The sequence below is a fragment of the Massilibacterium senegalense genome (assembly GCF_001375675.1).
Taxonomy (GTDB): Bacteria; Bacillota; Bacilli; order Bacillales; family Massilibacteriaceae; genus Massilibacterium; species Massilibacterium senegalense.
In genome coordinates, this window is record NZ_LN831785.1 from 230,686 (window position 1) to 288,356 (window position 57,671).

At 35.3% G+C, this 57,671-nt stretch carries 56 protein-coding genes, 1 rRNA gene, 2 pseudogenes and 2 riboswitches (1 of these 61 running past the window's edge); of the genes and pseudogenes, 12 read left to right on the top strand and 47 right to left on the bottom strand.

What is annotated here, in order from left to right:
* Window positions 1-231: 231 nt before the first annotated feature.
* The 6 genes and pseudogenes from BN1372_RS01845 to BN1372_RS15110 form a co-directional block, all read right to left on the bottom strand.
* Window positions 232-1,782: ribosomal RNA gene (locus BN1372_RS01845) — 16S ribosomal RNA — on the bottom strand.
* 532 nt (window positions 1,783-2,314) lie between these two features.
* Window positions 2,315-3,052, bottom strand: a pseudogene (locus tag BN1372_RS15105) (EAL domain-containing protein).
* Between the two features lie 47 nt (window positions 3,053-3,099).
* Window positions 3,100-3,309: a hypothetical protein gene (locus BN1372_RS01860; protein ID WP_062197187.1), complete on the bottom strand. Its 210-nt coding sequence runs from the start codon at window positions 3,307-3,309 to the stop codon at window positions 3,100-3,102.
* A 127-nt stretch (window positions 3,310-3,436) separates the two neighbouring features.
* A complete protein-coding gene (locus BN1372_RS01865) occupies window positions 3,437-4,738 on the bottom strand; it encodes an NCS2 family permease (protein ID WP_062197188.1) in 1,302 nt (433 codons plus the stop codon).
* Between the two features lie 202 nt (window positions 4,739-4,940).
* Window positions 4,941-5,042: riboswitch (purine riboswitch) on the bottom strand.
* A gap of 469 nt (window positions 5,043-5,511) precedes the next feature.
* Entirely contained in the window at window positions 5,512-6,144 is a 633-nt protein-coding gene (locus BN1372_RS01870) for a hypothetical protein (protein ID WP_147515320.1), read from the bottom strand.
* 187 nt (window positions 6,145-6,331) lie between these two features.
* On the bottom strand, window positions 6,332-7,036 hold the full coding sequence (locus BN1372_RS15110) for an SMEK domain-containing protein (RefSeq protein WP_062197190.1): 705 nt from the start codon (window positions 7,034-7,036) through the stop codon (window positions 6,332-6,334).
* A gap of 262 nt (window positions 7,037-7,298) precedes the next feature.
* On the opposite strand from BN1372_RS15110, the gene BN1372_RS14465 reads away from it, so the two are divergent.
* Window positions 7,299-8,027 carry a DNA cytosine methyltransferase gene (locus BN1372_RS14465; protein ID WP_230198779.1) on the top strand — a complete coding sequence of 243 codons (729 nt, stop codon included), beginning with the start codon at window positions 7,299-7,301 and terminating at the stop codon, window positions 8,025-8,027.
* Window positions 8,028-9,246: 1,219 nt separating this feature from the next.
* Here the strand turns inward: BN1372_RS14465 and blaI are convergent.
* Together blaI and BN1372_RS01890 are read right to left on the bottom strand one after the other, a co-directional pair.
* The gene (blaI, locus tag BN1372_RS01885) at window positions 9,247-9,630 is read right to left on the bottom strand and encodes a penicillinase repressor BlaI (RefSeq protein WP_062197191.1); all 384 of its coding nucleotides are present in this window, start codon (window positions 9,628-9,630) and stop codon (window positions 9,247-9,249) included.
* A 61-nt stretch (window positions 9,631-9,691) separates the two neighbouring features.
* Window positions 9,692-11,464, bottom strand: coding sequence for a BlaR1 family beta-lactam sensor/signal transducer (locus tag BN1372_RS01890; protein WP_062197192.1), 1,773 nt, complete (start codon window positions 11,462-11,464; stop codon window positions 9,692-9,694).
* Window positions 11,465-12,076: 612 nt separating this feature from the next.
* On the opposite strand from BN1372_RS01890, the gene bla reads away from it, so the two are divergent.
* Window positions 12,077-12,958 carry a class A beta-lactamase gene (gene bla, locus BN1372_RS01895; protein ID WP_230198794.1) on the top strand — a complete coding sequence of 294 codons (882 nt, stop codon included), beginning with the start codon at window positions 12,077-12,079 and terminating at the stop codon, window positions 12,956-12,958.
* Window positions 12,959-13,190: 232 nt separating this feature from the next.
* Window positions 13,191-13,898, top strand: coding sequence for a conjugal transfer protein (locus BN1372_RS01900; protein ID WP_230198780.1), 708 nt, complete (start codon window positions 13,191-13,193; stop codon window positions 13,896-13,898).
* 335 nt (window positions 13,899-14,233) lie between these two features.
* Here the strand turns inward: BN1372_RS01900 and BN1372_RS15940 are convergent, their stop codons facing one another.
* The gene (locus tag BN1372_RS15940) at window positions 14,234-14,377 is read right to left on the bottom strand and encodes a WCX domain-containing protein (RefSeq protein ID WP_456085397.1); all 144 of its coding nucleotides are present in this window, start codon (window positions 14,375-14,377) and stop codon (window positions 14,234-14,236) included.
* Here BN1372_RS15940 and BN1372_RS01905 point away from each other — a divergent pair.
* Window positions 14,365-14,872, top strand: a pseudogene (locus BN1372_RS01905) (site-specific integrase); the annotation flags it as partial. The gene BN1372_RS15940 and the pseudogene BN1372_RS01905 sit on opposite strands and share 13 nt — an antisense overlap.
* A gap of 61 nt (window positions 14,873-14,933) precedes the next feature.
* Here the strand turns inward: BN1372_RS01905 and guaA are convergent.
* The 10 genes from guaA to BN1372_RS01955 form a co-directional block, all read right to left on the bottom strand.
* Window positions 14,934-16,472, bottom strand: coding sequence for a glutamine-hydrolyzing GMP synthase (guaA, locus tag BN1372_RS01910; protein ID WP_062197194.1), 1,539 nt, complete (start codon window positions 16,470-16,472; stop codon window positions 14,934-14,936).
* Between the two features lie 71 nt (window positions 16,473-16,543).
* A riboswitch (purine riboswitch) is annotated at window positions 16,544-16,645 on the bottom strand.
* Between the two features lie 46 nt (window positions 16,646-16,691).
* Window positions 16,692-18,791, bottom strand: a complete 2,100-nt coding sequence (locus BN1372_RS01915; RefSeq protein ID WP_062197195.1) for a transglutaminase domain-containing protein — start codon at window positions 18,789-18,791, stop codon at window positions 16,692-16,694.
* On the bottom strand, window positions 18,788-19,936 hold the full coding sequence (locus BN1372_RS01920) for a DUF58 domain-containing protein (protein WP_062197196.1): 1,149 nt from the start codon (window positions 19,934-19,936) through the stop codon (window positions 18,788-18,790). Before BN1372_RS01920 ends, BN1372_RS01915 begins: the two co-directional genes overlap by 4 nt.
* Entirely contained in the window at window positions 19,929-20,888 is a 960-nt protein-coding gene (locus BN1372_RS01925; RefSeq protein WP_062197197.1) for an AAA family ATPase, read from the bottom strand. Before BN1372_RS01925 ends, BN1372_RS01920 begins: the two co-directional genes overlap by 8 nt.
* Window positions 20,889-20,901: 13 nt before the next feature.
* Window positions 20,902-21,579, bottom strand: a complete 678-nt coding sequence (locus tag BN1372_RS01930; RefSeq protein ID WP_062197198.1) for a hypothetical protein — start codon at window positions 21,577-21,579, stop codon at window positions 20,902-20,904.
* A gap of 236 nt (window positions 21,580-21,815) precedes the next feature.
* A complete protein-coding gene (locus tag BN1372_RS01935; protein ID WP_062197199.1) occupies window positions 21,816-22,787 on the bottom strand; it encodes an SPFH domain-containing protein in 972 nt (323 codons plus the stop codon).
* A gap of 23 nt (window positions 22,788-22,810) precedes the next feature.
* Entirely contained in the window at window positions 22,811-23,587 is a 777-nt protein-coding gene (locus tag BN1372_RS01940; protein ID WP_074018100.1) for a TPM domain-containing protein, read from the bottom strand.
* Window positions 23,584-24,612: a TFIIB-type zinc ribbon-containing protein gene (locus tag BN1372_RS01945; RefSeq protein ID WP_062197201.1), complete on the bottom strand. Its 1,029-nt coding sequence runs from the start codon at window positions 24,610-24,612 to the stop codon at window positions 23,584-23,586. The genes BN1372_RS01940 and BN1372_RS01945 overlap by 4 nt, the downstream gene beginning before the upstream one ends.
* 92 nt (window positions 24,613-24,704) lie before the next feature.
* A complete protein-coding gene (locus tag BN1372_RS01950) occupies window positions 24,705-25,385 on the bottom strand; it encodes a PspA/IM30 family protein (protein WP_062197202.1) in 681 nt (226 codons plus the stop codon).
* Window positions 25,386-25,712: 327 nt separating this feature from the next.
* On the bottom strand, window positions 25,713-26,294 hold the full coding sequence (locus tag BN1372_RS01955) for a TetR/AcrR family transcriptional regulator (protein ID WP_062197203.1): 582 nt from the start codon (window positions 26,292-26,294) through the stop codon (window positions 25,713-25,715).
* Window positions 26,295-26,387: 93 nt separating this feature from the next.
* Between BN1372_RS01955 and BN1372_RS01960 the strand changes: the two genes are divergently transcribed.
* Window positions 26,388-26,915, top strand: a complete 528-nt coding sequence (locus BN1372_RS01960) for a 2TM domain-containing protein (RefSeq protein WP_062197204.1) — start codon at window positions 26,388-26,390, stop codon at window positions 26,913-26,915.
* 81 nt (window positions 26,916-26,996) lie between these two features.
* Here the strand turns inward: BN1372_RS01960 and BN1372_RS01965 are convergent, their stop codons facing one another.
* The 16 genes from BN1372_RS01965 to BN1372_RS02040 form a co-directional block, all read right to left on the bottom strand.
* Window positions 26,997-27,281: a DUF1294 domain-containing protein gene (locus BN1372_RS01965; RefSeq protein ID WP_062197205.1), complete on the bottom strand. Its 285-nt coding sequence runs from the start codon at window positions 27,279-27,281 to the stop codon at window positions 26,997-26,999.
* A 127-nt stretch (window positions 27,282-27,408) separates the two neighbouring features.
* Window positions 27,409-27,858 carry an acyl-CoA thioesterase gene (locus tag BN1372_RS01970; protein ID WP_062197206.1) on the bottom strand — a complete coding sequence of 150 codons (450 nt, stop codon included), beginning with the start codon at window positions 27,856-27,858 and terminating at the stop codon, window positions 27,409-27,411.
* 25 nt (window positions 27,859-27,883) lie between these two features.
* Window positions 27,884-29,476, bottom strand: a complete 1,593-nt coding sequence (locus BN1372_RS01975; RefSeq protein ID WP_062197207.1) for a class I adenylate-forming enzyme family protein — start codon at window positions 29,474-29,476, stop codon at window positions 27,884-27,886.
* A gap of 28 nt (window positions 29,477-29,504) precedes the next feature.
* A complete protein-coding gene (locus tag BN1372_RS01980; RefSeq protein ID WP_062197208.1) occupies window positions 29,505-30,686 on the bottom strand; it encodes an acetyl-CoA C-acetyltransferase in 1,182 nt (393 codons plus the stop codon).
* 12 nt (window positions 30,687-30,698) lie between these two features.
* On the bottom strand, window positions 30,699-31,478 hold the full coding sequence (locus BN1372_RS01985; RefSeq protein ID WP_062197209.1) for an enoyl-CoA hydratase/isomerase family protein: 780 nt from the start codon (window positions 31,476-31,478) through the stop codon (window positions 30,699-30,701).
* A 16-nt stretch (window positions 31,479-31,494) separates the two neighbouring features.
* Window positions 31,495-32,352, bottom strand: coding sequence for a 3-hydroxyacyl-CoA dehydrogenase family protein (locus BN1372_RS01990; protein ID WP_062197210.1), 858 nt, complete (start codon window positions 32,350-32,352; stop codon window positions 31,495-31,497).
* A gap of 16 nt (window positions 32,353-32,368) precedes the next feature.
* Complete coding sequence (locus BN1372_RS01995; protein WP_062197211.1) at window positions 32,369-33,505, bottom strand: acyl-CoA dehydrogenase family protein; 1,137 nt, start codon at window positions 33,503-33,505, stop codon at window positions 32,369-32,371.
* 208 nt (window positions 33,506-33,713) lie between these two features.
* Window positions 33,714-35,945 carry a helix-turn-helix domain-containing protein gene (locus BN1372_RS02000; protein WP_062197212.1) on the bottom strand — a complete coding sequence of 744 codons (2,232 nt, stop codon included), beginning with the start codon at window positions 35,943-35,945 and terminating at the stop codon, window positions 33,714-33,716.
* A gap of 588 nt (window positions 35,946-36,533) precedes the next feature.
* Window positions 36,534-37,310, bottom strand: a complete 777-nt coding sequence (locus BN1372_RS02005) for an ABC transporter permease (protein WP_062197213.1) — start codon at window positions 37,308-37,310, stop codon at window positions 36,534-36,536.
* The gene (locus BN1372_RS02010) at window positions 37,307-38,209 is read right to left on the bottom strand and encodes an ABC transporter ATP-binding protein (RefSeq protein ID WP_062197214.1); all 903 of its coding nucleotides are present in this window, start codon (window positions 38,207-38,209) and stop codon (window positions 37,307-37,309) included. The genes BN1372_RS02005 and BN1372_RS02010 overlap by 4 nt, the downstream gene beginning before the upstream one ends.
* Window positions 38,210-38,248: 39 nt before the next feature.
* Window positions 38,249-38,440 carry a PLDc N-terminal domain-containing protein gene (locus BN1372_RS02015; RefSeq protein ID WP_062197215.1) on the bottom strand — a complete coding sequence of 64 codons (192 nt, stop codon included), beginning with the start codon at window positions 38,438-38,440 and terminating at the stop codon, window positions 38,249-38,251.
* Window positions 38,437-38,661 carry a transcriptional regulator gene (locus tag BN1372_RS02020; protein ID WP_407656426.1) on the bottom strand — a complete coding sequence of 75 codons (225 nt, stop codon included), beginning with the start codon at window positions 38,659-38,661 and terminating at the stop codon, window positions 38,437-38,439. Before BN1372_RS02020 ends, BN1372_RS02015 begins: the two co-directional genes overlap by 4 nt.
* Window positions 38,658-38,978, bottom strand: coding sequence for a DUF5345 family protein (locus tag BN1372_RS02025; protein ID WP_062197216.1), 321 nt, complete (start codon window positions 38,976-38,978; stop codon window positions 38,658-38,660). The genes BN1372_RS02020 and BN1372_RS02025 overlap by 4 nt, the downstream gene beginning before the upstream one ends.
* Complete coding sequence (gene sigY, locus BN1372_RS02030; RefSeq protein WP_407656427.1) at window positions 38,959-39,510, bottom strand: RNA polymerase sigma factor SigY; 552 nt, start codon at window positions 39,508-39,510, stop codon at window positions 38,959-38,961. Before sigY ends, BN1372_RS02025 begins: the two co-directional genes overlap by 20 nt.
* A 245-nt stretch (window positions 39,511-39,755) precedes the next feature.
* Window positions 39,756-40,010: a YqkE family protein gene (locus tag BN1372_RS02035; protein WP_062197218.1), complete on the bottom strand. Its 255-nt coding sequence runs from the start codon at window positions 40,008-40,010 to the stop codon at window positions 39,756-39,758.
* A gap of 103 nt (window positions 40,011-40,113) precedes the next feature.
* Window positions 40,114-40,905, bottom strand: coding sequence for a DUF2935 domain-containing protein (locus BN1372_RS02040; RefSeq protein WP_062197219.1), 792 nt, complete (start codon window positions 40,903-40,905; stop codon window positions 40,114-40,116).
* A 1,215-nt stretch (window positions 40,906-42,120) separates the two neighbouring features.
* On the opposite strand from BN1372_RS02040, the gene BN1372_RS02055 reads away from it, so the two are divergent.
* On the top strand, window positions 42,121-42,600 hold the full coding sequence (locus BN1372_RS02055) for a hypothetical protein (RefSeq protein WP_062197222.1): 480 nt from the start codon (window positions 42,121-42,123) through the stop codon (window positions 42,598-42,600).
* Here BN1372_RS02055 and BN1372_RS15800 read toward each other — a convergent pair.
* The 7 genes from BN1372_RS15800 to BN1372_RS15125 all read right to left on the bottom strand — a co-directional run bounded on the left by BN1372_RS15800 (window position 42,579) and on the right by BN1372_RS15125 (window position 48,654).
* Complete coding sequence (locus tag BN1372_RS15800) at window positions 42,579-42,926, bottom strand: transposase (RefSeq protein ID WP_074018101.1); 348 nt, start codon at window positions 42,924-42,926, stop codon at window positions 42,579-42,581. The genes BN1372_RS02055 and BN1372_RS15800 overlap by 22 nt on opposite strands.
* The gene (locus tag BN1372_RS15345) at window positions 42,886-43,221 is read right to left on the bottom strand and encodes a hypothetical protein (RefSeq protein WP_187118388.1); all 336 of its coding nucleotides are present in this window, start codon (window positions 43,219-43,221) and stop codon (window positions 42,886-42,888) included. The genes BN1372_RS15800 and BN1372_RS15345 overlap by 41 nt, the downstream gene beginning before the upstream one ends.
* Window positions 43,222-43,346: 125 nt before the next feature.
* Window positions 43,347-43,784, bottom strand: coding sequence for a transposase (locus BN1372_RS15120; protein ID WP_062197224.1), 438 nt, complete (start codon window positions 43,782-43,784; stop codon window positions 43,347-43,349).
* Between the two features lie 247 nt (window positions 43,785-44,031).
* The gene (locus tag BN1372_RS02070; RefSeq protein ID WP_062197225.1) at window positions 44,032-44,856 is read right to left on the bottom strand and encodes a hypothetical protein; all 825 of its coding nucleotides are present in this window, start codon (window positions 44,854-44,856) and stop codon (window positions 44,032-44,034) included.
* A gap of 98 nt (window positions 44,857-44,954) precedes the next feature.
* Complete coding sequence (locus BN1372_RS02075; protein WP_062197226.1) at window positions 44,955-45,710, bottom strand: hypothetical protein; 756 nt, start codon at window positions 45,708-45,710, stop codon at window positions 44,955-44,957.
* Between the two features lie 376 nt (window positions 45,711-46,086).
* The gene (locus BN1372_RS02080; RefSeq protein WP_062197227.1) at window positions 46,087-47,442 is read right to left on the bottom strand and encodes a VWA domain-containing protein; all 1,356 of its coding nucleotides are present in this window, start codon (window positions 47,440-47,442) and stop codon (window positions 46,087-46,089) included.
* An 846-nt stretch (window positions 47,443-48,288) separates the two neighbouring features.
* On the bottom strand, window positions 48,289-48,654 hold the full coding sequence (locus tag BN1372_RS15125; protein WP_062197228.1) for a hypothetical protein: 366 nt from the start codon (window positions 48,652-48,654) through the stop codon (window positions 48,289-48,291).
* 779 nt (window positions 48,655-49,433) lie between these two features.
* On the opposite strand from BN1372_RS15125, the gene BN1372_RS15445 reads away from it, so the two are divergent.
* The 3 genes from BN1372_RS15445 to BN1372_RS14890 all read left to right on the top strand — a co-directional run bounded on the left by BN1372_RS15445 (window position 49,434) and on the right by BN1372_RS14890 (window position 52,415).
* A complete protein-coding gene (locus tag BN1372_RS15445) occupies window positions 49,434-49,601 on the top strand; it encodes a DUF1259 domain-containing protein (RefSeq protein ID WP_325062677.1) in 168 nt (55 codons plus the stop codon).
* A 596-nt stretch (window positions 49,602-50,197) separates the two neighbouring features.
* Window positions 50,198-51,253 (top strand): DUF5105 domain-containing protein, encoded by a 1,056-nt coding sequence (locus BN1372_RS02090; RefSeq protein WP_062197229.1) that lies wholly within the window; start codon window positions 50,198-50,200, stop codon window positions 51,251-51,253.
* Between the two features lie 13 nt (window positions 51,254-51,266).
* Window positions 51,267-52,415, top strand: coding sequence for a TcaA second domain-containing protein (locus BN1372_RS14890; protein ID WP_062197230.1), 1,149 nt, complete (start codon window positions 51,267-51,269; stop codon window positions 52,413-52,415).
* 288 nt (window positions 52,416-52,703) lie between these two features.
* Here BN1372_RS14890 and groL read toward each other — a convergent pair whose 3' ends face one another.
* Window positions 52,704-54,338: a chaperonin GroEL gene (gene groL / locus BN1372_RS02100; protein ID WP_062197231.1), complete on the bottom strand. Its 1,635-nt coding sequence runs from the start codon at window positions 54,336-54,338 to the stop codon at window positions 52,704-52,706.
* A 66-nt stretch (window positions 54,339-54,404) separates the two neighbouring features.
* Complete coding sequence (gene groES / locus BN1372_RS02105) at window positions 54,405-54,689, bottom strand: co-chaperone GroES (RefSeq protein WP_062197232.1); 285 nt, start codon at window positions 54,687-54,689, stop codon at window positions 54,405-54,407.
* Between the two features lie 275 nt (window positions 54,690-54,964).
* Here groES and BN1372_RS02110 point away from each other — a divergent pair, with 275 nt between their 5' ends.
* Both BN1372_RS02110 and BN1372_RS02115 read left to right on the top strand, forming a co-directional pair.
* Window positions 54,965-55,618 carry a CPBP family intramembrane glutamic endopeptidase gene (locus BN1372_RS02110; RefSeq protein ID WP_062197233.1) on the top strand — a complete coding sequence of 218 codons (654 nt, stop codon included), beginning with the start codon at window positions 54,965-54,967 and terminating at the stop codon, window positions 55,616-55,618.
* A gap of 35 nt (window positions 55,619-55,653) precedes the next feature.
* Window positions 55,654-55,854, top strand: a complete 201-nt coding sequence (locus tag BN1372_RS02115) for a DUF4305 domain-containing protein (RefSeq protein ID WP_062197234.1) — start codon at window positions 55,654-55,656, stop codon at window positions 55,852-55,854.
* Window positions 55,855-55,858: 4 nt separating this feature from the next.
* Here the strand turns inward: BN1372_RS02115 and tatC are convergent, their stop codons facing one another.
* Genes tatC through BN1372_RS02130 form a run of 3 tightly spaced genes read right to left on the bottom strand, consistent with a single transcriptional unit; the run spans window position 55,859 to window position 57,484 of the window.
* Window positions 55,859-56,635 (bottom strand): twin-arginine translocase subunit TatC, encoded by a 777-nt coding sequence (gene tatC, locus BN1372_RS02120; RefSeq protein ID WP_062197235.1) that lies wholly within the window; start codon window positions 56,633-56,635, stop codon window positions 55,859-55,861.
* Window positions 56,636-56,650: 15 nt separating this feature from the next.
* Window positions 56,651-56,830, bottom strand: a complete 180-nt coding sequence (locus BN1372_RS02125; protein WP_062197236.1) for a twin-arginine translocase TatA/TatE family subunit — start codon at window positions 56,828-56,830, stop codon at window positions 56,651-56,653.
* A 15-nt stretch (window positions 56,831-56,845) separates the two neighbouring features.
* The gene (locus tag BN1372_RS02130; protein WP_062197237.1) at window positions 56,846-57,484 is read right to left on the bottom strand and encodes a redox-sensing transcriptional repressor Rex; all 639 of its coding nucleotides are present in this window, start codon (window positions 57,482-57,484) and stop codon (window positions 56,846-56,848) included.
* 181 nt (window positions 57,485-57,665) lie between these two features.
* Between BN1372_RS02130 and BN1372_RS02135 the strand changes: the two genes are divergently transcribed.
* Window positions 57,666-57,671, top strand: partial view of an ABC-F family ATP-binding cassette domain-containing protein gene (locus BN1372_RS02135; protein WP_062197238.1) — the 5' portion only. 1,911 nt of this gene lie beyond the right edge of the window; only the first 6 of its 1,917 coding nucleotides appear in the window; the start codon lies at window positions 57,666-57,668; its stop codon lies off the right edge, out of view.

The following is a 57,671-nucleotide window of genomic DNA, read 5'->3' on the forward strand; positions in this document are numbered from 1 at the left end:
ACGATGAATCTCGACTATATCATATAATCAAAATATCAATGATTCGTTATTTGGTTTTCAAAGAACAACAACCCGCCTTAAGCGGATTTTTATTATATCACTCACTTTCTTAAAAAAGAAAGCGGTAATTTTTGAGAGATATCCTCTCAAAACTAAACAAACGTCTAAGCAGCCAATCTAAAGATTGAAAATGTTTTTGTAAAAGAGCGATGCTCTTTGTATATTCCTTAGAAAGGAGGTGATCCAGCCGCACCTTCCGATACGGCTACCTTGTTACGACTTCACCCCAATCATCTACCCCACCTTCGGCGGCTGGTTCCAAAAGGTTACCTCACCGACTTCGGGTGTTGCAAACTCTCGTGGTGTGACGGGCGGTGTGTACAAGGCCCGGGAACGTATTCACCGCAGCATGCTGATCTGCGATTACTAGCGATTCCGACTTCATGCAGGCGAGTTGCAGCCTGCAATCCGAACTGAGAGTGACTTTATGGGATTAGCTCCGCCTTGCGACTTCGCGACCCTTTGTATCACCCATTGTAGCACGTGTGTAGCCCAAGTCATAAGGGGCATGATGATTTGACGTCATCCCCACCTTCCTCCGGTTTGTCACCGGCAGTCACCTTAGAGTGCCCAACTAAATGCTGGCAACTAAGATCAAGGGTTGCGCTCGTTGCGGGACTTAACCCAACATCTCACGACACGAGCTGACGACAACCATGCACCACCTGTCACCTTGTCCCCCGAAGGGGAAAACTCTATCTCTAGAGCGTGCAAGGGATGTCAAGACTTGGTAAGGTTCTTCGCGTTGCTTCGAATTAAACCACATGCTCCACCGCTTGTGCGGGCCCCCGTCAATTCCTTTGAGTTTCAGTCTTGCGACCGTACTCCCCAGGCGGAGTGCTTAGTGCGTTAGCGACAGCACCGAGGGTTGGACCCCCCGACACCTAGCACTCATCGTTTACAGCGTGGACTACCAGGGTATCTAATCCTGTTCGCTCCCCACGCTTTCGCGCCTCAGCGTCAGTTGCAGACCAGAGAGTCGCCTTCGCCACTGGTGTTCCTCCATATCTCTACGCATTTCACCGCTACACATGGAATTCCACTCTCCTCTTCTGCACTCAAGCTTTCCAGTTTCCAATGACCCTCCACGGTTGAGCCGTGGGCTTTCACATCAGACTTAAGAAGCCGCCTGCGCGCGCTTTACGCCCAATAATTCCGGATAACGCTTGCCACCTACGTATTACCGCGGCTGCTGGCACGTAGTTAGCCGTGGCTTTCTGGTTAGGTACCGTCAAGGTACCGCCCTATTTGAACGATACTTGTTCTTCCCTAACAACAGAGTTTTACGATCCGAAGACCTTCATCACTCACGCGGCGTTGCTCCGTCAGACTTTCGTCCATTGCGGAAGATTCCCTACTGCTGCCTCCCGTAGGAGTTTGGGCCGTGTCTCAGTCCCAATGTGGCCGATCACCCTCTCAGGTCGGCTACGCATCGTTGCCTTGGTAGGCTGTTACCCTACCAACTAGCTAATGCGCCGCGGGCCCATCCTTAAGTGATAGCCGAAGCCATCTTTTATCATTAGACCATGCGGTCTAATCAGTTATCCGGTATTAGCACCGATTTCTCGATGTTATCCCAGTCTTAAGGGCAGGTTGCCCACGTGTTACTCACCCGTCCGCCGCTAACCTCAAAGGAGCAAGCTCCTCGTCGGTTCGCTCGACTTGCATGTATTAGGCACGCCGCCAGCGTTCATCCTGAGCCAGGATCAAACTCTCAAATAAAAGTTTTGCGTTGGCTCTTTAGAATTGACTAGAGATGTATTCATACAAATTGTATGTTGTACATTCTATTGCTTGACGTTTCGTTTAGTTTTCAAAGGACATCATCGCTTCTCATTAGCGACTTTCTATATAATATCACATCGCATTCATAAATGCAATATCTTTTTTCGAAATATTTTTGAACGTTTTGCATTCTTTTTGAGAACGCTATTAACTTTATCACATAATTTATTGTGATGCAACTCTTTTTCAAAAAAATATCCTTTATAAAAAAATATCCTCCTCACCGATTGTTCATTGTATGTATTCCATTTTTATGCGCTACAAGAATCTTACTCACAATCTTAGAAAGTTTCCATAAAGAAGCACAAAACTATATCGTTGATAAAAAGAGAAAAAATTCTATTATAGAAGCATTACTTATTATGATGTACAATTTAAAAAAACGTCTTTTATAGATAGACGTTCTTCTTGTAAAGGATACCCTTTTTCTTTTTTCAATCTAACGAAAGTATTGGATTCGTTTTGTTGCTCATTTAAACGTAGGTTGATAATCTTTCACTTGCTTTGGTTCAAGTGGCTTACTAATACAATATCCCTGCACTAAATCAACCCCTGCTTCTTTGCAATACTCAAACTCTTCTTTCATTTCTATTCCTTCTACTAACACTATAATCCCTAAATCTTTCGAGATAGTAATCACCGATTGAATAAACGGTTGTTTTTCTTTATTTTGGTCACACTTATCGATAAAATGGCGATCAATTTTCACGTAATCTGGTTGCAACTTTTTTAAAACATTAATTAATAGAAGCAAATCCAGTCCCTAAATCATCTAGTGCTACTTTCATTCCAGACCGTTTATATGTTTAAAAATATTCTTCAAATGATGTAAAACCGCTATTTTTTTACTTTCTACTACTTCAAATACGAGTTGATTCGGATCTACATTTAATTTTTCTACAATAGAAAAGGTATGCTTCAAACAAAAATCCGGGTTATATATAGTAGATGGTAAAAAATCAATAAAACATTTCGCTTCCTTTGTCACATACATTCCATACGATTTAATTGCTACTTCCCTAGCTATTTGATCTAGCTTTGTACGTAATTCTGTTTCCATGGCAGCTTGAAAGAGAGTCTCTGGTGAAAATGCTTGTTGGGATTTGGTTTCTAATCGAAGCAATGCTTCAGACGCAAAAACCGTTGGCGCTTCGCCTAATTGAATGATTGGTTGAAAATGTGAAATGAATGGTTTTTTTCGATTAATTGCACTGGCTCATAATGTGTTCATTGCTTCATAAATAATGGTAACAGTCAAAAGTAAGGTTGTGATTGTGCAGATTGATCCATCACTTTCACTGTTGCTTTTTCAAACCAATCTTCTGTTTGTAAAGATGTGATGTACGACAATAATTCTTCTTTTGTTCTATACATGACTTCTCCGTAATCTTCCTTGCTATTATATAATTTGGCGACACCTGATGTAATAGAAGGAATTGTTACGCCATATGATGAACATATCATTTTTACCACTCCTTTCGAACTGTTTTCCTTTTTTTTCATTCGTTTAAATGATAGTACTTAACCTATATTTACGACAATTAATCTGTTTTTTCGACAAAAAAACCTAGACGCATGTCTAGGTTTTTGATTATGCCAAGTATATAAAGTAAGCGATAAAAACAGCAAATAATCCCCACATAATTGGGTGAAATTCTTTCCCGCGGCCTTTTACCATCATCGTAATTGGATATACGATAAATCCTAATGCAATACCTGTTGCAATACTATACGTTAATGGCATTAAAATAATAGTTAAAAATGCCGGTACAGCGATTTCGAATTTTCCCCACTCAATTTTTCCTAACACACTAGCCATCAATACACCAACAATAATTAGTGCTGGTGCTGTAACTTCTGGTGTGACGACACCTAAAAGGGGCGCGAAAAATAATGCTAGTAAAAACATTGCAGCTGTAATTAAAGTAGAAAAACCAGTTCTTGCACCCGCTGCAACACCAGATGAAGATTCAATATAAGACGTTGTAGAAGATGTACCAATAACAGCACCTGTTAAAATTGCTAATGAATCAGCAAGTAACGCACGGTTCGCACGTGGTAATTTATTATCTTTAATAAATCCTGCTTGTGTCGCTACAGCCATTAAGGTTCCTGCTGTATCGAAAAATGCTACAAATAAAAACGTTAACACAACAATAAATAAATCTAATGTATAAATGTTTGCATCAAATAATTGTGTAACGGCAACCCCGAATACTGGTTCTAAACTTGGAATGGAATCTACTACTTTTTTAGGAGTATCAATCAAACCTGTTAAGACTCCAACAATAGAAGTTAAAATCATTCCATAAAAAATACCACCACGGAACCCACGTACCATAAAAATAACCGTCGTGATCAATCCAAATACTGCAAGTAATACAGAACCTTTTGTCATGTCACCTAACGATACGAGTGTTGCTTCATTCGGAACGATAATACCAGCGTTTTTAAAACCGATAAACGCAATGAAAAACCCAATCCCACTTGCAGTTGCATATTTTAAGTCAATCGGAATTGAGTTAATAATTAATTCCCGAAGTCCTGAGATACTAATTAAAACGAATAAAACCCCAGATAATAAAACTCCTGCTAATGCAGTTTGCCACGGAATCCCCATTCCAATTACGACAGAGTACGCAAAGAACGCATTTAGCCCCATACCTGGCGCTAAAGCGATAGGATAATTTGCCATGACACCCATCAACACGGTTCCAACGGCTGCTGCTAACGCCGTTGCAGTGAAGACTGCCTTTTGATCCATTCCTGCATCCCCAAGAACGAGAGGGTTTACAAAAAGGATGTAAGCCATCGCTAAAAACGTAGTTAGTCCTCCAACTATTTCACGACGATAGTTCGTGTTGTTCTCCGCAAAGCGGAAAAATTTGTCCATGTTTTAGCTCCTCCTATTATAGTGTAAAAATTTACTCCATTGTAATTCACCGTTTACATAACCTTTGTTACTTTTATCCTTTCACCATTCCACTTTCCTTAAACCTTGTGAACGAATAAAAAAAGCTCTAGGTCATCTACCTAGAGCATACAAAGGGACGATTGAAGTGTATAAGGGAACGAGATGCACCCCACAATGGAACACACTTCTTTGCACCCTTCGTAGTCAAGCCATTTACGGTAGCTTGGTAGAGACTCCCAGGCCGTATCCCTGGAATTATACGTCGGATTTCAATTAAGCCAAATTGCAAAATTTATTGTAACAGGATTTCATGGTACCGTCAATAAACACGAACATTTTCTTTCCGTTTTTCTTCCTTTGTTCGTTATTAGTTAAAGTATGGATAAATTGAGATAAAAATGGATACCTATTTCCTTCCCTGTCTTTCCATGAAAAAAGCCCCCATCTTAAAAAAAGATGGAAGGCTGTTCATTTCTATTCCTTATTCCCACTCTATTTTCACGATGCTAGTTCTAGGGCAATATTATTGATTTTAAAGGGTTTTAAAGAAGGATAAACTCATATAGAATGATATAAAAAATTAAAATAATGCAATAAATGCAACTCACTGTTTAGAGTTATCACCACTATAAATATTTGATATATTCTACAAAAGACGTTTCAATTGAAGCATCTTTTGTAGTAAGGATAGAGAAATAACAAAAGAATAGAATTAGATTACTATTTTATTTAGGTCCTATGAACTTAATCAACTATAGGATTTTCTTATAGTTGATTTGATCAAGGTAGAGCAGTTGACGTTCTTCCTTGTTTGACAGAAGAACTATGTCAATCGGTATTCCTAATATTTTTTGTAACTGGATCCGCAAAGTCCTTCTTAGCTTGATAAGTTTGAGAATTTCTTTGTAAGACCTATTTCTATATACAATCAGTAAGTCAATGTCATTTGGAGTTTGTATATTTAGAGATGAACCAAATTGATAAATACTAATCTCATCGAACTCCATCGTAATATTTTTTTCATCATGATATCCAGAAAAATACTCCTCAGGTTTTTCAAAGTTAAGTGCTCCCATCAATTCACTAAATAAAAACAGTCCTTTACCAATGCTTTGGGAGTATTCCTTAGCTTCAAGAGTATATCCATTCCATGATGAAATAGTTACAATGGCATCGATATCATAAGAGATGGAAAACTCCATTACATCTGCCAAACTAACAGTATATATATTGGTAAGATATATTTTATAATGACATCCATTATTCAATTCAACAGAATAGTAATATTCATTTATTTTTTTAAAATCTATTACTTTATTATGTTGTCTTATAGCCTTTTCAAAAAAAGCAACACTTTCTGGTCTAGGGATATCACTACTATTCACCATCTAAATCACCATTTTTTAATATAATATTGTTAATTATTTTACTAAACGATTGAGGAAAAGTCTTGTATGCGGTGCGATCAATACGATTAGTATGATTAAGTTTAAAAATATGTACATGTTCTTCGAATTCAATAAAAGCTTCAATTTCAAAATTGGTAAATAGTGAATTGTTTTGATGAAATAATTACACTATTTCATCGTTGTTTTTGAAAATTTCTATTTTCCGTTCATCCCAAGCGGTCTTTACAGACATACTTAGGGGATTACGTATCGCCGTCTCAGAGTGTGGACCAAAATTACTCCATATTAAAAAGTTTCTTTTCAGTAACACATTAATTTTATCACAGATTTTCACTTTCATGTCCTCTTTTTCCATAATTTGAAGTAAGGGTATTTCGTTTATTATGAACATTAAAATTTCCGACTGTTCTATGAGAGAGAGACACATAAATTTTTCGACTAAATCTTTTGTTAAAAAAATATCTTCTGCTGGATCGAACTTGATTTTATTTGGATTGGAATATTTATTTGATTTTATCCTAGTATTTTCTTTACCTATAAAAATAAATTGAATTCGGTAATTTTCCAAACTATACTGCTTAAGAATTTCTTTTTTTAACGTATTTTCAATCTTTTGTTTAGTGCAGGTCGCTGAAACTTGGATAATTAATTTGTTACCCTTATCTATTAGGTCAATGGCCTCATGATTAGATTTTTCAAAATTTGCATTCGTAAGATCCAAACCGAAAAGTAAATTTAAAAAATGGAAAAAGAAGTTTTCAGAATGGACTGCTAGATTATTTAAATTTAATTTTCCTAACAATTCAATTTTTCTGTTTAAAAAGACTAAATGTTCACTAAATAGATCCACATTTTCCATTCGTTTCATTGTTTAATTATTCCCCCATTATTCATTAGCTGGTAGTCTCCCAAAAATCACTAGGCAAATCACTTAATATTCCATTTGAGATTTTACACCATACTTGAATGGCACAAACAATAGGTGAGATTAGATTAGGAGTGAAATATTTGATTAATAACATGCTTGAAAAAAATTATAACACACTTCTAACAATAGGAAGTCTTTTTGATGGAATAGGTGTGTCCCCCCCTCTGCTTCCCTCCATGAAATTATTCCAATATGGGCAAGTGTGATAGAGAAAGCACCTGCATCTATTACAAAACACCATTTCCCTAACATGCTCCACCTCGGAGATATTTCAAAAATAGATGGTGGAAAAATACCACCAGTTCATATCATTACATTTGGTTCTCCTTGTCAGAACTTATCCAATATCGGAAAGCGTAAAGGTCTTGCAGGAAGTCAATCCAGGTTGTTTTACCATGCTATCGGATTTATTGAAGAAATGAGGTGTGCAACGAATGGAACATATCCAGTTATCGCTGTTTTGGAAAACATCATGGGAGCTTTTTCATCAAATAACCGGTTGGATTTTAAAGCCGTGTTGGAGTCATTCACAGAAACCGCTATTCCAATGCCTGTTTCTGGAGAATGGGCAAACGCTGGAATGGTCCATGGGAAGGATGTTGATGTGTGTTGGCGACTGTTGGATGCCCGATATTTGGGAATCCCCTCGCTCGCTCAAAGAAGAAGACGTATCTTTCTCGTGGCAGATTTCAGAGGAACACGTGCCACAGAAATATTATTTAAAACCCGCAATTTGCGATCGTTTTCTACGTCTTGCGGAAAGAGCAGACTGTCCTCCACCATTACCAGTGGAATATCTACTCAAAAAGCAGGGGGGAAAATACCCATCGTCCGTCCCTTTCAAGAAAGACGTATGCAAAGCACCGCAAAAGACAAAAATAAAACAGAATTCATTGGAAGTTTTGGACGAATCACCGAGTTGTTCACTTAGCTGTAACGGAAAAAGGGAAGGACATACTGTCAGAGACCCAGAAACAAGGACTCAAACTGAGAGAAGAACTATACTGTATCCTAAGTGAAGAAATGAATCAACTCGTTTCCATTCAAAAGAAACTCCTTCAATGGGTAAAGGAAAACAACAAGTAGATTAATACTTCAACCCACAAAATGAATCAGTTCGTCTTACGCGTCCCTAAGTGCTACATGGGTTATGTGTGGTGTTTAAGTATTGAGTGATCATCACTAAATTTTCACATGATAACTACGCCGAAAAGGTTTAGGTTAAAGTGAACACGTACCTATTACTAAACACCAAAGGACAGCCACATCACAAAGCATTGAACAAAGATAGTAGTTGCATTAATATCAAGATTCCTAAAAAAGTGGTCATAATATGGGAAGAGTTCAATGTAAGGTAGCTCTAGTAACGGGCGGGGCATCTGTAATTAGACTGTCTACCGCAACATCTTGAAGGGAAAAGTAAATAATGAGCCAGATTAAAAATAAAATACACTTTACTTGGTTCGTTTTAGTTTTTTCGCTCATTTTAAAAGGAGAAGTGATCTCAGGATTGCAAAATCAATTTTGTAAAAGTATCGTACAAGTATCTGTACCGAGCTAAGACTAGATGACACTCAATGTAACCGCGTCACGTTTTATTCACATTATAGGGATTTACACGCCTTATTAGCTGGGATATTCGATGATTATTTAAAGAAATTAATTACTTACTTTCGTAAAAGCTATCAAAATTTAGAACGCTTTTCGTCAAATGATGAGCACCAATGAGATGATGACAATTTTGAGGAACGAACATTGAACATTTCCAAAACACTCTATTATAAAAATCCTGTGTTAATAAGGCTTTTAGGACACCTGTTATTATCCCCTCTCCCAAGCGTAACTGCGCCAGTGCGAGTTACGCTCTCTCTTCGAGTTAAAACCCATTCTGGTCGTTATTTCTTTTTTCCTGTAATTGTGTCAATGCCAACATAGAAATTGAACACATAGAACCATATTTCAAAGTAGGGGTCCCACCGACAAGAACAAAAAATGAAGATAGTGGAACTCATCGAGGACTGTGTTTATCATTGCTCTTCGATTCTGAAGTTATCCTATCAGGTTATTTTGTTAAGCTTAGAAGGCTTAAGCTAGGTAATATACCCGGCTCAAACCTTTTAAATTTTGCATTGTAATTGTAGTAATAGATTTTACTTTTTTTTAGGCCTTTCGTTCAAAATGGAACGTAATTCTCTAATTTCCGTTTCCGACAAGGAATCCTCCTGGACAAACTGAACTAGCATCGACTTTAACGCTCCACCATAAATTCGCTTAATAAAAGACTGTGCCTCAGCGCGCTGACATTCATCTTGCGAATAAAGTGGAAAAAAAGTATAGACTCTCTGATTTTTATTGACACCTATAACTTTTTTGTGAACGAGACGATCCAAAAGAGTGCGTATGGTTTTCGGCTTCCAATCCGTTTGCTCCTGCAAAGAGGATATAACGTCATTGGCCGTTTGTGGAGCCCTTTTCCACAGAACTTTCATTACTTCCCATTCTGATTCTGAAATATTGGGGATTTCTTTCGTCAACCTTATTCTCCTCCTTCTTTTGGATGACGTGCAAAATGCTTCAACCCATTCTCTTGTTTCCTTAATAGATTCCTTTATCCTTTAAAATTGATAACGTGATTTCCGCTGCCTTGCTTCCATAACTATTATCTTCATTTTGTATGTTTGTTGCAAAGAAATAAGTATTGTCCTTGGTCTCTACATATCCAATGAACCAACCGTTTATATTCCTGCCATTAACGTTGCCTGTACCCGTTTTTCCGGAGAGGCGGTAACCGTCGTATTCCTCTAATGTAAGGGAATCTTTAACGGTTTGAATATTCTCGTCCTCAAATCCAAATTGATTTGTATAAAATGCTGATAGTAATTGTACCTGTTCAACTGGAGAAATCTTTAATGAAGATTCCAGCCAATAGTCTGATCCACCAGAAAGATCATAATTTCCATAGCCCATCTGTTCCAGAAAAGCTTGGATGGTTTCTCGCGGGATTCTTTGGCCCAATTCCTGAAAATACCAGGTTACTGAATTTCTCATGGCAGTTGATAAGTTTTGGTCCGTATTCCAAGATTCATAAGGATATTTCGTTCCATTCCATTTCATTGTGGAATTATCACTTGTTATTACATGTGACTCTAATCCAATTAATGCGCTATAAATTTTGTGAGTAGAATTTGGGGAGACTCTCAGCGTACTTTTATCTTTATTATAAATACTATATTGACCAGCTTCCATATCATATAATACAAAGCTTCCATCATATCCAACAAAATAATCGCTTAAATCCTCATAAAGCGTGTGTTCATTATTAATATAGTAACGGTCATTATTACTGGCCATTGCAGAAATAAATGGAACCTGACTTGCTACAAATACGCCTATAAGGGTAAAAATTGAAATACTCTTCAGCTTCATCCACTTCGACTCAATTGTAAAGGATGCGATTTTTTCAATCCGTTTTTTCATTTGCTCCTTGGAACCGTTAAACTGATTGGCCCAAGGAAAATCTTTGGAGTGTGATGCTAGGGCTGCGAAATTAATAATCGCATTCCCATAATCTGCATGACAATGCTCATCTAAAGATTTCAAAACAGCCATATCACAAGCTATCTCACGATCCATTCTCATTTTTTTAAAAGCAATCCATACAAGCGGATTAAACCAATACAAAATTTGATAAATGATAATGAGGTAATTCGTTGCTATATCTTTGTATTTATAGTGATGCAGTTCATGCATAAAAATGTATTCGATATCTTTTATAGACATCCATTCGTCAAGATGTACCGGTAGCACAACATAGGTCTTAAAAAGACCGAATGTCATCGGAGATCTGACAAGTGATGATTCTCCGACGATTAAAGGTTTGGATATATTTAAATGATGCTTGCATCGTTCAAATAAGTGTAAAACGTCTTTATTGTTCAAGACTGTTGTCGTATTTTTAATTTTCTTTAATTTGAACCACGCATGTAGGAATAGAACAGCCATAATGAACATGCCTGCAATCCAAATACTAATTAATCCGACATTCAAGAGTTTCAGATTAAGATGATTGACAGGTATCGTAAAGTCCTGCATCCAGTTTACGTTACTAAGCTTAGAACCTCCGGTGGTGCTGATAGAAGAGTCTCCAACTCTATTGTTTTGACTTATATTGAATAAAATAAAATGATTTTCAAAATGAATCAACTGCTTCGGTATAAATGGAAGCGTTAATGCGATTAATAATAAAAACCATAGATTGTATTGCCATTTCGCTGAAAGTTGCTTAGGGAATAATCTCCTAATAATCAAAATAACCACTATAGTAATAGAGGATACAATAAAACTTGTGACTAAATGGGTGAAAAACATACTTCCTTACCTCCATTTTCCGAAGTATAACTATAACACTTTACATTCTGCTGATTCCTTTCAAGAAATTTTAACTACTTTTATTGTGATTTATTCCATAAAAGTAATCACCAATTTGTTTCCTATTTTCCTTATCCTTTTGTAGTTTTATAACATCTCTGTGGTACTCGAAGTTTAACATTTCATTACTAGTTTATCAATTTATCAACTTTTTGGATAAAGGGTTGAAACCAATAGCCTTAGAGCATGATGGACTTTATGATCTTTTCCTGAAAGGAAGAGTAAGAACTTTTTAGTTTAAAGTGATTGACATTCATGGACTACGATCGTAATATTAGACTACAGCTGTAGTCTAATGATAATTAGAGGAGGTAAATATTGGGTATTACGTGGCTACATCTGTGATTTTGAATTGGCTCTGTAAGTAAAGGTACAGTAACCAGCCAACAAATTAATATTTTTTTATTAGCAATCAATGAAAACAGTACACATTTCATCATTGCTAGGTAAAAGAAGCCAGTTATATTTTGGATAGATAAAAACTAGAAAGAGGTTATGAATTTGATAAAAGCATATAAACACAAATTCAGCATGCATCATTTTACACTGCTTATGTTGTTGGTCGCAGTGATTACACTCACTGCTTGCGTAGATAAAGACAATTCGACTAATGCTCTGTCTAAAGAGGAGAATGAAGTAGGACAAACAGCAAATACAGATGAAAAGTTTACCCAACTCGAGAATGAGTTTGACGCTCGGATTGGTGTCTATGCGATCGATACGGGCTCGAATCAGACTATTGAATATAGATCAGAAGAGCGCTTCGCTTTTGCATCTACTTACAAAGCTTTAGCCGCAGCCATCTTGCTACAGCAGAACTCTTTGGAAGAGCTTAAGGAAGTTATTACTTACACCGAGGAGGATTTGGTTACCTATTCTCCGATTACAGAGAAACACGTGGATACCGGGATGACCCTTTTGGAATTAAGTGAGGCGGCGGTCCGGTTCAGTGATAACACCGCGGGGAACCTCTTATTGGAGGCATTGGGAGGTCCTAAAGGATTTGAACAGGCTTTAAGAGAAATAGGTGATAACGTTACCAAGGCCGATCGCTTTGAACCAGATTTAAATTATTTCACCCCGGGAGACACTCGTGACACCAGCACACCAAGAGCTCTTGCAACCAGTCTTCAGGCTTTCGCAGTCAGCGACTTACTTTCCAACGATAAACATGAATTGTTCACGGATTGGCTAAAAGGCAATGCTACAGGAGATACACTAATTCGTGCAGGCGCACCTGAAGGCTGGGAGGTTGGTGATAAGAGTGGGGCTGGAGGTTATGGGACAAGGAATGACGTTGCTATTGTTTGGCCGCCAAACAGAGAACCAATTGTCATTGTGATTCTTTCTAGACATAATACGGAGGATGCCGAGTATGACGATACACTGATCTCGCAGGCTGCTAAGGTCGCACTTAACGCTCTAAAGGAATGAGAGGCTGACTAATTTTTACCAAGGAGTTGGAAGGACTGAAGCAATTTTGAGTATGCGTTTCCCATATAGTAAGCCCGAAATATAAAAAATAGCGCACCTTTACGGTACACGCAAGAAAACAGTAACTATTTTATGGGTACTACTCATTGGTAGTCTAACCTTTAGAATTTATAAAAACTTTACAGCAATTGATCAGCATACGATCCATGAAAGAGAAGTCATTGAAACCAAGATGCTAGATACGAATGCGATTGAGAGCTTTACGAAAAACTTTGTGAAGGATTATTACACTTGGAAAAACGAAAAAGGTTCCATTGAACAGCGAGCTGAAAAAATCAATGACTATTTGACAGAGGATTTACAAGCATTAAATACCGATACCATAAGGGATGATATTCCTACTAGTTCAAGCGTGAATAATATTAATATCTGGTCAGTATCACCAGAAAGTTATAATACCTATGCAGTTGTATATTCGGTAGATCAAAAGATTATAGAAAATAAAGATATTCAGCAAATTCGTTCCACCCATCGAATTTTGCTTCATCAAGATAGTGTAGGAAATTTAGTAATTACACAAAACCCTACTTTTTGGAGCATACCGAATAAATCAGATTATGAGCCACAACAATCTGAAAGTAATGGAACAGTCGATTCTGACACGGTGCAAGAAGTGACCGAGTTTTTGGAGACATTTTTTTCGTTTTACCCGACTGCCACGGATAAAGAACTTGCCTATTATGTGAAAAATCATGCTTTGCCATTAATTAATCATGCGTATGTCCTTTCTGAAATAATCAATCCTGTATTTCAAGAAAAAGAGAATCAAATAAAAGTCTGGGTCACAGTAAAATATTTAGATGAGATAACCAAGGCAACACAATACTCACAGTATGAATTGATTTTAGAAAAAGACAGGAACTGGATGATTGTAGAATGAAAATAATCTAGTATATCTACTTGTATAAAAATACACCACTTATTTACCAGAAAAGGAATAAGTGGTGTTTCTTATCAACCTTATTTATACAAAAATCGAAATAAAAATGATTTTATAATTGCCACCCTAAAGTAATTCATTGTTTTTCTTTTTTAAATTTATTTCATACGGCTAGTCAAATACTTTTTTATCCCTTTTGTAAGCTGACTTTCCGTTTTAATGCGCGATATAATAGATGAAACTTTAAAATGGGTCCCACTTATTTTAACTTCTATTGGGCGGATACGTCTACTATATAAGATTATTTGAAGAAAAACGGTAAATATATTTGATCATTAACCTTCATATATGGTAGCTATTTCATGTATTCTACGCTTCATTTCTGTACGGATATGTGATGGTGCTAGACACTCACATTTGTTCCCAAAACTGAAAAGAATACTGTAGTAGTATTCGTTTTCTATAAATTGATAAAACACTTTATTACAAGAATCAAAGCGATTATCGTTTTACTGAACCGAAAACTAAAGAAAGTATCCGACGCATTGTGCCGGCTACTTGCCTTGGTTCTACTAATAACATGGAAGAACGTCCAGCAAAAAGTTGTTAAAACAGGCTATATTATGAGCTATAACGGGATTCCTACGCAGAAGCATACCATCTCCTATGCCATTGATCGGTATGCAAAAAAAGCTGGAGTACACCGAATCAGAATTCATGGATTGCGTCATTCTCATGCTTCGTTGCTTATTAGTATGGGAGAAAATCCACTCATCATTAAAGACCGTCTAGGACATGAAGATATTGAAACGACTTTAGGAACATATGGACACCTCTATCCAAATAGTAACTTTGAAGTAGCTAACAAACTAAACGGAATCATAACATTCAAGCAAGCAGAACAAAACTATGATTCCTCACCAAAAAATCAATTCACTGTTAACTATTTAAGAAAGCAAAAACAAAAAGTGCAATGGAAAATTAAAAAGAGCCAAAAACCCTTGATACACAAAGGGGTTTCTAGCTCTCCTACAACTACTCCCACTCAATAGTGGAAGGTGGCTTAGATGTTACATCATACACTACGCGGTTTACGTGCGCCACTTCATTTACAATACGTGTTGAGATTTTTTCAAGCACATCGTATGGAATACGCGCCCAGTCACTAGTCATTCCGTCAATAGACGTAACAGCTCGGATACCAATTGTGTAGTCATACGTACGAGCATCACCCATTACTCCAACGCTTCGCATTCCCGGAAGTACAGTAAAGTATTGCCAAACGTCACGCTCTAAACCAGCATTTTTAATTTCTTCGCGTAAAATGGCATCTGATTCCCGAACGATTTCTAATTTTTCTTCCGTTACTTCTCCTAGTACACGAATACCAAGACCTGGTCCTGGGAATGGTTGACGCCAAACGATTTCATCAGGAATTCCTAACTCTGTTCCCACTTTACGAACTTCGTCTTTAAACAATGTATCTAGTGGTTCAATTAATTCAAATTTCATGTCTTCTGGTAATCCACCTACGTTATGGTGGGATTTAATCGTTTGAGCAGTTGCCGTACCACTTTCGATCACATCTGTATATAACGTTCCTTGCGCTAAGAAATCGATGCCTTCTAATTTATTTGACTCTTCTTCAAACACATAAATAAATTCGTTACCGATGATTTTACGTTTTTGTTCTGGGTCTGCTACCCCTGTTAATTTTGTTAAAAAGCGTTCACTAGCATCGATTTTAATTAAATTCATGTGGAATTGTTCACCGAACGTTTTCATTACGCTATCTGCTTCTCCTTTGCGTAATAAACCGTGGTCTACGAACATACATGTTAATTGATCGCCGATTGCTTTATGAACTAAAACAGCTACAACAGAAGAATCAACGCCACCACTTAAAGCACAAAGTACTTTACGGTCGCCAACTTTATCGCGAATTTTTTGAATTTCATCTTCAATAAAGTTTTCTGTTGTCCAATTTCCTTCACATTTACAAATATTAAATACGAAATTTTTCAAAAGTTCATTTCCATATTCACTATGACGAACTTCTGGATGGAATTGTACCCCGTACAATTGGCGAGCTTCGTTACTCATTGCTGCTACTGGGCAACTTTTACTCGTTGCATCTACCACAAATCCTTCTGGTACGTCTATAACTAAATCACCATGGCTCATCCAAACTACTTGTTCGTTCGGTAATTCGTTATATAATTTCGATTGGTTGCTTACTTCAATCGTTGCTTTCCCGTATTCACGGTGATTTGCTTTTTCTACTTTTCCTTCTAAGTAATGCGTCATTAATTGCATGCCGTAGCAAATACCTAAAATAGGAATATTTAAGTCAAAAATTTTCTCATCACACCGGAATGCACCATCTGCATAAACACTATTTGGTCCACCAGAGAAAATGATCCCTTTTGGATTTAATTTTTTTAATTCTTCTGCTGTCATCGTGTGGGGTTTTAATTCACTGTATACCCCTAAATCACGAATACGACGAGCAATTAATTGATTGTATTGTCCACCAAAGTCAAGAACAACAATCATTTCGTTCATAGATTCCATTAGTTCCACCTCTTAGCTCATCAAATTTTTTATGTTAGAAGCGCCTTCCTACTGTATGTTAGAGCAGCGAGCGATATCGTTTCTGCCTTCATAGTTGAATTGTTTACGGCAATTCAGTAGAGACTCCCGCACCCTATTTGCAGGACTATACGAAGGAAAGAGCATTTCTGAACGTGTCAATCAAATACGGATTTATTCTATCAATCGAGTAGAAGTCGGTCAAGATAGAATCTTATTAACTACATTTTCATATAATTCCCGCTCTACATCCCATGATTCATGTATTTGTTTTCCGTATTTTATTTTTTCATACGTTGTCGTTAAAGGCAATAGTTCCTCTACATTTAATTCATTTTCTATACGCATCGCAAATTCACGATCTGTTTCGTATGGCTTTTTCTTTAATCGTTTTAACCATTTTAGACTAACCAATAACCGTTCATATGCCATCATAAAAGTGTCGTTCGAATCAAAATTCTGAACCCGGCCAAATAACAGTTTGTGTAACCAGCGTTTTCGTTTCCAATAAAGAACAACGATTCCAACAAGCAATAAAACAATCACACCAACAAAAAAGAATCTCCCCCACTGCATACGTTCTGTGTTCACTTGTTGTTCTTTCGGTTGCTTTTCTTCTTTTTCTTGTTTCTCTTCTACTTTTTGTTCCGCTGGTAGTTCTTGTACTTCTGGTTGTTCTGTTGTTTCGATTTGTTGCGTTGGAATTTGAATAGGGTTTACCATTCCTTTTGTTGGTTCAAATGGTACCCATCCGTATCCATCAAAATACACTTCTACCCAAGAATGAGCATTCGCATTTGTTACTTGGTACACTTGTTGCGACACATCACTTTGAATCACGTCCCCTTGACGGTACCCTTTTACCCAGCGTGATTCAATACCGATACTTCGCAATAGAACAACCATCGACGTCGAGTAATTATCACAATACCCTTTTTTCGTATCAAACAAAAATTGATCGACATAATCTTGTCCACCTTTAGGAACCGCGACATCTTCTATTTCGTACGTAAAATCATCGGATTGAAAATATTGTTCAATCGCTTTTACTTTATCGTAATACGTCGGTTGCCCTTTTGTTAACGTAACGGCCAAATCTTTCACCCGCTGCGGAACAGTAGATGGAAGTTCAGTAAATTGACTTTCATCCATCGATGTTATCTGGCGTAAGTCTTCTTCTGTATAAGAAGGAAGATAATACGTCATTTCATACCGAGAAATCGCTTTAGCTTGTGATTTCGACTCCCACTCTAATCTACCAGTTACAGCATCTTGTTTAATAGAAACGCTCGGAGTCGGTCGAATATCAGCTATCTCTCCAGGATACGGAATGAATAACGATTCTTTTTTCTTTCGATCAAAAATTTCTACTGGTATTTGATTCGCTTCTACTTGTTCATATAGTTGCATAGACAATTGGGAAAACGGAATATCCGTCCATTGCGCTGGTTTACTTTTCCATCCTTTCCCGGTATACGTTTGTTTATGCTCTACCCGTAAGTAGACAGGATAACGCGATTTCACTTTAAATACTTCTTCATTATTAAATTCAAATGGGCCACCTAACGATTCATCATTTTTATCTATCCCGCTTTTACTTTTTTTATACTGATTTTCGTTCCATGATGCAAGCGGATCGGGCCATTTCGACGGAAAGGATGGTAATATAAACGCTAGTCCAAGTGAAACAACAACAAATAAAAGAAGTGGTGCATACCATTTTTTACGGTCCCATTGTAGAATTGTTTCTTCTTCTAATCGAATTGCTTGAAGCACAGCTAGTAAACATAGCGAGACAACCGTTGTCCGAATGATTCCTACCGTTGCATCATACGTTGTAAACGTATCGACTAATCCTAAAAAGACAAACGTTAACAAAATAAATAGCACACTTTTTTTCATGCTGACAATCCAATAATGAAGTAAAAAGGTTATCAACCAAAGCAAAATAACAAGCAACGTCGTCCGAAAAACATCATCAATTAAGGATAACTTTCCGTCCCATACAACATGGAAATTCTGGATAGTATTCTGAATCCATAATACGAGCCATTCCATATCGAACCACGCATATTTACGGTAAAAAAAAGAATAAACGACTCCTACCATCGCTGTTACTTTTAACGGAAACGACACGTACGCAGGAACTTGAAAGACAGATAAAAACAGCGAAAAACTACTAAACAGCACAAATGCTGTAATATCTCGAATTTCTACAATTGCCGTTAACGGACGTAACCACTCCCATAATAAAAGGAAAGAGAAGAGAAAAAGAAGAAACTGTTGAAATAATTTTTTCATTTCGCCTCCTCCTTTCCAGTTGGTACACAAACATATGGAATCCGTAACAGCGCTAGTTCTTTTTTCCACATTAACTCAAGTTCAGCTTCTGTTTTTCCAACAAAATACACAAATAACACAGTCGTTTGAGCTTGCTTTTTTACCCATGCTAAATCCGCTGGGAACAATTGATGTGTCACAACTAACATCGAATTTTTTTGTGCAAGCGGATATTTTTCAAGCGATGAAATCCAAGCAGGAGAAGATATCGATTGCGCTTTTGCTAATTCATGTAAAAAGACAGGTGAAAACGATGCTCCTGTTTCTGTCATCCACTTTCCATTTAACAACATTTGTACTTGATTCATTTTCGACAATGTTGCCACAATGGAAAAAAAGAACGACAATATCTCTTCGAACTCCTCTCCATTTGCAATTCGTTGGTCTAACACAACTGTTAATACTTGACTGCCCCTATTATCAAATTCTTTCGTTTTCCATTCACCCGTCCGTGCACTCGCTTTAAAATCAATTCGATTTAATCGGTCGCCTAGCACATATTCACGATTTCCTACAATCGAATACCTATCTTTTTCCATAGATGCTCTTCCTTTGGAACGATTGGAGCGTATCTGTTGTTCCCCCCAATGGTGTAATGGTTGTAGTTTTGGATAAACGGTTACCACTTCTGTCGTTTTTAACGGAATCGTTCGTCGTAACCAACCAAATGGATCGGAAACAAGCATCTCCACTTCATCAAACGTATATTCTCCCCGCTTACTCATTTCCACCATATATGTGATACGTATCGTTTGTCCTAACCACGGATAACCAATAAAACGATGCTTCACTGGTCGCCTTAAGACGTGACTTGTGTAGCGATCTGTTACTATGATATAAAAAAATGGAAAGTAGATAGGCATCGTAAGTTCTAGTGTCACCTCGAAACTTTGTTCCGGTACGGTAATCGTCGTGGAAAAATGGTGATGTGTCTTCACCTTTTGAAATGGATACACAATAATAAGCAAAATATATACTTCTAACGGCAAAAAACTATAAAAAATAAACCAACTTGCCTTTCCTCCTGCAATCATGGCGTAAGAAAACGTTCCGATAAAAAGCAAGCCTAACAAGAACAAAAGCTGTACTCGTTTCCCTCTACTCATTCGATGTCGTCACCTTTTGTTCTGGAATCGGCACCTTTTGTAAAATCGATGCGATTAGCCGTTCAACGGTTACCCCTTGAAAACGAGCTTCATCCGTTAAAATTAACCGATGTGCCATTACGTAAGGAGCTAAAAACTTCACATCATCTGGAATGACATAATCGCGATTACATAAATAAGCAAGCGCTTGTGCTGCATGCAAAAATGCTAAAGAGCCACGCGGAGAAACTCCTAATTTAACGAGGGCATGTTTTCTCGTTTCTTGTGCCAATAACACAATATACTCCTTCACCACGCGGTCGACACGAACTTGTAATACTTGTTGTTGCATCCGAACGAACATTTCTTTCGTCATCACTTCCGTTATCGTATCGATTGGCTCACTATCCGTAGAACGTCGGAGTAATTCTAGTTCTTCATCAAACGTCGGATAACCTAAATTCATTTTAATCAAAAAGCGGTCTAGTTGCGCTTCTGGTAATGGATACGTCCCTTCATACTCCATCGGATTTTGCGTCGCAAGTACGATATGTGGTTCTGGTAAAGCATACGTTTCTCCATCTACCGTCACACTACTTTCTTCCATCGCTTCTAACAAAGCTGCTTGCGTTTTTGGGGATGTTCGGTTAATTTCATCTGCTAACACAATATTGCCCATGATCGGTCCTGGACGAAATTCAAAGGATGCACTTTTCGGGTGATAAATCGACACTCCCGTTACATCACTTGGCAATAAATCAGGCGTAAATTGTACCCGTTTAAACGTCATCCCCAGTGATTTCGCAAGCGCGCGAATCATCATCGTTTTTCCAACACCAGGCACATCTTCTAACAACACATGTCCTTTACTTAGCATTGACACAATCATTAACGAAATCGCTTGACGTTTCCCGACAATTACTTTTTCAATATTTTGAATGAGTGGCACCAATTCTTTACGATATGTGGTCACTTGTGATCCCCCCTTAAATCAAAGATGCGATGAAAAAAGCGACTGTTTGAAACACGATTGCCATCATAAGCCCTCGTTTCATCGTAATATAACTAGCAAAAATCCCAATCGGACTAAAAAAAGCAATCGATTTCAACAAATATAACCAACCATGAAACTCCCACTTCATTAAATACGGAGCAATCCCCATCATCAATCCAACGATGACATACGCCACCCACGGAGATTTAATCTTGATTAGTTTCGATAAAACAACCAACACCATTAAGAAAAATAATTGATAAAACAACGTACCGGTCGTCCCTTGATAAATCGCTTGATTCCAAGCAAATGGAAAATCAAACGCCCATTTTACCAAAAGTGCCACGATACCAAACAACACAGCGGCTCCTAAAACTGGCTTTACATGTTCTTTCCAGTATCGACGTTCTTTCGCTTCTCGAATCATTAATAATTTCCCATCAAAATGGTCCGCCATAAACAACCCGTACCAAACCGCAAAAAATAACAAAAAACTATTGTAACAAAGATGCCAAATCCACTGCGCTAGAGTCGTTAACTGATCGCCTAAAAACTCTAACTGCTCAGACATTAGCGACGGTACTAGCGCATTCAAACCAGCCAAACCAATAAAAAAGACAATCAATAATACTTGTCGATCCGATTTATCAAAAATAGAAAAAACTTTCATCCGCACTTTCCTCCGTTTAAACATTCGCCTTTCTCGACCATCTTCTTTCGGTAGGACTTTTTGATGATATCAAACAAAAGATGGGAAAGACTTTTCTTGCCCTTTATTTTATCAGAAGTAAAAAAATAAGGATACTTAAGCGATAAAACAAAAAACTTCTGAAGTGCTTGCTTCAGAAGTTTTTTTGGTTTATCTCATCCCTTAGTAAAAAACCACTTACGGAGGATTTCTTTCTATTATCCTAATTTTTCACCGCAGTTTGGACAAAAATTAGCACCTTCCGTTTTTTCTCCACAATTCGGGCAAAAATTCGGTTTTTTCTTTACTTCTACAGGTTGTGAACTTTCTTTTTCCCCTGTAACGTTCGATTGTTCCATGTTTTTCATCATTTCTTTTGCAATATTCATTCCCATCATCATTCCAGCCATATCTGATGCTGCACCGCCACCTGCTATTTTTCCAGATGCCATTCCCTCTGTCATGGAGACTTGTTGATATTTACCTAGGTCGCCAATCATACTATGAGAAGCTGTTTTATTAATCATTTTTTGGATTTCTTCTGGATAGTTGAAACTAACAATATTAAAACCTGTAACTGTCATCCCTTGATTGATGAGTTCCATATCTAAATCTTCTTTAATTCCTTTAGCAATTTCAAACGCATTTGCTTGTAAATTAAACATATCTTTTCCTTCTTTTGAAATCCACTTCATTAGTAACTGATCAAGAATAGAGGTAATTCTTAGTTTAATATCTTCTACAAGATAACTATTTTTCACACCAGCGATTTTATCAATCAGCGCAATATAATCATCCACTTTAAAGTTAAACGTACCATTCGCACGAATCGGCATCCCACCAGGAAGCGCATCAGTCGGAATGTGAATCGCATTTTTGGTACCCCATTTTACAGTAAACTCTTTCGTGTTCACAAATAATACTTCTACACGCATTCCGCTATTAAATCCAAATTTAAATCCTTTTAACGTTGATAGAAAAGGGATAATTTCCGATTCAATATTGTAATCACCTTCATCTTCAAAAATTCCTTCTATTTTTCCGTTATATAAAAAGATAGCATCTTGCCCTGGATGAATAATAAGACGACTACCTTTTTTGATTTCTCGGTTACTCCACTTCCAAAAAATCATATCGGTTCTAAACTCTTCCCACTCCACAACATTTGCAAATTGATTTTTAAAAAACATTAGAAATCATCCCTTTCCTTTCGTTAAAAACTTCCTCTACTACCACTATGTGAATGACCGCCACTAGTGATTCCACCACCACCGCCACCACTATTATTACTAGAAGGTTTTTTATGTTTAGAAATAGTTGTTCGTATGTACTGGTCTTTTCGATTTAAAATTTTGGAATTTTCATTGTCTCGATACGTTCCTTCGTAAACCGTCATTCTCCCACCAGAATTGTAAGCCATTATCCCCACAATAATACCACCGACTGAAAGGGAGGCAATGAGTTGAAACCACCACTTGAACAAAATATTTTCAGGATTCACACCTGGTTTAAAATCCATGTATTCGTCAGATTTTTTCATGAATGTTTTAAACGCTTTAACGTAATTTCCATCCGTTAAATCAGGAGTGATTCTTTCGCGAATCAAGTTCATTCGTTCATTATCTAAATACGTTTTTGCTTTATAAAAACCTGCTAAATCCACTTCACGATGCTGCATATCAAGCGTTAAAATAGCTACATTACCATGAGGTTTGTCGTATCCTAATGCCTGTTCTTCATAAAAATCTTGCATATATTTCACGACGTCTTTACCTTCTGTATCATTGGTTGTTAAAATGATAAAATCCGTTTCCCTTTTTTTACTCAATTGTGCAGATAACGTTTCAAGTTCTTCTACGTCATCTTTCGATAAAAGATTGGCATAATCATAAATTCTTTGTTTATCTGGTGAAGCAGCTGTTCCGGTCATGATGGCGAATGAAAAAAAGAAAAAGAAAACAAAGAAACCTACTACACTAACTCGTTTCACCAAAAGCCACCTCCCATTAAAAAGGAAATCAGCTTCAACGTAATGAATGTACTACCTGCTAAACCGCTAAACCACATGGCTACTTTTCCATAACTAATCGGTGGTTTCCCAACTACTTTACCAGTCTGACCATTCATAGCAAAAGTGTATTCCGATTGTTCAAAGTCATAATAAACCATCCAAACCGGCAACAGAACATAATAGGCGTGTTCTTTTTCCATATGAATCTGTTTATTTTTATACTGAACTGTTGCATATTGACTAACCGTTGAACTAATAAAAGATTCGATATATGGCTGTACTTTTTCTTTTACACGTGGAAAAAGCTCTTCATCATTATAATTATATTTTTCAGCTATATATCCCGCTAAATATGGGGTTTTAAAGTCTTTTAAAAGTTTATAATCATACGGTTCTAATTTATCCATTAACTCATCATTCATTTTTTCAGAAGCATCGACTGGAACTTTTACATAATTCACTTTCACTTTACGATACACGTCATAATATTTCGTTTCCGTAATTATATAATCTCCACTGGTATATGTTCTTATTTTCGTTCCAACTGCATCAATTTCTGCATCACTATCAATATTGTACAACCAAAAAGGAACGTACATTCCTGTAATCTTTTTGATTCGATCTGCTGTCATGAATCCTTTAGGCGTAAGCAAACCCTTTTTACACCATTTTTTAAAAGCAGCTATCGCTTCTTCTTTACTAATCGTAAAAGGAATGACCTTTGCCGGTGTCAGCGTTCCAGATAATCGATCAATTAACACCACACCCGCACCACAAAAACTACAGTTCGTTGCGGTTGTTTCTGCTTCGGTAATGAGAACAGCGCCACAGTTTTGACAATGGTATTCTTTTGCCTCATCTTCTGAAAAGTGTGTCGTAATAAACGCATCAGAAAAATCTTCTATCGTATCTTTCCTTCCACAACTCGGACAAGATAACATCCCCGTGTCACTATCAAAATTCATATCATCGCCACAACTTGGACATTTATAATGGATAACCATGTCTATCACCCCACTTATTCTATATTTATGCTCTATGATTTATCTTTACATGATAAAAGCTGTAGCCCTATCTACAGCTTTTATGTACATAATCATTCTTTATTTTTTAATTGCTCTTTCAATTTGGCAAGTTCATCGTCCACATCGGATGTAGACGTTTCATATTTTGACATTAAATCTTTCAAGTCGTCCTTTGGAGAAGCATGTAATTCTGCCATTGCATTTGCTGCATCAAGTGCTTTATTAGCCTTTTCTTCCATTCTTTCAAAAGCAGATATAGAATCATTTGCACCTAAAATAGACGAACCAATTTTATTTAAACGCTCTTGCGTTTTAGCAACAGACATTTTTCCTTTCATCATCGTCCGGCGACTTTCTAATTCTCTACTATCAGCAACAAGCTTATCATGCATTTGACGCATTTGAGTGGCATTAGAAGAAGCTAATTCATAAGCCTTTTGTAATTCCGCTTCTTTCGTTGTTATTTCTGTTTTTTTCTCTAAAAACTTCCGAGCATCATCTTCATTTCCAGCTTCTAACGCTTTTATTGCGTACACTTGCATTTTCTCCATCTCTTGTTGACATTCTGTTAACGCTCGTTTTGCCCGTTTTTCCTCTGCCATAACAGAAGCCGTTTCCGCTTTTACTTTTCCTAAATCTCGATTTAAATTACGTAAATATTGCTCAATCATTTTTTCTGGATCTTCTGCTTTATCTAATAATGCATTAATGTTACTCGCCATAATATCTTTGAATCTTGATAACATACCCATATTATCCACCTCTTTGAGTTCTTTTTTAAAAGTCCTACCTTACTAGAATTCCACTCTACAGAAACATCAAACATCGCTTTGCTTTACCTTATCATTACATACTTTCTTAGTAGATATCGTTCGATAAAAATTATTAGATTATTCCGAATTTTATTAGAGCAAGGAATGGACAAAAAATATTTTGACTGCTTCGTTTATATATACGATAAAGGATGAAAAGAAGTTTCAAAAATTTAACGTTAAAAACAAAGATTATTTTTAGAATACTTCATCTCCCTCTATAAAAAAATAGAAAAAAATAAGCAAAAGTTAAACGATAACTAGTGCTTATTTTTCTTTCCATATAGTATGGAAATGATGTTCTAAGATTGTCCTTAATGTTTCTAAATCAAGAGGTATTTTTTTCATCATCACATGTAGTGCTAATCCATCGATTAATGCATACAACTTCATTCCTTCCATCTCCAAATGAATAGAATCTTTAAGTAATCCTTCTTGATATAAATGGTTCAATATTTTATATACTACTTCTTGAATACCATCATCAAGTGCTAATTTTTTTTGTAATTTTCTCGAAATAAACTCGTGCCATACGCGCATTTCTAGTAATTTTTCAGAATCTGTCGGAATTAATTCTAATAAGATTTCAATCGCTAACTTTTTTAAAGGAAGAGATAGAGGCATTTTTTCTTCGATTCGCTGTTTTACTTTTTGATCGACAAGTCTCATCGCGTAGTCTAATAATTCATCTTGGGTGCAAAAATAATACCGTACAACTCCAAGCGATACATTCGCCTCCTTTGCAATTGCGCGAACCGTCGCTCCTTCTATTCCCTCTTTTCCGATAACGCGCCACGTAGCTTTGGCAATGTTCTCCTTACGTTCTTCATGATTTACGATTTTCGGCATATGATTAGTATAGCATATTTTAATACAGTTGTATTAAATAAAAAAACATGGTATATTTTTAAAAATACAGTTGTATTAAAAAGGAGATGCCTCATGATTACTTTGCTGATTATTTTAGCAGAAATTAGTTTTTGGATTTTCATCGTGGCTGGTCTATTTGCAAGATATGTATGGAAAAGAGAAAAATTAAGTTGGTACTTCTTTGCAATGGTCCCGATTATTGATTTATTGTTATTACTATTAACTTATTTTGATTTACGTGCAGGAGCAACTGCTACTAGTGCACACGGAATTGCCGCTATTTATATTGGATGTTCTATTGCTTTTGGTAAACAAATGATTGAATGGGCGGACGTACGCTTTCAATATTACGTATTAAAAACTGGATCCTTGCCCAAAAAGAAAGTTGGGGTGGAACGTAGAAAACAAGAAATAAAAGGATGGTTGAAACATGCATACGCCTATGTAATCGGGAATGCTTTTTTATGGATTATGATTTTTTCACTTGGAATGGATGAACAAACAATAGCACTCTTCCATACTTCTCAGTTTTGGACTTTTATTTTAGCAATCGACCTATTAGTCTCCCTTTCTTATATAATCGCACCACCAAAAGCATAATTTTTTAATGCGACTTTATCATCGAAAGTAGTAATAAGAATAGTAAATCAAAAAGGCAGTTGAAAGAATGAAATATACCTTTCAACTGCCTTTTTCTCCTATTACTTTTGTTAAAATGTATAAAACAAACAATACTTGAATAATCGCTAACGCTGGGAAACCGATAACAAAAGAGGTATGTTTCGTTTTATGTCTAAACCACTTCATCCCAATAGTAACGCCTATTCCTCCACCTAAAATCGCTAGTCTCCATAATATTTTTTCGGGAACTCGTTTTTTCCCTTGGATTGCCATTTGTTTATCGAAGTGCATCACATACAAACCGATGATATTTATTAGGATGAAATATATGAAAAATAACTCCATTTTCTAGTCCCCTTCTTACTACTTTTTACATTCTAGTATATATAAAGATACACTATGCTTAGTTCGTAGATAACTTATTATATCTTGTTTTTAAATCTTCAGATATTTAATTCTTTTTCCCTGCTGCTCAAGCACTTAACCATGGATTATTAGGATGAGATTTCATTTCTTCATTCATCCTTAATAATTTTTTTAAGTTTTCAGGGATAGGGACAGCTTTTAACTTCCCGTCTGTTCTCCTTACCCAACCATGAAGTTCATGGCCGTACCCCGTTCTTGTGTCACCTTTAAAAACTTCATGATTAAATAAAATTGTTTTCTCATTCACTTCTGCAACTACTGTTTTAATTGTAATCACATCATCATCGTACAATGGTTTTTCAAATGTACAACCAACGTCTAGTAATGGAATGATAATATCGTGATCAGCATCAAGCTTTGACAATGGCATTTCTATATTACGAAAAAATTGATGAGTAGCTATGTCAAACCATTTAAAATAATTTGGATAATAAACAATTCCTGCCCTATCCGTATCTCCAAAGTTCACCATTAGTTGAAATTCATTACTTCTTATTTTCTTCTACCCCCTTCTTCTTCGTTTATCTTAATTCTGATTGTAATTCCTTTTTTAATCGTTGTTGAAGGTTCATTTTCAAAATTTTCCCTGAACCAGTCATCGGGAATTCATTCAGAAAAATAATCTTATCCGGTACTTTATAATCTGCTAATCGCTGTTTTGCAAACTCGATTAATCTTTTCTTATCTACGTCTTGATTTGGTTTTAAACGAATAGCTGCACAAACAATTTCTCCAAGAACAGAATCAGGTAATCCTACCACGGCAATGTCTAGCACACTTGGATGCTCATAAAAGATGTCTTCTATTTCTCGGGGATATATATTATATCCTCCGCGAATAATCATTTCTTTTAAACGCCCAACAATACGTATATATCCTTGTTGATCCATAGCGGCCAAGTCTCCTGTATAAAACCAACCATTTTCATCTACAACTTCCCTTGTTTTTTCCGGCATATTATAATAGCCTTTCATCAATCCTAAACTACGGCAAACTAATTCTCCGACTTCTCCTCTTGACACTTCTTCTCCATTTGCATTTACGACTTTTAATTCCACACCTTCAATGGCTTTCCCGACCGTTTCAGATTTCAACACATCGTCATCTGAAAAATCCGTTATTGTAAGATTAGCTGATGTTTCTGTCAATCCGTATGCTACTAATATGTTACAGCCCATATTTACTTTTATTTTACGAACAACCTCTACTGGACAAGGAGCAGCCGCCATTTCGCCTGTTCTTAATGAAGATAGATCAAATGTTTCAAAAGAAGGATGATTTAATTCCAAAATAAACATACTTGGTACACCAGCATGAACCGTCACCTGTTCATTTTGAATAAGTGTTAGTGCTTCTTTTGCACTGAACTTTTCCATTAGCACCATTCTTGCCATAGCACTAATAGTATGGATAATAAATACAATTCCAAATATATGAAATACTGGAACAGGAATTAAAAATACATCTTCTTTTGTACATTTCATTTTTTCTTTGGCAACAATTCCTGTATACATGACGTTTTGATGTGTAAGCATTACGCCTTTAGGTTTCCCTGTAGTACCTGATGTATAAAGAATCACAAAAACATCCTCTTTAGAATCTATTTCTGGAAAATTAGATTTAAACGCTTTACCGTTTCTTATTAGTTCATAAAGACTTTTATAACCTTCTTCTTCGAAACGAACCGTCACTAGTTGCTCTAACGAAGATAGTTTTTTTTGAACTTCAACAAATTGGCTAAAATGCTGGACATGATCAAATTCTTTTGTAAAAAAGGCAACTTTCGCACCTGAATCTTGTAAAATATATTCAATCTCATCGACTCGATATCGGGTATTAAACGGGATGAGAATCGCCCCAATTCTAGATAGGGCAAATAAAATAATAATAAACTCATGCGAATTAGGTAAACATACAGCAACCCGGTCACCTTTTTTAATACCAAGTTGTTGCAAACCGTAAGCTAATGCTGTAGATTCTTCCATTAATTCACGATAAGTAAGACGACGGTGACCATCATAAACAGCTTCCTGTTCGGGAGTAAGTTGAAAGGCGTTTTCTAAAAGTTGATGAACAGTCAAATGATACTTTTTTCGTTTGTGATGTTGAATCATCCTTTCTAACACCTTCCTTTCCTAATTCTTATAACACTTCCCATATACATGCGATTCCTTGGCCTCCACCGATGCAAAGAGACGATGCGCCATATTTTTTTCCTCTTCGTCGTAATTCATAAAGTAAAGAAAGAGAAATCCGCGTTCCACTTGCGCCTAGCGGATGTCCTAGGGCAACTGCACCACCATTCACATTTCCTAATTTCGGATCAAAATCGAGTAATTTTTGACACCCTAAGTATTGCGCAGCAAATGCTTCATTAATTTCAATTAAATCTAAATCACTTATTCTCATATTTGCTTTTTCTAATGCTTGTTGAATCGCGGATACAGGTCCTAATCCCATTAACTTCGGTTCGACACCTGTAATCCCCCAGGACACTAAACGTGCCAATGGTTGAATTCCTCTTTTTTCAACATAGTTAGCAGAAGTAAGAACAACTGTTGCTGCACCATCGTTCATTCCACTTGCATTTGCTGCTGTTACCACTCCATCTTTTTTGAAACGAGCAGGTAACTTTGAGATTGATTCTAAAGAGGTCGCTCGTGGATGTTCATCTTTCACAATTACCACTTCACCTTTTTTTGTCTTGATTGTAACAGGGACAATTTCTTCTTTAAAATATCCTTTTTCCATTGCAGTTAGCGCTTTTTCATGACTCTTTATGGCAAATTCATCTACTGCTTCTCTAGATATCTCATATTTTTCAGCAATATTCTCAGCGGTCATTGCCATCGTACAATCACCATAAGGATCATACAGTGCTTCCCATAAGTAATCATTCATTGGGTTTTTTCCTAAGGGAATCCCCCATCTAGCACCTCGAATGACATGAGGGACTTGACTCATATTTTCTGTTCCACCTGCAAGCACTACATTAGCTTCTCCTAACAAGATAGACTGAGCTGCAGTGATAATCGATTGTAATCCTGAACCGCAAAGACGGTTCACAGTTAAGCCTGGTACTTCTGTTGGAACTCCAGCCTTAAGTCCAACATGACGTCCGAGATAAATGGCATCCGCGCTTGATTGAATGACATTGCCCATTACAACTTGATCAATTTCTTGTGGATGAATAGTTGATCGTTTTATTGCTTCTTTTGTGGTAGCAGCTCCTAAATCAATAGCCGATACACGACAAAAGGAACCTCCGAATTCTGTAAATGCCGTCCGTGCTCCATCAATTAAAACCACTTCATTTCTTCCCATGTCATCCTCCTCCTATTTCCCTTGGAATTTTGCCTGTCTCTTTTCAATGAAGGCCTGCATCCCTTCTTTTCTATCTTCCGTTGCAAATGTATTTCCGAAACAAGCTAGTTCTAAATCTAAAGCAGAATCGAGATCAACCTTTGCTCCAGAATTTACAGACAGCTTCATCATTCTCATAGCTATGGCCGGTTTTTCTGCTAATTTTAGCGCCCACTCTTTCGCCTCATTAAGTAATGATTCAAGTGGCACTACTTTATTCACTAAACCAATTTCATAGGCTCTTTTTGCAGTAATCATTTCCCCAAAATATAACAACTCTTTTGCAACTGTTTGACTTACAATTCGCTGAAGACGTTGTGTTCCACCAGCCCCTGGAATAATACCTAAATTAATTTCTGGGAATCCAAATTTAGCGGTGTCTGAACAAATTCTTACATCACAAGCTAAAGTAAGCTCAGCTCCTCCTCCTAACGCTAATCCATTCACAGCCGCAATAATAGGCTTCGATAAACGCTCCATCTTTAAAAAAGTAGCGCGACACTTTTCATTATTAGCTAAAATATCCGATGCATTTAAATCCATCATATCTCTAATGTCCGCCCCTGCTGCAAAGGCCCGATTCCCTTTCCCAGTTATAATAACTGCTCTAACTAAAGGATTCTCTTCTAATTCATCCATAAGTTGCGACAATTCACTGAATAAGTTCCAATTTAATGGATTATAAGGAGGCCGATTCAACGAAACCAATGCAATATTATTTTCAATGACGCATTCTAATAATTCCAAATTCATGTTCATTCCCTCTTTTCTACTTATTGTAATCATAAAAACCAGCACCCGTTTTTTTGCCTAATCTTCCTGCCCTTACTATTTGACGTATAGACATCGGAGCTGCAAATCGGTCATCTTTGAATTCTTCATAAAAATAATCCATAACGGATAAACCAATATCAACCCCTGCAAAATCTTGAAGTTCAAAAGGACCCATTGGATAATTTAGTCCTAATTTCACCGCTTTATCCACATCCTCATATGAAGCTACTCCTTCTTCTACTAATCGAATTGCTTCAATAAATTGAGGAATCATCACTCTATTCACGATAAATCCTGGAGTATCTTTCTTTACTTCAATCGGCTCTTTTCCTAATTGTCTAGAAAGTTCCATTAACTTTTGAACCGTGTCATCACTCGTTTTATATCCTCTAACGACTTCTACTAACTTCATAATTTGTGGAGGATTAAAAAAGTGAAGTCCCGCCACCCGTTCCTGCCTATTCGTCGCTTCAGCAATAACCGTTATAGACATAGATGATGTATTAGTAGCAAGAATAGTATTTTCCGGAACAATTTGATCTAACTGTGTAAATAATTCTTTTTTCGCTTCTAAATCCTCGATAATGGCTTCAATAACAATATCTGCTTCTTTCATTTCTTCTAAATTAGTTGTACATGTGATTCGTCCCAAAACAGCTTCCTTTTCTTCTACTGTCATTCTCCCTTTTGCAATGCTTTTATCCATAAAGGACTGCATTCTTTGTAAAGCGTTATCAAGAAAATTTTGTTCGATATCACAAACAATCACTTGAAATCCAGACAATGCTGCCAAATGAGCAATTCCTCCACCCATCGTTCCAGAACCTACAACACCTATTTTAAAATTATTCATCTTTATTCCTCCCCATTTAAGATAAAATTTCCTTAGCAATCACAACACGCTGTATTTGATTTGTCCCTTCATATATTTGCATGATTTTTGCATCCCGATAATACTTTTCAACTGGGTATTCGCGAATATATCCATAACCTCCAAATATTTGCACTGCATCTGTCGCTACTTTTACAGCGGTATCAGCAGCAAAACATTTCGCATAAGAAGCACTTGTAATAGAAGGTCTGCCTTCTTGTAACAGAAAAACGGCTTTATGAACAAGTAATCTCGCCGCTTCAATATTCATCGCCATGTCAGCTAACATAAACTGTATGGACTGAAACGTAGCTATTGGTTTATTAAACTGTTTCCGCTCTTTGGAATAATGCAACGCTTCTTCATAAGCACCACGAGCTATTCCTAATGATTGGGCACCTACCATTGGTCGAGCATGGGAAAGGGATTTCATAAAAATCGTAAATCCTTCTCCTTCCCCGCCAATCCGATTTTTAAGAGGGACTCGTACATCATTAAAAATGACAGATGCTGTGTCTGAAGCGCGAATTCCCATTTTCTTTTCTTTTTTTCCTATTGCGACTCCCTCTAGCTCTCGATCAACAACAAATGCTGTAAAATGAGTTGAACCATCATGATGATGTTGTTTGGCTAAAACAACAAAAAAATTAGCATGACTAGCATTTGTAATAAAACATTTTTCACCGTTAAGTACATACTCGTTTCCAACTCTTCTAGCAGTGGTGGATAAACCATTCACATCACTTCCTGCTTGCGGTTCAGTGAGAGCAAAGGAAGCATACATTCCGTCTATCGTTAAACGGTTAAGGTATTCCTTTTTCAAATCCTCATCTCCGCCAACAAGAAGTGGATAAGAAGACAAAGAATTAGCTTCTACTGATGTTGTGATGCCTGCACATCCCCTAGCAAGTTCCTCCACAATCAACGCATGAGAAATCTTATCTATTCCTGGTCCACCGTATGATTCTGGGATAGCCAAATTAAACAGACCACACACTCTTAATTGATCCATAATTTCAATTGGAAATTTTTCTTCCTCATCATACTTTCTAGCTTGAGGTATAATTTCTCCATTAACAAAATCCCTTGCCAAAGATTGAATAGCTTGTTGTTCATCTGATAAATTAAAATCCATGATTATCCCCTCCAAACGATTGCCTTTCTATTTTGTTGTTTTCAACTTTGTTAGTTTGATTATAAAACCGATGTCTTTACACTTATAGGTTCATAATGTACGAACATCTCTCTCGTTTTTAGTCCTACATGGACGAATCAACTTATCATTTTTAGAAATAAAAAATCAGGCCTTTCAAATGAAAGACCTGATTTTAAATGACTTACCTTTAATTTTTATTTGATGAATCTTCATAATATAAATCAAAAAGCTTATACGCAATCATTACATTTAATCTATTTTCAGCACTATCGATATCAAAAGGGAGAATCTCCTTGATCCGTTCCATCCGGTACCTTAATGTACTTCGATGAATAAATAAAGATTCCATCGTCTTTTTCCAATTTCCATTATTAAAAGTATACTGTCTTAATGTAGTAAAAAGATCGGCTCCTTTTCCTTCTTTATAATGAATAAGTGGCTCTAGATAAGTTTCAATAAATAATTGCGCGATTAATGGATCTTTTAAATTATCAAATAAAGTATAAGAACCTAAATCTTCAAAAAATGAAAATCCTTTATCGTAGAGATGTTTTTTAACAATATGATGTGCATATTGGGCTTGTTTATAACTAATATAGTAATCAGTTAATCCCGCAGTCTTCCCTCCAATTCCAAGAAAAACATATTGAACCTTCTTTTCATTTAAAGATATTTGACTCATATACTTATAAATAGATTTCCAAAAACACTTCCTACCTTTTTCTTCTTTTGATACCGGGACAATTAGAATAAACTCATCCCCATTACGCGTCAGCATCATATCCGAATCAAATATTGATAAATGTTCTTTTACTTGTTCCCATACGGCAGTTTTTTGGGCTTCAAGGTCAAGTAAATTAATGGAATAACCCTTTTCCATTTTCTCTATTTGAATAGAGACAATAGCTACTCGGTGGGGCTTAAATAAATCCCATTCAAACAAACTAGCATATTCAATAATTTTATCTTGATTTTCCATTTTTTCTTGAAAGAGTTGATTGACCACACTTCCTTTCACTTGTTCTTTTGTATCTATGGCAATTTTTTGTTTAATAAATTGAATCGCATATACACTTAATGCATGTTCGATTGTCAATCTAAATACATCGTCTACTTCTTCTTTATTTATATGTACAGCTAAATACCCTACTAAATCTCCACCGCCGATGACAGGCCAAATTCCTATGGCATCTTTATTACCTAAAGGATCATCCATCCATCTTTCTCTTTTTTTAATCTTTTTTATGTTTTGTCCATCTTGTTGAATTTGCTTAATGAGCATTTGCAGGTGAGTGTTATCAGTGTTTGAAAAAGAATAAGAGATAGGACGAAAGAAACGATCAAATAAAATAGTCGTTTGAGTAAAAATAGTTCCAAGTGTACGTGAGATAGCATCAAGACTTTCTCCATATAACGTTTGTTTAACCAATTCCTTTTGATAGTCAATAACCCTCTCTAGTTGTTGCTTCAATTCAATTTCTATCTCATATAAGCGAGCATTCTCTAATAAAGTAGCAACATGTCTTAATAAAAATTCTAATAACTCTAAATCTTCCTCTATAAAGTTTCCATTTAGCTTATTAAAAAGATGCAACACACCGATTGTCTTTAAATTCACTATAATCGGAATAGTCAACTCTTTCCCCGCTATCTTTTCTAAATAAGGAAAATGATCATATAAATCATAATTATCTCCTACCCATATCTTTTCAGGAAATTTCAAACTACCTTTAGAAGGAGGTTGAAAGAAAAAACAATTCTTCTTATCATCATACAAGTAAACATTGGCTGATGTTGCCCCTGTTGTCATACAAGCCATTTCCACCACTTTTTCGACTAATTGCTCAATGGGGGACCCTGGATATAAATGAGTATTAAACCACTTTAGACCTTCCATTTTCTTTTTATCTATTTCTTTATTTTGTGCAAGTTGAATCGATGCAGCAATATCCTTTCCAAATTCAACAAAAATTCTTTCCGTTTCTGCAATTAAAGGAACGAAATTTTGAAACCCAACTACACAAAAACCAATGCTTATTCCATCATCTTTTAAAGGTACTGTAAACCAAGTAGATATCTCTTCTTCATCCATTAATTGATGGAAATCACACTGTATTCCATCTCTTGTTTTTTCAATACTCCAACCTTCTTCAAGAATATTTGTCGAACACTTTTGTAAAGAAAGAGGAAAAGCTTGTTCAAATTGTTGGCTTCCCCCTTTTCCAACCTTTAGTTTTAAAACATTCTTTTCCTTCAAAATAATCGCCACTAAATCGCACGGTAATTCTACCCAAAAAGAATTAATAATATAATGTAATGTTTCTTCTAACGAATCAAATTTTATAAGATGTCTAGCAGTATAGCGCAAATGAGATTCTAACTTTTCCACTAATTGATGACGTTTATGAACGCTTTTCATAAAATGGCACCCTCACTTCTTTACTTTTTATTACATCTTATGCTAAGGGTGAATTTATTATTGTCTGTTAATTTTCTTTTACTCGCTTTATACCGTAAGAAAGAAGTACATGGAATAAAAAAAGCAATCTTCCTTTAGTGGTGGAAGATTGCTTTATTCCCCTTTTTCCGTGGTACATTAAGTGCTTATAAGAAAAGATCTTTGTTATTTTCCTTTTTCATATATGAGATGTCCATCAAAGGCGACTGTGCTCCCGTTTCCTTTAAAATACTCCACATCATCTATCACCTTTGTTTCTCTAGTGGATTTATTATCTTTTAAAGGTGGCTTAAATCATAAATAGCTAATACATGACAAGAGAAAGGACTAGAAAACCAATCTTCCTCCTTCCATAAAAATCATTTAATAATCTTTAGTCTAGCGAAACCGTCAAAAGTAAAAAAGTAACAATGAGCTTCAAACTCCCATTCCGTTTCATGGACCTCTACCATTATTATAAATGATAAAAGAAAGGAACCCTTATGTTTTTACAATAGGGTCCCCGAAACATTTGATATAATATGATTTTAGCCAACTATCAAAAAAGTTTTAATATTTTTCTTGCTTTTTAAACATAAAAATTCCACCAGCTAATAAAACAATAATGATTGTGAGGGAACTAAAAATATTAAGAAAAAAATAATCTGATACCTTTCCATTTACCAATACCGATGAAGCTTGTGTAGATAAAAGAGACGGACTCCATTTCATATATTTTTCGAAAAAATTGTCTAAAAGAGATAATAAAGCAATAATACTAATGGATACTCCCATCACAATTCCATTACTTTTAAATAAAATACTTCCAATAACTGTGATTGTAACAATGAAACAGACCCAAATAAAATAAATAAAAAAACTTTTCCAAAACAACTCTATCGAGACATCGCTAAATAATAAATTTGTATAATAAGCTGAAAATCCATAGCTAAATACTAGTGTAATAAACAATAAAGATACTTCAGCTGCCCATTTACTCGTCACAAACTGAAATGATGATACTGGCCGAGACATCAATAATGACATTGTACCTCGCTGTCTTTCCGAAGAAATGCTTCCCATTACCGCTGCTACAATAATAACAAGACCAACTGTGCCATATTGCGAAAGCACACCAGCCATCACTTCTGTCCCAAGTGGTATCGGAATTTCAAACACTGCTCCTTCTGGCAAATTTCCCGATGATTTCAAAATCTCAGGCATATAATATAAACTAATTGGCTGTGAAACACTTAAAAAGGTAAACACTATCGGTAGCCAAAGCCATTTGGAAGAACGCCAAAAAGAAAATAATTCTTTCTTATATAAAACGAGCCACGTTTTCATCCTTGCACCACCTTTAAAAATAAATCTTCTAACGAACTTTCTACTACTTCAAACCGTTCTAATATAAGATTATTTTGTAAAATAGTTGCTAACAATAGTCGTTTTACCTGTTCACTTACATCTACTTGTACTGTTAAACGAACCTCATAAGGTGTGTCATAAAAAACCTTTACTTTTTCTTCAAATGTCGGGAGCCATTCATCAATGGGCGCAACTGTTTTTATTTTTAACGTAACTTTATCGTGATTCTTTTTTAATTGTTGCAAACTCCCTGAAACTTCAATCATACCTGCTTTCATGATTAAAATATCATCACAAATCTCTTCTGCATCATGAAGCACATGGGTCGAAAAAAAGATAGTCGTTTCATCTTTTAATTCACGAATAAGGTTCATTACTTCTCGTCTACCAACTGGGTCTAATGACGAAACTGGTTCATCTAATAAAATCAAATCTGGTTCATGTAATAGCGCCTGAGCAATACCTAAACGTTGCTTCATTCCACCTGAAAAGCCATCAATACGTTTCTTAGCAACATGTTCTAACCCAACCTTCGCCAACATATTGAGTACTTTCTTTGATAGCGATCGCTTTTCTATTTGGGATAATTGACCAACAAAGTATAACAACTCTTCAGCTGTCATCCATTCATAGAAATTTGGGTATTGCGGTAAAAAGCCGATATATTTCCTACGATCTTCTTTTTCCATTTCTTTTAGTTTAATCGTCCCCACTGTCGGCGCGGAAAGACCTGCTAACATTTGCAAAGTCGTTGTTTTTCCCGCACCATTTGGACCAAGTAATGCAACAGTGCGACCTTTATCAATGGAAAAGGTGATTCCTTTTACTGCTTGAAAAGTCCCAAAATGTTTCTGTAAATTATTCACTTCTAGTAGCATATTTTGTCCTCCCATCGTATAGGTGTTTAGCGAACTTTCCTATATATTTCTCCGCGCAAGGGTAAAATAAAAAACAGGCCCTAAAATACCACCAACTAAAATAATGAAAATCCATATCCACTTTGGACCATGAAGTTCTATTGTTTTCAAACAATTAACAAGTGCAATAATTTGTAAAATAAATTGTAAAACGATGATTGGTGCAAATAATGTCCAGTTAATTTCAGTCATTTTCCCTCACTCCCCTTTTTCTTTGTTGGTCTCACAACGATAAAGTAATAAAAAATTGTTGGTAACGGAAACTGAATTAAACCAATCAGTCCCCATAGCCATGCTTTCTTCCCTCTCTTTTTCGCTAAAATAAATAATGTAGTTCCTTGTACTAACAAAATGATTGCAACAATTACTAATTGCAAAACAATACTGACACCTGGAATGACATTCATCTTCATGAATACAACTCCTCTTTCACCCTATCGTTATCGCGTTCTATTCTAATTAGAAGTGGCAAGAAGAGAAGACACAGTAGTTGAATAATAAAAAAGATAAGTGGTAATTGAACTAAGAGCATCATCAGAATCATTAACAAAATAAAAGCAATGAATAAATATAAAATGAACTCTTTTAAAAATGTTTTTCGTTGCTTCGATTCATGTTGAATGGTCATAGTTTTTATTTGCTCTTTTGTTGGAATGTCTACTTTTGTCATTTCGTCTAACATGTGCAACGCCTCAAACAATTGTTTTACATTATCCTCTTTCTGATTCATCCTTTGTCAACTCCTTTCGTAACACCTTTAATCCATAATGAATTTTTGATTTCACCGTACCTACTTTCATTTTCAACATCGCAGCAATCTCGTCATTTGTAAATCCATAATAATGTTTTAACAAAATCGCTAATCGGACATCCTCCTTCATTTGCGCTAATAATTCCATTACAACAAACCACTGAATGTTATTTTTTTCTGTTTTCCATCGTAACTGTCTAATAAGTGACGTTTTTTCTTTTTTCATCCATTCTCGTTCTGTTTTTCTTCTTCGTAAATGATCAATATATAACCTAGTAGCAATTGTAATAAGCCATGAAGAAAATTTAGAACGACCATCATACCGTTTAATTCCGTCGTAACATTTCAACATCGTTTCTTGTATAAGATCCTCTGTCATTTCTCGGTTCATCGTCACTTTTAACAAATATTTATATAAAAAGGAATAGTGTAGTTGAAATAACTCTGCAAAAGCATCTTGATTACCTTTTTGTGCCTGTTCAATCCACTTCTGTTCTAATTCCTTTTGCACATCTAGCATTCTCCTTTCTACATATTTTTTCCTTTAATACTACACCTATCCACTAGAGCTACATCTTACATTATTTGATTTCAATGATTATACGTTTCAAAGAATCGAATCGTTTAAAAGAAATAAAAAAGACCGTCTCTAATATAAAAATCGAACTATACAATAACCCATTTTAAACGGGATACTTTGTACAGTCAGACTATTAGAAACAGTCCATATGTTCTTCCTAATATGATTCAAACTCATTACTTAAAATCTTTCCAATCTAATTCGCTCTCACTCAATAACTCTTCAAAACTTTTATTTTTCTCCCGCTCGATTCGCACTTTTCTTTTTCTTTCTTCTTCCGCTTCTTGCTGGGCTTTTTCTTGTGCTGTTAAATCTTTTTTCTTATTTTTTAATTTCTTCATCATTTGTTCATTCAACATATCGCCTAATGTAATAGATCCATCATCTTTACGTTTTTTCACTTGCAATCTCTCCATTACTTTTAGCACCATTATACCATTTTTATCGCACTTTTTTATCCATCTGTTTGAATCATTTGTTCGTCCTAACTATATCGATCTTTCTTAAATCAACTACGTGTAAGATAACGTCCTTTTACTTTTGTTTCTTTTGGAGGTGTTGTTCGTATAAATCAATAATCTCTAAAAACCTTTCTGCTTCTCGAAATGTATGATCCGCTAATAAGGGGTGAATATTACTTTTAATACGACATGCTTCGATTAATTCTCTTGCTGTTTTCTTAAAATTTCTTATTGATACAACAGATACTTTATTTTGATTCAAAAACTGACTTAGTATAGGTTGAACTTCTGATTGTGGCCACATTAATTCTAAGTCTATCGCTTGGAACACTAATTGATCAAAATCGTGACTAAACTCTCTCGCTTGGTCTACTAATTTTCTTTCAGAAGGATCTAATAGATGCCCAATAAATTTAGCATGGTCTGCCATAATTTTTAAAAAGAACACATTTTCTTTAATGATTGCCTCTGGTTTAGGTGCCATTTTCCCTTCATTCAGTTCTTTTAATCGATTAGCAAAATAAGCTGCTTCTCTACTTATATGTTCCACTAATAAAGGATAGTTATTAGACCGAATTTTACATCGTAACGTCAAACCTAAAACTTTTCTTTTATAGTTCCAAATCGCAACCGCCGCTTGATGCACTTGATTATTAAAAGCTTGAATTTTCACAAACTCATCATTGACCGTAAACTTCGTTACCTGTTCTTCTATTTGTTCAAAAATAGTAATAAATCGTTGTGCTTCTTCTATCAATTGTTTCTGTTCATATGTAAAACCTAAACTTAAGAAAAAAGCATGCTCTTTCATAATCCTAGACCAAAATGTAATTTCATCTAAAGACCTCGCAACAATTTTATCCATCGCCGAACCTCCTCTTATCCTCACTCTCTTCTATAAAATATGTCATGTTTTCTATCTCTATGCATCCCGTGCCTATTCCACTTCTCTCTCGTGAAATGAAAAAAAGACACTTAGAGCTTTTACTCTTCCTTTGTGTCCTTTGAAGGGTAGATGAAACAAATTTATTCAAAAAACTTTTCATTTTCTTTCATCTACTCACCTTACTTCTTCTGTTCCATTAAGTATATTGTCCACTATGTCTGCTTTAAAGTTCAAAAACAACATAGACAGACAACTTGACAAACTTTCATCTTCCTTCTCTTTGTTGAAAAAACATGGGTATCTTCTATAAAGTCCTTGACTTGAATATGAGTAGGAGGATGTTTCTCTTTTTCTAAAATGATTAGTTCACAAAACGAGAGATCAAAATGAAAATTATGCACTGGTTGATCTGGTCTTGCTGCAGTGTAGATAATTTTTTGTTTCACTATTCCACTTCACTTACTAACAGTTTTCTATCATATGGGGATTCAATGACTCTAGTTTCTTTCATAATGACGTCATAACAACACTCCTCATATGTCTTCTCTGAGTAGTAGATGTACTGAAAATAAATTTGTATATGGCAACTTAAAGGTAAGCCACCTTAACAATGGAGAATAACAAATATGACCTGAGTTTACAGTTAGCAATTGATATCGCGAGAAATTTAGGGACCACTATGGGGGATCTATATTTTTTAGTTTTCTTGCCTTATCATATTTTTTAAATTGGATTAATTGGGGAAACCAAGAAGGTGGTGGAAAAAAAGGCGAATTAGATAGGCATATTAAAACTCAAAGTGCAAAGATAGGGTATTTTGTGTTGATGATTTTGGCAAGTTTAATTTTGTTCCTTTCTGAATGTGTATCAAATTTGAGGGATATTGAGAATTATCCTTTGTTAATTGTGGTTAGTTTTACATTTGTTACACTTCCAATTACTGAGTTCATATATTCAAAGAAGTATAAATAATTATGATACAATACAAAAAGCGAAAAAGGTTCTTCAACTAAATATGTATCATAATTAACTTCCGCTCGTCCGAGTTCTCTCAGACTCTATTTTACGCTTATTTATCTATGGGTCTCTCCGTCGTGGCACCAGTTAATTTTTATCTGTTCGGAATGTTCGGAAACTAGAACGTTCTATGTAGGGTAAGATAAAAGCGGAGATAACTAAAGGTTATCTGTACTAATGGTAAATTTAAAAAGAATTTTATATCAAATTAGTAAAAATTTATTTGAAAGTGATAACATGAAAAAGAAAATTGGTATTTTATCTGTTTTTTTAGGTTTGGCAATAATATTTTTCTTTTTTCAAGGGAACAGTATCGACACAAAAGGTAGAGATGAACTTAAAGAAAATATTATTACATCATTAAAGAATAATCCCAATCAATTAGACTTTAATAAAGTTACAAACTTAAAATGGGATAAAGTGTATATTTTTCATCCGTACACTGAAGGTGATGAGATAAGTAGACAATTGGGTTTTAAATGGAAGTATCCAACTAATATTGAGCACTCAGATAGTATAAATTTACTCGTTTTTGTTAAGGATAACCGAGTTTTTCAGTATTTAGAGCTTTCTCGCCAATACGGTGATTTTATTATCATTAAAAATAATAAAAAAACGCCTACTGACTCAATAATTCATTTAAAATCGATAAAATAAATATTTAACTCTAAATGAGCATATTTAAATACAAAAATAAATGAAGGGTACCCTGTGCTACCTGTAGCTGTGTGTACAAACTCAAAGATACGCATAAATGTATCACGCCGGACTAAATGAATGGTCTGCGTAAAGCATTGGCCGTATAAATCACTGAAAAACAGATAGGAAAATTGTACAAGTAACCAGAAACGTTCGATGGCTCGTCGACTTCTTATTTGATATCCTTGAAAACCTAATTGTCCTTTCACTTGTTGAAAGTAAGTTTCAATACGCCAGCGATGACTATAGTACGTTAAGATTTGTTCGGTCCTTAAGCTCAACATCTGTGCTTAAGGAACACCACATTTTCTTTGGATCTAATTTCTCATCATCAATGGACCAACAAAGTAAGACTACGCCATTCGCTAAATCGTTTAATGTGCCTTCATATCTATACATCCGATACGTTTCTTGACCAATCGTCACGAGACTGGTTTCTTCTTTTTGTATATACTTGGCAAAATCTTTTGCTTGAATGCGGATGCCATTTGGATACAAAATGCGATTTTTTTCAACGCACCCATTGTGTGGATACCTTGTTGTAGCGCAGTTTCGATGATGGCTTGGGATGTATACCACCCATCACAAAGTAAATAAGTCGGCTTATTTACTGTTAGTCATTCATTTACCATATCAAGCGATAAATCAATTTTGCTTTTTTCTTGGTTTTTATGAAACAATCGAAAGTCGTACGGATAAGCTGCTTATTCATTCGCAAGCATTAGCTGCACTACTTGGTATACCCAGACACTTTTTCCATCTGTATGAGAAAAATGAAAACCACCTGCTTCCATTGGTGACGTAGCCTGTGACGAGGACTTTGTCTTTTTGGCAATCGTATCGTCTAAAATATAGAAGACAGGTCCTTCCTGTTCCACATTTCTTAACACATGTTGCTTAGATTGTTGAAGCAGGTATCGTTCCTCCCATGGGCTGTGCTGTAGGAAATGTCCAAGTGTGGTGCGGTGTTTTGAGTAATGACTAAACGAATGAATTTCCGTTAGTTTCCCGGTAAAATCAGCACGGGACATACCATCTACAAAATGAAGCAAATGGTACAAAACTGGTTTTGGAAAATAGAATGATAGATTCCACGCTTGAAACCCTTTATTCATTGGTTGATGATGTGTTAAACCAAGCATCAGACAGAACGCTCCTTTTGGTAAATAATTGGGTGAGAGCTTTCATTTTAACCGAAATATAGCGTTCTGTCTTTTTTATTTAATTGCATGGTATTTATAGGAAGTGAATTTACTCATTACAAGTAATATAATTAACAACAGTTCAAACCTTCCAGTAAAAATACCCCAAGCGAATTTCACTGGTTTGTCCATCTTAAACTCCTTTATCGTCCGAAAAATTTTCCATGCCGTCTCTTTCAAATGTTCGTTATTTCGGATACCTTAAATCGGCCATGACTTCTTTATATAGTTCTTCTCCACTTTTTAATACTGCTTCTTCCAATAACTTCACCTGTTCTTCTTTTGTCTTCTCAAGAAAGTATTTTCCATCCGATATTCCTTCCAGAAAATCTTCAATTAACTTTTCAAATTCCTCTTTGGTCTTCTTACTCCCCATTTCTTTTAATATTTTTTTATTTTCACGATCCTTTGGTTGGGACCATTTTGTTTCTTTCATAAAAGAAAAGATTTCAAAACAATCCTCTACAAAACTGTACTGAATATACATCTGAAGGAATTGATATCTATCTAACTCCGCTCCTTTTTTTATGACAAAAGCAAAATCTTCTTCTGTAAAATAACCTTTTTCTTTTACAGATGTATATCTCTCCTCAAATAATCGGTAGTTTGAAACTAGGTCATCTTGAAGATCTAGTATTTGCTTAAATCCATTACGTACTTTTTCGACTTTTTGAACATATTTTTCATTACTATTTTTTTCAGCCCACAACTGCACATAATAATCTAAATTATGCATAAATGTAAAATCAATCTTCGCCCTTTCTCCAATTATTGTAATTATATTAGTGATAAAAGAGGAAAATATTATTAACCATTTAAAAGCTGCCAAATGTTCTTCTTTATTATTTGAATCTAAAGAAATAATTGCACAATTGATAAATTTCCCCCTTTTTATATAGGTAATGATATAATAATGGTGCCCATTAATAACAAAAGCAAATGGGTTTAGTGCATACTGCTCAAATAATTTTTTATGTTTTTTCGCCAATTTCATTAATTCATCCACTTGCATTATTAACACCTCAGATATAATCGCAATTAGTAAAAACTTTGTTTGTTGGTTTTCAATGGAGAATAGAGCGTTTATAAAACGCCCTATTCCTATATTCTTTAACTAAACCATCCTTTTTTTAAGGCTTTTCCTGTCCTTTTTATTGTATTTCCCGCAAACTTCTTAATACCTCTCCAATGTTCTGCTCCATATTTAACAAGTTTAGAGCCAACCCACAATATCGCACCTGCAACCTGACCACCAGGAATGGCCGTTGCGATTACACCAGCACTCATAAGCATGTCACCTAAGCTACCAGTTGCATCTGTTGTTGCTGAAACCTTTTTCGCTTTTGATGCATCACTCTTCCATACATCAATTGCCTTTACAGTGTTAAAGCCTGTTTCAACAGCAGCGAATCCTGCACTAATTGCAGCAGTGGCAACATTTAATTTGGATAAGGGACCAAATTTTGCTCCTTTCAATAGAGCATCAGGTGCTTTAGCTCCCAGATTTGTTAATTTATACGCTTTTCTACATTTTTTTACCTTGTTATAACTATCATAGCCCTCTTTACTTTTAAGCACACCGTCATGAATATCACTTACTCCCTTAATCCAACCTGGGCCATTATCACCAAGTCCTAGTTTAGTCCCATTAAGAAAAAGTGTGGAGAATGATGAAACCTTTGGTTTAAATTCATTTTTATTACCTACAAGGTAATCACCTATCATATTGGCTTGTCCGCCAACGACATCATTTACAATATACTTACTAATTTCATAGTTAAAAGGAAGCTTTGCATCTGATGGGCTATTGCCACCATTAGATAAATTGATTGGGGACTTATCTGGAAAATGCGGGAAATTAGGCACGAGTCCGTATTTTCCTAGGAAACCATTTCCCCCTTGTTGTAAATACCCCGATTCATTATTCCAAGGACCTTCATTCCACAGATTACTATTCGTTCCATTTCCTTGTGCTCCATTTCCATTCCATGCGTTCTCTTCCCATGGATTCCCTGTCTATGAGTTATCTTCCCACGAATCCCATGTCCAGAAATTTCCTGTCCATGGAGACCCTTTCCATGGCTGAACAGCCGCATATATTGGAATTGAAAATGACTGGAAAAGAACAATAAAAACAGCAAACAATACCGTAATCTTTTCTAAAATGGATGACCTAGGCACCATCCTTTTTCCTCTCTTTCGCTAAATTTACATGGAGGTAAAACCGTCGATGTTCATCCTGTTACGTATTCTGATTATACTTTTCATTGATTGCTTTTTTCGTCTCTTCTAACTTTTCAACATTTAAATCTTTTAACATTTCCACAAGTTCTTTTTTTGATTGACGTGTTAATTCATCTAAGTCATTATATTTCTCCCGTAATTTCTTACGTTGCTCGTTATTAACGATATCAAATTCTCTCATCATGCCAATTATAAAGCCTAAATTAGATTGATTATTTGCCTTAAATGCCCATTCATTTGAAAAATCCAAAATTTCAAAAGATCTGTCCACCTTTTCTGCTTCTGCATCTATTATAGAATCCGACTTCCAGTCTTCCCATCTTTCCAACACTTCTTGTGCCTTATTAAATTCTTCTTTTAACTGATCGCCACTCGTGACAGTTGTGTATATACCATCCGCTGATCTTGCTACCTCTTGAAGCTGTTCTTGTGCTTTTGCATCTGCATCAAAGCCAATAACATTAATAATCGGTGAAACATTAGAATCGGCAAAAGACTTTGCGATCGCAACTGGATCGCCATCACATGTTTCAATTCCGTCACTCACTAAATAAATTAAATTTGTATTTGTCTTTGCATCATATTTTTCAAAAGATTTCTTTGACTCTTCAAGCGATTTTGCGATAGGGGTCCATCCGCTTGGCTGAAATTGATGGAGCGCTTTTTGAAATGAATCTGCATCATATTTTGTGAATCCATATACTTGTTCAATATTGGAACAAGACTTGACTTTATCTGCATCAGAACCCGTTCCTTTATGACCATACACTCTTAAAGAAACATTCGCTTCCTTAGGAACATTCTGCAAAAATTCATTAATCGCTTTTTTCGCTAGTTCCATTCTCGTTTGACCATCTATCGTCTTTGCCATACTACCGCTAGAATCTAAAATGATTTCTACATTATAATTTTCTTTAAATTGATAACGATCATCAGGCAAATTCGGATTCCCAGATGACTGAAATTCCCACTTTTTAATTAAGTCATCTGGATTTGGATAGTCCTCTGCAGCAAGAGAAAAAGCATAAGCAAAATATTTATCTAATTCTTCCTCTGAAGCATTTTCTTCTAGTGGTGGAAGTGATTTTATTTTTTCTTCCACCTCTTCAAGGTACTCGTCAGAAAGAATTTCTTTCCCACCGTACACTCCTAATTTTTGATTTACAACATCTGCAGTTGTTTTCGGAGGGACTGGAAGATCTTCAAAAACTGATTTTTTTTCTTTAGTTGAGGATTTAACTATTTCACCTTCTGTTTGTTCCACTTTTTCTTTTTCCCTTGTATTCGTTTTTTCTTGATTACATCCTGAAAGAACTAAAAAAAGAGCAATTAACAGAAAAGATAGTTTCTTCATTCACTTCAAACTCCTTTTAAACGATTCATTACTACCTATTGAATCAATTAAATTTTTACGTTTCTTTACCTTGAATTATTCATAAAAACTTGTCGATAACCTCACAAGTCCTTATGTATACAGTAATTCAACTAATTTAGTTATGACTAAAGATCCATTTCTATTATTGTTAAACCAGAACAAAATAACCAACAGAAAGGATCTTCACCATGATTACTTTACCGCAATAAAACAAAAAGGCTCATAGACTTTCGCTTTGACTCAAGCATCTTACGTAACCTCTCTTTTTATGTGTATTATGTAATTTGATAGTAATACTAATGACGGATGAATTCGTTTTGATAGATAGTTTTTTCAGTTAAATCTATCCAAAAAGTTAGTAAGCTTTTTACTAGAATCATAGCTAATCCATAGCGCAAAATAAATTTTTAACGAATACACATTTTCGTACAATTTTTATAAAATAAACCAAATTATTCTATCATTCGCAAATTTCCCATGAATATTCTAATATTTTTTGATGGTATTGTAAAATTGATGAAAAAAATGTCGAAATTTTAATGATAGTATTCTCCCTCCCATAAAAACAGGATATTCTTTTTCGGGCAAATCCAAAAGATACTGATATTCTTCTTCTAGCAAGTTTTTAATTAGTACTTGTTTTTTATAATGGATTCGCTCACGGTCTTTTTTTCATTGTTCTTGTAGTAATTGTGATAAATGTTCGAAGTCCTTGATTACAGGAGCTGGTGTAATAAAGTTTTAGCGAACATAACCCACTTTATTTTCTACATTTCCCTTTTCATAACCTGCAGCTGGATTACATGCTTGTGGTTCAAATCCATACTAATTGGCAAATCGAAAAAATTCATCGGTAAATACGGCCTCTTCCTTTCGATTTCTAGGCTTATATACAGCAGCTTTAAAATTATTAATACGAATTTTTTGGGGTACTCCACCTAACTGTTCAAATATTTCTTTCCATCCATGTAAAACACATTCTTGATTTTCGCTTGGTAGGGCCATTGCATAAGCAGTATTACTAAAGGATAGTGTCATAACTAAACAATGAATGTCCACATATTTCCCTCCCTTCACGGCTTCCATTATTCCAAAATCAAGTTGAGCTTCAGCTGGCGGATGAATAAGACTTTCAGAATTTTTATCACGAGTTTCTTCCGTGTTATATCTACCTTCAGGCCATTCTTTCACAAAGTAACATATAGGGTCTGGTAGAACCCATTAAAGCCCATATCCTTAAGTTCTTAGAAAATTTTTTTATTGGTTCTCCGCTGTTTTTTCTTTAATTTCTGATCTTCCCACAACCAATCTGCCACAATTTTTCCCCATTTTTCTTTATACATCATCCCTCCTTTTTTATTTTACTCTCGACTGGTAATTGATCCCCATCAGCGTATTTATTGGAAGTACACCAATTAATACCTAATGGTCTAGAGATTTTATTAATAGATAAAGATTTCTCATTTCTCGTTAATTTGATACAATTGATTTCAGACATTGCTAGCATTCCTTTCTACCTCCACTGATTTGATTAGTCACCAAGACAGTAGAGAAAATTTAGGGGGGGCTGGCAAGTCTTTTTTTTTTTCGAAATTCTTAGTGCATTGTTATGTACTTTTTCATGTCATAACTTTGTACTATACAACTATTCAAATCCATGTTAGATTGTTATTGATTTTTCGGTAACTTAACTGGTTAAGATAATGAAAAAGGTGCGTAAATTTTTAAAAAAATATACTAAAAAACGGATCAATCATTGATGTATCAACAGTTATGGAGTGTATTAGAAAATTATATAATATACATATGATAGATTAACAAGAATAAAGGACGGTACTTCTCAAGTGTCAAATGCTTACACGACTTAGAAACATAAATGCATTAATATTAAACAGAAGTATAAGATTCCCATTAGCTTTACCATTTGAAATGGACAAGGTGGAAAAACACTTAACTTAGGTGAAATAGTCATTCTTAAGAAAGAATTTAATACTTTTATATCCGCCCTTCGAAAAAGAAGTATTATTGTTAACGTACTCCACAACCACTGGTTACTCGATGAACCGATGTTAATGTATATTCTTTTTGACTTTGTTAAAAATAGTTTTGAAGCGACTAAAGATGCAGACTTATTTTAATCTAATCCATCACTCTCTTTTAAGTGTGTTTTATATGCTTTCATTATCTCATGTCTCTTTAATAACTTTTTTAGCAATAGATAACTCTTCACTGCGATAATCATCATATCGACCTACTCAATATCCGAATGTATTTTGTTTTAGTACCTTAAAACAGAACGGTACTGACTCGCTTCACTTTAAAGTACTAAACTGTTATGGACAGCAATTCGAGTTATTACTAATAAATTTGACAAAATATTAATTAAATTTTCTATTTAAAAATCAGGACTTTTGTATTACTTATAGTAAAATATTCTCTTTTTGTGTAATTTTTATTATTTTGGCCATTCTATGCACTTTTCAGATGATATATTGATCTATTTTCTATAATAAATTTTTTATTAATATAGTTTTTTTCTTATTTCAGTTGAACTATTTAAGACCTTATCACTACTTTTTTCATATTGACCATATACTATTATTTCCATAAGATAGATTAGACAAAAATATAAATTTGTCCGAACTTATTGAGTCAAAGGGGGGGCAATGAGACTTATTTTATTAGTAAGAATAATAAAATACCAAAATCAATAAAACAAGGAGGAACTATTAAGTTGAAAAAGTTAGGAATTTTCACTATATTTTTTGTAATGGCTATGGCATTAATTGGTTGCTCAAATGAAAAGACAGGCTCTAGCAAGACTTCCAGCAATAAGCTGATTGAAGTAACTATTGAAGACGCTTCATACATATTATCTGGTGAGAATGATGGTGTATCAGAAGATAAAGATACAAAAAAAGGGTTACTGGCAGTTGATTTAAAAATTAAAAATAAAACGAAAGAAAAAATTATAATTTCTGACCAAAACATTAAGCTTTATGACGGAGAAGAACAATTATCTCCTGTTGATGATTTCAATCATAAGATTGATTTGGAATATCCGAATTTAGGTGAAATTGGTGGGGAAAAGGTTAAAACAGTAACCCTTATTTTTAATGTTGAAAAAGATAAAAAATATGATATTGGGATCACACCACTTACTACTGATTCCACTGATGAAGATGAAGTACTTATTCAATTAGATACAAAAAAATACGGAAAAAGTTTTGATAAACTAGATAATCCTGCAAAAGCGTTAACTGCCTATATAGAGACGATTTATATGGATAAAGATAACGTTAACTACGAAAAATACGTTTCTGCAGATAAGAAAGCGCTCCAAGAAGAGGCAAAAAAATTATTTAAAGAACAACTCCAACGTAGTTTCTACGATATCGACGTACCCGATGCAGATGTTGACAAGCAATATATTAATTATAAAGCGGCTTTAGCCGAAAAGACTAAAATCAAAGCAGTAACTCTTGCAAACGCTAAAGGAAAAGCGGTTGTAACATTGGAATATTCTACCATCCCATTAGATTTATACGATGCTGTTAGTAATTATTCCGACGAGTACAAAAATAATACCGGTGATTATGAAGGCGTAAACCGAGAAAATTACGCTCTTTCAAAACTGGATGTCATTATTAGTTCCATTGAACCAAAGGAAAGCAGAGAAAAATTGGAAGTGGAAATGATAGAAAAAGACGGAAAATGGACAGTTGATACATCAGATGAATACAGTAGCCAAGAGTTAATGGATGCATTTACTAAAGGATCTGCATTTTAAGGAGAAATGAAAAATGTCGAGAAAAAGAGGGTTCATCATTGCTGCTTTTTCGGCGTTGATCGTCATTATTATTGTTGTCATTTTTTTTCAACAACTCAATAAACCGGATAAAATAGTGAAAACATTTGAAAAAGCGGTTGAACAAAACAAACCAGATCAGCTTAAGGAATTTATTTTACCAGATAAAAAGGAAGCAGTTGTAAATAATGGGTCACTAACCGCTCTTGTTGATTATTTAAGAGAGAATGACAACAGCTATCAAGTTATTAAAGATAGCATACATGAACAAATGGAATCGGAGGATTACTCTCCTACTAACCAACAAATCAGCTTAGTTGAAGACGGGAAAAAGTGGGGAATTATCACCAATTACAAATTAAAAGTAAAAACAGCTTCCATAAAAATGACGGGTAAAAATGATGGTGATAAAATCAAGCTCACCATTGATACTTTAAAGCAACCATTGAAAAGGAGTGATGACATATTATTTGGACCTCTGCTCCCTGGTACTTATAAAGTTTCCTTAACTGTTGACAATACACTTGGTAAACTGTCCGAACAAAAGAAAATCGATCTTTGGGGCAGTAAAGAAGTGTCACTGATTGTTGATACGAAAAAGCTGGTCAAAGCTGATAAAGGAATTAATAATGATATTTTTGAAGCGATAGATATTTTTAATCATGACCTTTCAGCATTTGAAACTTCTGCATTTAATTTAGATACCTTCACAAATGTAGACGAAGCCTTTAAAGGTGGAGATATCGCTCAAGCTTGGGTTAATGATCAATTTTTAATTTTATCAGAGGATATAGAAGAAATTCAATCTCAATATTTAGGAGCTGTCATTAACCTAGATCAATTAAACATCAATTATTTTGATGAACAATGGACAGCAGAGGCTACAGCTCTTGTTTCTTATAATGTAAAATTAAAGTTGATTGATATACCTAATTTTGAAGATTTATCCTATCAATCTATACGTAAATATTCCTTAGTTTATAATCAAAAAAAGAAAAAATGGCTTATTGACGATATAGAAGAATTTGAATCAAATGGATCAGAAGATAAGTATTGGAATCATAAGAAACCTATTAAGATTAAAAATCCTCCTCTACTTAAGTGGACACGTGAAAACAACGAAAATCCATTATCAAGCTTATAATCTTACATTTAAACATACAAAAAACATTCTCTAATCAAGGAGAATGTTTTTTGTATGTTATCGTAAATTTTCATTTCAGCTTCCTTTACTATCCATTTTATCCATTATGGCCTTGTCCCATCAGAGATTTTTTTTGAAATGATGGCGATAAATATTTACACACTATGATAGACAATATAAAAAAGCCTCCCACCAGTTAAGTAAACTGATGAAAGACTTTTCTAATTCATGGGCATTTATCTTTCTTGTACCTAAAATACCCTATATATCGTCGTTTTGAGACTGCTATTACATCATGCCGCCCATTCCGCCCATTCCGCCCATGTCAGGCATTGCAGGCATTCCCGCGTTTTCTTGTGGTTTATCCGCAATGACTGCTTCTGTTGTTAAGAACATTGCAGCTACGCTTGATGCATGTTGTAATGCAGAGCGTGTTACTTTTGTTGGGTCTACGATACCAGTATCAATCATGTTTACCCATTCGCTAGTTGCAGCATTAAATCCAACGCCAACTTCTTCTTTTTTCAAGCGTTCTACAATTACGCTTCCTTCAAGACCAGCGTTTGTAGCGATTTGGCGGATTGGTTCTTCTAATGCACGAAGAACGATTTTCACACCAGTTGCTTCGTCGCCTTCTGCTTCTACATTTTTAACAGCAGAGATAACATTTACAAGTGCAGTACCACCACCTGCAACAATACCTTCTTCTACTGCTGCACGAGTAGCATTTAATGCGTCTTCGATACGTAATTTACGTTCTTTTAATTCTGTTTCTGTCGCTGCGCCAACTTTAATTACTGCTACACCACCAGCAAGTTTTGCAAGGCGCTCTTGTAATTTTTCACGGTCAAATTCAGAAGTTGTTTCTTCGATTTGCGCACGGATTTGGCCAACGCGAGCATCGATTTGTGCTTTGTCGCCAGCACCTTCAACGATTGTTGTATTTTCTTTTGTTACCACAACTTTTGCAGCGCGTCCTAATTGTGTGATAGTTGCTGATTTAAGATCTAATCCTAAATCTTCTGTAATCACTTCACCGCCTGTTAAAATGGCGATATCTTCAAGCATTGCTTTACGACGGTCACCAAAACCTGGAGCTTTTACTGCTACAGCATTGAATGTACCACGTAATTTATTTACAACTAATGTTGCTAATGCTTCGCCTTCTACATCTTCAGAGATGATTAATAATGGTTTACCTTGTTGAACAACTTGTTCTAATACTGGTAAAATCTCTTGGATGTTAGAAATTTTCTTATCTGTAATTAAGATATAAGGATTATCCAGAACAGCTTCCATTTTTTCAGAATCTGTTACCATGTACGGAGAAGCATATCCACGATCAAATTGCATACCTTCTACTACTTCTAATTCCGTATTGAAACCTTTTGATTCTTCAATTGTAATAACCCCGTCGTTACCTACACGTTCCATTGCTTCTGCGATTAAATCACCAACTTCTTGGTCAGCAGAAGAAATAGCAGCAACTTGTGCAATAGATTCTTTTCCTTCAATTGGTTTTGAAATGCGATGTAATTCTTTTACTGCTACGTTTACCGCTTTTTCAATTCCTTTACGAATAACCATTGGGTTTGCACCACTTGTTACGTTTTTAAGTCCTTCTGCAATCATCGCTTGCGCAAGAACAGTTGCTGTTGTTGTACCGTCCCCAGCAACGTCGTTTGTTTTACTTGCTACTTCTGCAACAAGTTTTGCACCCATGTTTTCGAATTTATCTTCTAATTCGATTTCTTTTGCGATTGTTACACCGTCATTTGTAATTAAAGGTGAACCAAAACTTCTTTCTAACACTACATTACGACCTTTTGGTCCTAATGTTACTTTTACCGCATCAGCTAAAGCTTCAACACCACGAAGCATCGCACGACGAGCTTCTTCGCTAAACTTGATTTCTTTTGCCATTGTCAGAAAACCTCCTTAAAAAATGTCTATTGAAAATAAGTATTTTTTTCTTGTATAAGTAATCAATTATCCAATAATCGCTAAAATATCGCTCTCACGAAGGATTAAATACTCTTTGCCGTCAACTTTTACTTCTGTTCCAGCATATTTTGAGTAAATAACAGTATCTCCTTCTTTTACTTCTGGAGCAAGGCGTTCACCATTGTCTAATACACGACCTGCACCTACAGCAACAATTTTACCTTCTTGCGGTTTTTCTTTCGCAGAATCCGGTAATACGATACCGCTAGCTGTTTGTTCTTCCATTTCTAAAGCTTCAATTACAATTCGATCACCTAATGGCTTTAACACAAGAAACTACCTCCTTAATGAGATTCGTTAATTTGAGTTTTTTATTAGCACTCAATGTCATCGAGTGCTAATTACAATTATTATAATAAATAATCTTTTCCTCTTTTGCAAGTATAAAGCTTTATTTTTTCTAAAAGAATCCTTTTTCTTTTGTCTTCCCATTTTCTCTTGTACATACACATAAAAAATAAAAGACAGAAGAAGTGAATTATTCCGAATTGTAGTTGTATAATATGTTACAATAAATCATTGGTAACAATTAGAGGGGTTGTATCGTGAATCGAAACGAATTTTTCATTATTTTAGTGTATGTAATGGCACAGTTATCTGGCTTTTTAGGTATCCCGCTTCTTTTAAAAAACAGTGCACTCACACCGTTAGAAGCAGTTGCCTATTGGACGGTATGTAGCATGTCTGTCGCAACCGTCATTAGTTTATGGTTAAGTCGTTCGCTTCGACAAGGCGGAAAAATGGGGAAACCGCTTCCTTGGAAAGAAACAATGTACTGGATTTTTATCGGTTTGTTTCTTGCTTATTTTGCACAAATTATGGCAGCCATCATAGAACAAAAACTATTTCACATTCCAGGTGAATCAGAAAATACGAAGGAAATCATTACAATAGCAAAGAGCGTTCCTCTGTTTATGTTTGTAGGAATTATACTTGCGCCTTTTTTAGAAGAATTAATTTTTAGAAGGATTATCTTTTATCATCTGTATCAAAAGTTTTCATTTTTTATTGCAGCGCTCACTAGCTCACTTCTTTTTGCAGTCTTACATTTAGATTTTTCCCATTTACTAGTATATTTAGTGATGGGCTTCGTGTTTTCCTTCTTATATGTGAAAACAAATCGCATTATTGTTCCGATGGCTGCCCATACGTTAATGAATGGCACGGTGTTTTACCTCGCTTTTTACATTAACGGATAAAGATAGAAACTTGAGAAATACTGGGGGCTTTATTAATGAAATTTTCACCAATGGCATTAGCTATGTTTTATTTTTTGATGGGGGCGTTATTTACGTATTTAGCAGTATTAAGTGTACGTGACACGATGTGGAATTTTTTGACGATCGTCTTAATGCTATTTGCCGCTTACGACTTTTTTGTCGCGGTACGTATTATGCTCATTAAGAAAAAAATTGAGAAAATGAACAAAAAGTGATCGCTTATTCGCGATCACTTTTTATTTCGGCTAATTGCATCTCTTCTGCATATTTCATTTCTGCTTTTAACACTTGTTTATACGCTCGTTTTGAAAAGAAAATACTAATCTCATATAAAATAATTAACGGGATCATCACAATGATTTGTGATAATACATCAGGCGGTGTAATTAACCCAGCCACAATTAATAAAATAAAGTATGCATATTTTCTAATTTTAATAAGGAAAGCCGGCGTAATTAACCCTAACCTTGTAAAAAACATAATCACAACAGGCAATTCAAAGACAAGTCCTACAGGAATCGTCAGTTGGAATAAAAACCGAAAATATTCTTTAATACCATATACCTCTTCAATTCCCATTTGTGCAGATAATTTTGTCATAAACTGAATGACTAATGGGAACATCACGAAGTAAGCAAAACTAACACCTGCAATAAATAAAATAATCGTAAATGGAATATAAGCTAACGTTACCTTTTGCTCTTTTTCATATAATCCCGGGCGAATAAATGCCCATATATGATATAGTGCAACTGGTGCTGTTAATAAAATCGCTACAATGAACGAAAATTCAAAATATACTTTGATTGCATCTGTTAATCGAAATGCATTCATTGTAATACTTTCAGCAGCTGGCGCTTGTTGTAACCACTTGATTATTCTTTGCGAGAAGACCAATCCAATGACCATACTGATAACAAATACGACAATAATACTCATTAATCGTTTTTGTAATTCACCAATATGATCATAAACGGACATCGCTCTTTCGTCCATAACGTCATCTATCCTTTATTTTACTTGTTTCTCTTCTTTTTTGTTCTCTTCGTCATCCATTAAACCTTTTGTAGAATTTTTAAATTCACGTAATGTTTCACCTGCTGCTCGTCCGAGACTCGGTAATTTTTTTGGTCCAAAGATTACTAACGCCACAATTGAAATTAATGCAATACTTCCAAAACTTAAACCCATGTTGTACATCCCCCTCTATTCTGGATAGTTTTTCATGAAATAAATTAATGATTGGAGCTCAATCGCTAAATCAATATGATGTACACGAATATGCTCTGGGACTGTTAATCGGGCTGGAGTAAAGTTTAAAATACCTTGAATGCCAATGTCCACTAATTTATCGACAAGTTCTTGTGCACGAGTTGCTGGAACGGTTAAAATAGCAATCGTAACATCTGATGTCAATTTTTGTGCCACATCGTCTAAATGATAAATTGGTACCCCGCCGACTTCTTTCCCTATTTTATTTGGGTCGATATCAAATGCCATCATAATTTTAGCACTATTGTTTTTCGTAAAGTTATTATAATGTAAAAATGCAGTTCCAAGGTTTCCGACACCAAATAAAGCCACTTTCGTTAATTCATCTTGACTTAATGTCCTTCTAAAAAAAGATAACAAATATTCGACATTATAGCCATAACCTTTTTTTCCTAATGCACCAAAATAGGAAAAATCTCGTCTAATGGTAGCTGAATCCACTTTTACTGCCTCGCTTAATTCTGCGGAAGATACGCGTTTTTTCCCCGATGCATGTAAATTTTGAATGAATCGGTAATAAAGCGGCAATCGTTTAGCAGTTGCTTGTGGAATTTTTGGTTGTTCCATATTCATTTTTTCCCCCAACTTCACAAACAAGTAATATTCTTTACTTTTGTTACTAGCATTTGTTTTTTGTAAAAAATAATGTTCTCCTCATTTTTTCGATCCTTTGGCGAAACCATCCACAACTGTTTTTCTTTATTGCTCATTACGTCTTTCAAATGTACACTTATACGTAATGAGGTGAATAAGAATGATT

What these genes read in the sequence shown, in the direction of transcription:
- BN1372_RS02055 (WP_062197222.1), top strand. Translation starts at nt 42,121, where the DNA reads ATGGTAAATTTAAAAAGAATTTTATATCAAATTAGTAAAAATTTATTT.
- BN1372_RS01945 (WP_062197201.1), bottom strand. Translation starts at nt 24,612, where the DNA reads ATGGTTATCCATTATAAATGTCCAAGTTGTGGCGATGATATGAATTTT.
- BN1372_RS15120 (WP_062197224.1), bottom strand. Translation starts at nt 43,784, where the DNA reads ATGCTTGGTTTAACACATCATCAACCAATGAATAAAGGGTTTCAAGCG.
- BN1372_RS01865 (WP_062197188.1), bottom strand. Translation starts at nt 4,738, where the DNA reads ATGGACAAATTTTTCCGCTTTGCGGAGAACAACACGAACTATCGTCGT.
- BN1372_RS01980 (WP_062197208.1), bottom strand. Translation starts at nt 30,686, where the DNA reads ATGGGAAGAAATGAAGTGGTTTTAATTGATGGAGCACGGACGGCATTT.
- BN1372_RS01955 (WP_062197203.1), bottom strand. Translation starts at nt 26,294, where the DNA reads ATGCCGAAAATCGTAAATCATGAAGAACGTAAGGAGAACATTGCCAAA.
- BN1372_RS02005 (WP_062197213.1), bottom strand. Translation starts at nt 37,310, where the DNA reads ATGAAAACGTGGCTCGTTTTATATAAGAAAGAATTATTTTCTTTTTGG.
- BN1372_RS01890 (WP_062197192.1), bottom strand. Translation starts at nt 11,464, where the DNA reads ATGTTTTTCACCCATTTAGTCACAAGTTTTATTGTATCCTCTATTACT.
- BN1372_RS02020 (WP_407656426.1), bottom strand. Translation starts at nt 38,661, where the DNA reads ATGAAGATGAATGTCATTCCAGGTGTCAGTATTGTTTTGCAATTAGTA.
- BN1372_RS02015 (WP_062197215.1), bottom strand. Translation starts at nt 38,440, where the DNA reads ATGACTGAAATTAACTGGACATTATTTGCACCAATCATCGTTTTACAA.
- BN1372_RS02010 (WP_062197214.1), bottom strand. Translation starts at nt 38,209, where the DNA reads ATGCTACTAGAAGTGAATAATTTACAGAAACATTTTGGGACTTTTCAA.
- BN1372_RS01995 (WP_062197211.1), bottom strand. Translation starts at nt 33,505, where the DNA reads ATGGATTTTAATTTATCAGATGAACAACAAGCTATTCAATCTTTGGCA.
- BN1372_RS01860 (WP_062197187.1), bottom strand. Translation starts at nt 3,309, where the DNA reads ATGATATGTTCATCATATGGCGTAACAATTCCTTCTATTACATCAGGT.
- BN1372_RS01985 (WP_062197209.1), bottom strand. Translation starts at nt 31,478, where the DNA reads ATGAATTTGGAATTATTAGAATGCGTCATTGAAAATAATATTGCATTG.
- BN1372_RS01990 (WP_062197210.1), bottom strand. Translation starts at nt 32,352, where the DNA reads ATGAATAATTTTAAAATAGGTGTTGTAGGTTCTGGAACGATGGGTGGA.
- BN1372_RS01950 (WP_062197202.1), bottom strand. Translation starts at nt 25,385, where the DNA reads ATGGGTATGTTATCAAGATTCAAAGATATTATGGCGAGTAACATTAAT.
- BN1372_RS02070 (WP_062197225.1), bottom strand. Translation starts at nt 44,856, where the DNA reads ATGCAAGTGGATGAATTAATGAAATTGGCGAAAAAACATAAAAAATTA.
- BN1372_RS01965 (WP_062197205.1), bottom strand. Translation starts at nt 27,281, where the DNA reads ATGGAGTTATTTTTCATATATTTCATCCTAATAAATATCATCGGTTTG.
- BN1372_RS01900 (WP_230198780.1), top strand. Translation starts at nt 13,191, where the DNA reads ATGCTAGATACGAATGCGATTGAGAGCTTTACGAAAAACTTTGTGAAG.
- BN1372_RS01915 (WP_062197195.1), bottom strand. Translation starts at nt 18,791, where the DNA reads ATGAAAAAATTATTTCAACAGTTTCTTCTTTTTCTCTTCTCTTTCCTT.
- BN1372_RS02115 (WP_062197234.1), top strand. Translation starts at nt 55,654, where the DNA reads ATGAAATTTTCACCAATGGCATTAGCTATGTTTTATTTTTTGATGGGG.
- BN1372_RS01920 (WP_062197196.1), bottom strand. Translation starts at nt 19,936, where the DNA reads ATGAGTAGAGGGAAACGAGTACAGCTTTTGTTCTTGTTAGGCTTGCTT.
- BN1372_RS02080 (WP_062197227.1), bottom strand. Translation starts at nt 47,442, where the DNA reads ATGAAGAAACTATCTTTTCTGTTAATTGCTCTTTTTTTAGTTCTTTCA.
- tatC (WP_062197235.1), bottom strand. Translation starts at nt 56,635, where the DNA reads ATGGACGAAAGAGCGATGTCCGTTTATGATCATATTGGTGAATTACAA.
- guaA (WP_062197194.1), bottom strand. Translation starts at nt 16,472, where the DNA reads ATGGAATCTATGAACGAAATGATTGTTGTTCTTGACTTTGGTGGACAA.
- BN1372_RS02025 (WP_062197216.1), bottom strand. Translation starts at nt 38,978, where the DNA reads ATGAATCAGAAAGAGGATAATGTAAAACAATTGTTTGAGGCGTTGCAC.
- BN1372_RS02000 (WP_062197212.1), bottom strand. Translation starts at nt 35,945, where the DNA reads ATGAAAAGCGTTCATAAACGTCATCAATTAGTGGAAAAGTTAGAATCT.
- BN1372_RS02125 (WP_062197236.1), bottom strand. Translation starts at nt 56,830, where the DNA reads ATGGGTTTAAGTTTTGGAAGTATTGCATTAATTTCAATTGTGGCGTTA.
- BN1372_RS15800 (WP_074018101.1), bottom strand. Translation starts at nt 42,926, where the DNA reads ATGTTGAGCTTAAGGACCGAACAAATCTTAACGTACTATAGTCATCGC.
- bla (WP_230198794.1), top strand. Translation starts at nt 12,077, where the DNA reads ATGTTGTTGGTCGCAGTGATTACACTCACTGCTTGCGTAGATAAAGAC.
- BN1372_RS02035 (WP_062197218.1), bottom strand. Translation starts at nt 40,010, where the DNA reads ATGGTGCTAAAAGTAATGGAGAGATTGCAAGTGAAAAAACGTAAAGAT.
- BN1372_RS02040 (WP_062197219.1), bottom strand. Translation starts at nt 40,905, where the DNA reads ATGGATAAAATTGTTGCGAGGTCTTTAGATGAAATTACATTTTGGTCT.
- BN1372_RS02130 (WP_062197237.1), bottom strand. Translation starts at nt 57,484, where the DNA reads ATGAATATGGAACAACCAAAAATTCCACAAGCAACTGCTAAACGATTG.
- BN1372_RS14890 (WP_062197230.1), top strand. Translation starts at nt 51,267, where the DNA reads ATGTCGAGAAAAAGAGGGTTCATCATTGCTGCTTTTTCGGCGTTGATC.
- groL (WP_062197231.1), bottom strand. Translation starts at nt 54,338, where the DNA reads ATGGCAAAAGAAATCAAGTTTAGCGAAGAAGCTCGTCGTGCGATGCTT.
- BN1372_RS01975 (WP_062197207.1), bottom strand. Translation starts at nt 29,476, where the DNA reads ATGATTCAACATCACAAACGAAAAAAGTATCATTTGACTGTTCATCAA.
- BN1372_RS15110 (WP_062197190.1), bottom strand. Translation starts at nt 7,036, where the DNA reads ATGAAACGAATGGAAAATGTGGATCTATTTAGTGAACATTTAGTCTTT.
- BN1372_RS01930 (WP_062197198.1), bottom strand. Translation starts at nt 21,579, where the DNA reads ATGAAAGTTTTTTCTATTTTTGATAAATCGGATCGACAAGTATTATTG.
- BN1372_RS01935 (WP_062197199.1), bottom strand. Translation starts at nt 22,787, where the DNA reads ATGTTTTTTAAAAATCAATTTGCAAATGTTGTGGAGTGGGAAGAGTTT.
- BN1372_RS01960 (WP_062197204.1), top strand. Translation starts at nt 26,388, where the DNA reads ATGATTACTTTGCTGATTATTTTAGCAGAAATTAGTTTTTGGATTTTC.